At 65.8% G+C, this 56,536-nt stretch carries 52 protein-coding genes and 1 pseudogene; 30 read left to right on the top strand and 23 right to left on the bottom strand.

The features are described 5' to 3' along the window. Positions 1–78 precede the first annotated feature (78 nt). Both DNK34_RS12760 and DNK34_RS12755 read left to right on the top strand, forming a co-directional pair. On the top strand, positions 79–807 hold the full coding sequence (locus DNK34_RS12760; protein WP_131174814.1) for a substrate-binding periplasmic protein: 729 nt from the start codon (positions 79–81) through the stop codon (positions 805–807). 103 nt (positions 808–910) lie between these two features. Continuing rightward, entirely contained in the window at positions 911–2,113 is a 1,203-nt protein-coding gene (locus DNK34_RS12755; protein WP_131174813.1) for an MFS transporter, read from the top strand. Between the two features lie 691 nt (positions 2,114–2,804). On the opposite strand, the gene DNK34_RS12750 is transcribed toward DNK34_RS12755, so the two are convergent. The 3 genes from DNK34_RS12750 to DNK34_RS12740 form a co-directional block, all read right to left on the bottom strand. Next, positions 2,805–4,097: an FAD-dependent oxidoreductase gene (locus tag DNK34_RS12750; RefSeq protein WP_131174812.1), complete on the bottom strand. Its 1,293-nt coding sequence runs from the start codon at positions 4,095–4,097 to the stop codon at positions 2,805–2,807. A 75-nt stretch (positions 4,098–4,172) separates the two neighbouring features. Then, positions 4,173–4,607: a 3-isopropylmalate dehydratase gene (locus DNK34_RS12745; protein ID WP_131174811.1), complete on the bottom strand. Its 435-nt coding sequence runs from the start codon at positions 4,605–4,607 to the stop codon at positions 4,173–4,175. A gap of 142 nt (positions 4,608–4,749) precedes the next feature. After that, the gene (locus DNK34_RS12740) at positions 4,750–5,550 is read right to left on the bottom strand and encodes an AraC family transcriptional regulator (RefSeq protein WP_131174810.1); all 801 of its coding nucleotides are present in this window, start codon (positions 5,548–5,550) and stop codon (positions 4,750–4,752) included. A gap of 159 nt (positions 5,551–5,709) precedes the next feature. Between DNK34_RS12740 and DNK34_RS12735 the strand changes: the two genes are divergently transcribed. Next, on the top strand, positions 5,710–6,636 hold the full coding sequence (locus tag DNK34_RS12735; RefSeq protein WP_131174809.1) for a DMT family transporter: 927 nt from the start codon (positions 5,710–5,712) through the stop codon (positions 6,634–6,636). A gap of 91 nt (positions 6,637–6,727) precedes the next feature. Here DNK34_RS12735 and DNK34_RS12730 read toward each other — a convergent pair whose 3' ends face one another. Then, positions 6,728–7,168 carry an HIT family protein gene (locus tag DNK34_RS12730; protein WP_131174808.1) on the bottom strand — a complete coding sequence of 147 codons (441 nt, stop codon included), beginning with the start codon at positions 7,166–7,168 and terminating at the stop codon, positions 6,728–6,730. A gap of 75 nt (positions 7,169–7,243) precedes the next feature. Continuing rightward, on the bottom strand, positions 7,244–8,527 hold the full coding sequence (locus DNK34_RS12725) for an MFS transporter (protein ID WP_131174807.1): 1,284 nt from the start codon (positions 8,525–8,527) through the stop codon (positions 7,244–7,246). Positions 8,528–8,797: 270 nt separating this feature from the next. Here DNK34_RS12725 and DNK34_RS12720 point away from each other — a divergent pair, with 270 nt between their 5' ends. From DNK34_RS12720 to DNK34_RS12680, 9 genes are all read left to right on the top strand, one after another. Next, positions 8,798–9,595: an undecaprenyl-diphosphate phosphatase gene (locus tag DNK34_RS12720; RefSeq protein WP_131174806.1), complete on the top strand. Its 798-nt coding sequence runs from the start codon at positions 8,798–8,800 to the stop codon at positions 9,593–9,595. A gap of 529 nt (positions 9,596–10,124) precedes the next feature. After that, on the top strand, positions 10,125–11,132 hold the full coding sequence (locus tag DNK34_RS12715; protein ID WP_131174805.1) for an AraC family transcriptional regulator: 1,008 nt from the start codon (positions 10,125–10,127) through the stop codon (positions 11,130–11,132). A gap of 138 nt (positions 11,133–11,270) precedes the next feature. Further along, positions 11,271–12,299: a histone deacetylase family protein gene (locus tag DNK34_RS12710; protein ID WP_131174804.1), complete on the top strand. Its 1,029-nt coding sequence runs from the start codon at positions 11,271–11,273 to the stop codon at positions 12,297–12,299. Between the two features lie 47 nt (positions 12,300–12,346). Then, on the top strand, positions 12,347–13,447 hold the full coding sequence (locus DNK34_RS12705; protein ID WP_131174803.1) for a polyamine ABC transporter substrate-binding protein: 1,101 nt from the start codon (positions 12,347–12,349) through the stop codon (positions 13,445–13,447). Positions 13,448–13,795: 348 nt separating this feature from the next. Further along, complete coding sequence (locus tag DNK34_RS12700) at positions 13,796–14,695, top strand: metal ABC transporter substrate-binding protein (RefSeq protein WP_131174802.1); 900 nt, start codon at positions 13,796–13,798, stop codon at positions 14,693–14,695. After that, complete coding sequence (locus DNK34_RS12695) at positions 14,692–15,588, top strand: manganese/iron ABC transporter ATP-binding protein (protein WP_131174801.1); 897 nt, start codon at positions 14,692–14,694, stop codon at positions 15,586–15,588. The genes DNK34_RS12700 and DNK34_RS12695 overlap by 4 nt, the downstream gene beginning before the upstream one ends. Continuing rightward, positions 15,588–16,442 (top strand): metal ABC transporter permease, encoded by an 855-nt coding sequence (locus tag DNK34_RS12690; RefSeq protein ID WP_165497302.1) that lies wholly within the window; start codon positions 15,588–15,590, stop codon positions 16,440–16,442. Before DNK34_RS12695 ends, DNK34_RS12690 begins: the two co-directional genes overlap by 1 nt. Positions 16,443–16,444: 2 nt before the next feature. Continuing rightward, entirely contained in the window at positions 16,445–17,296 is an 852-nt protein-coding gene (locus DNK34_RS12685; RefSeq protein WP_278248870.1) for a metal ABC transporter permease, read from the top strand. A 380-nt stretch (positions 17,297–17,676) separates the two neighbouring features. Beyond that, positions 17,677–19,620: a methyl-accepting chemotaxis protein gene (locus DNK34_RS12680; RefSeq protein ID WP_131174798.1), complete on the top strand. Its 1,944-nt coding sequence runs from the start codon at positions 17,677–17,679 to the stop codon at positions 19,618–19,620. 319 nt (positions 19,621–19,939) lie between these two features. Here the strand turns inward: DNK34_RS12680 and DNK34_RS12675 are convergent, their stop codons facing one another. The 5 genes and pseudogenes from DNK34_RS12675 to DNK34_RS12660 all read right to left on the bottom strand — a co-directional run. After that, the gene (locus DNK34_RS12675) at positions 19,940–20,317 is read right to left on the bottom strand and encodes a DUF1090 domain-containing protein (RefSeq protein WP_242675316.1); all 378 of its coding nucleotides are present in this window, start codon (positions 20,315–20,317) and stop codon (positions 19,940–19,942) included. A 117-nt stretch (positions 20,318–20,434) separates the two neighbouring features. Beyond that, a complete protein-coding gene (locus DNK34_RS25435) occupies positions 20,435–20,797 on the bottom strand; it encodes a GGDEF domain-containing protein (protein ID WP_165497301.1) in 363 nt (120 codons plus the stop codon). Beyond that, complete coding sequence (locus DNK34_RS25430; protein ID WP_165497300.1) at positions 20,776–21,336, bottom strand: MASE2 domain-containing protein; 561 nt, start codon at positions 21,334–21,336, stop codon at positions 20,776–20,778. The genes DNK34_RS25435 and DNK34_RS25430 overlap by 22 nt, the downstream gene beginning before the upstream one ends. A gap of 323 nt (positions 21,337–21,659) precedes the next feature. After that, a complete protein-coding gene (locus DNK34_RS12665) occupies positions 21,660–23,126 on the bottom strand; it encodes a sensor domain-containing diguanylate cyclase (RefSeq protein WP_131174796.1) in 1,467 nt (488 codons plus the stop codon). 228 nt (positions 23,127–23,354) lie between these two features. Beyond that, positions 23,355–23,606 (bottom strand): annotated as a pseudogene (locus tag DNK34_RS12660) (hypothetical protein); the annotation flags it as partial. A 108-nt stretch (positions 23,607–23,714) separates the two neighbouring features. Here DNK34_RS12660 and DNK34_RS12655 point away from each other — a divergent pair. Continuing rightward, on the top strand, positions 23,715–24,821 hold the full coding sequence (locus DNK34_RS12655; RefSeq protein WP_131174795.1) for a Gfo/Idh/MocA family protein: 1,107 nt from the start codon (positions 23,715–23,717) through the stop codon (positions 24,819–24,821). Between the two features lie 105 nt (positions 24,822–24,926). Here the strand turns inward: DNK34_RS12655 and fabV are convergent, their stop codons facing one another. From fabV to DNK34_RS12640, 3 genes are all read right to left on the bottom strand, one after another. Next, a complete protein-coding gene (gene fabV / locus DNK34_RS12650; RefSeq protein ID WP_131174794.1) occupies positions 24,927–26,132 on the bottom strand; it encodes an enoyl-ACP reductase FabV in 1,206 nt (401 codons plus the stop codon). A gap of 119 nt (positions 26,133–26,251) precedes the next feature. Then, positions 26,252–26,995, bottom strand: coding sequence for a hypothetical protein (locus tag DNK34_RS12645; RefSeq protein WP_131174793.1), 744 nt, complete (start codon positions 26,993–26,995; stop codon positions 26,252–26,254). A gap of 178 nt (positions 26,996–27,173) precedes the next feature. Further along, positions 27,174–27,878 carry a FadR/GntR family transcriptional regulator gene (locus DNK34_RS12640; protein WP_131174792.1) on the bottom strand — a complete coding sequence of 235 codons (705 nt, stop codon included), beginning with the start codon at positions 27,876–27,878 and terminating at the stop codon, positions 27,174–27,176. 272 nt (positions 27,879–28,150) lie between these two features. Here DNK34_RS12640 and DNK34_RS12635 point away from each other — a divergent pair, with 272 nt between their 5' ends. From DNK34_RS12635 to DNK34_RS12620, 4 genes are read left to right on the top strand one after another with little or no spacing between them, the layout of a single operon-like run. Continuing rightward, the gene (locus DNK34_RS12635) at positions 28,151–28,936 is read left to right on the top strand and encodes a transporter substrate-binding domain-containing protein (protein WP_131174791.1); all 786 of its coding nucleotides are present in this window, start codon (positions 28,151–28,153) and stop codon (positions 28,934–28,936) included. Between the two features lie 13 nt (positions 28,937–28,949). Beyond that, positions 28,950–29,615 (top strand): amino acid ABC transporter permease, encoded by a 666-nt coding sequence (locus tag DNK34_RS12630; RefSeq protein WP_131174790.1) that lies wholly within the window; start codon positions 28,950–28,952, stop codon positions 29,613–29,615. Then, complete coding sequence (locus DNK34_RS12625; RefSeq protein WP_131174910.1) at positions 29,612–30,262, top strand: amino acid ABC transporter permease; 651 nt, start codon at positions 29,612–29,614, stop codon at positions 30,260–30,262. The genes DNK34_RS12630 and DNK34_RS12625 overlap by 4 nt, the downstream gene beginning before the upstream one ends. Beyond that, on the top strand, positions 30,249–30,977 hold the full coding sequence (locus tag DNK34_RS12620; protein ID WP_131174789.1) for an amino acid ABC transporter ATP-binding protein: 729 nt from the start codon (positions 30,249–30,251) through the stop codon (positions 30,975–30,977). The genes DNK34_RS12625 and DNK34_RS12620 overlap by 14 nt, the downstream gene beginning before the upstream one ends. A 96-nt stretch (positions 30,978–31,073) precedes the next feature. On the opposite strand, the gene DNK34_RS12615 is transcribed toward DNK34_RS12620, so the two are convergent. After that, the gene (locus tag DNK34_RS12615) at positions 31,074–31,958 is read right to left on the bottom strand and encodes a glycoside hydrolase 64/thaumatin family protein (protein WP_131174788.1); all 885 of its coding nucleotides are present in this window, start codon (positions 31,956–31,958) and stop codon (positions 31,074–31,076) included. Between the two features lie 382 nt (positions 31,959–32,340). On the opposite strand from DNK34_RS12615, the gene DNK34_RS12610 reads away from it, so the two are divergent. Next, positions 32,341–35,544, top strand: coding sequence for a hypothetical protein (locus tag DNK34_RS12610; protein WP_131174787.1), 3,204 nt, complete (start codon positions 32,341–32,343; stop codon positions 35,542–35,544). Between the two features lie 55 nt (positions 35,545–35,599). Here the strand turns inward: DNK34_RS12610 and DNK34_RS12605 are convergent, their stop codons facing one another. Further along, positions 35,600–35,848 (bottom strand): DUF1652 domain-containing protein, encoded by a 249-nt coding sequence (locus tag DNK34_RS12605; protein ID WP_242675315.1) that lies wholly within the window; start codon positions 35,846–35,848, stop codon positions 35,600–35,602. 313 nt (positions 35,849–36,161) lie between these two features. Next, complete coding sequence (locus tag DNK34_RS12600; RefSeq protein ID WP_131174786.1) at positions 36,162–36,512, bottom strand: DUF3509 domain-containing protein; 351 nt, start codon at positions 36,510–36,512, stop codon at positions 36,162–36,164. 328 nt (positions 36,513–36,840) lie between these two features. Here DNK34_RS12600 and DNK34_RS12595 point away from each other — a divergent pair, with 328 nt between their 5' ends. After that, entirely contained in the window at positions 36,841–37,065 is a 225-nt protein-coding gene (locus tag DNK34_RS12595) for a PLD nuclease N-terminal domain-containing protein (protein WP_131174785.1), read from the top strand. 109 nt (positions 37,066–37,174) lie between these two features. Here DNK34_RS12595 and DNK34_RS12590 read toward each other — a convergent pair whose 3' ends face one another. After that, positions 37,175–37,639, bottom strand: a complete 465-nt coding sequence (locus DNK34_RS12590; protein WP_131174784.1) for a hypothetical protein — start codon at positions 37,637–37,639, stop codon at positions 37,175–37,177. A 173-nt stretch (positions 37,640–37,812) separates the two neighbouring features. On the opposite strand from DNK34_RS12590, the gene DNK34_RS12585 reads away from it, so the two are divergent. From DNK34_RS12585 to DNK34_RS12555, 7 genes are all read left to right on the top strand, one after another. Continuing rightward, positions 37,813–38,052, top strand: coding sequence for a hypothetical protein (locus DNK34_RS12585; RefSeq protein WP_131174783.1), 240 nt, complete (start codon positions 37,813–37,815; stop codon positions 38,050–38,052). Positions 38,053–38,275: 223 nt separating this feature from the next. Further along, positions 38,276–38,503: a hypothetical protein gene (locus DNK34_RS12580; protein ID WP_207390792.1), complete on the top strand. Its 228-nt coding sequence runs from the start codon at positions 38,276–38,278 to the stop codon at positions 38,501–38,503. A gap of 401 nt (positions 38,504–38,904) precedes the next feature. Continuing rightward, positions 38,905–39,231, top strand: a complete 327-nt coding sequence (locus DNK34_RS12575) for a hypothetical protein (RefSeq protein ID WP_131174782.1) — start codon at positions 38,905–38,907, stop codon at positions 39,229–39,231. Further along, on the top strand, positions 39,228–40,727 hold the full coding sequence (locus DNK34_RS12570; RefSeq protein ID WP_131174781.1) for an ATPase domain-containing protein: 1,500 nt from the start codon (positions 39,228–39,230) through the stop codon (positions 40,725–40,727). Before DNK34_RS12575 ends, DNK34_RS12570 begins: the two co-directional genes overlap by 4 nt. Continuing rightward, the gene (locus DNK34_RS12565; RefSeq protein ID WP_131174780.1) at positions 40,724–42,346 is read left to right on the top strand and encodes a diguanylate cyclase domain-containing protein; all 1,623 of its coding nucleotides are present in this window, start codon (positions 40,724–40,726) and stop codon (positions 42,344–42,346) included. Before DNK34_RS12570 ends, DNK34_RS12565 begins: the two co-directional genes overlap by 4 nt. 373 nt (positions 42,347–42,719) lie before the next feature. Next, positions 42,720–44,318, top strand: a complete 1,599-nt coding sequence (locus DNK34_RS12560; RefSeq protein WP_131174779.1) for an argininosuccinate lyase — start codon at positions 42,720–42,722, stop codon at positions 44,316–44,318. 193 nt (positions 44,319–44,511) lie between these two features. Next, positions 44,512–45,453 carry a LysR family transcriptional regulator gene (locus DNK34_RS12555; protein WP_131174778.1) on the top strand — a complete coding sequence of 314 codons (942 nt, stop codon included), beginning with the start codon at positions 44,512–44,514 and terminating at the stop codon, positions 45,451–45,453. A 70-nt stretch (positions 45,454–45,523) separates the two neighbouring features. On the opposite strand, the gene DNK34_RS12550 is transcribed toward DNK34_RS12555, so the two are convergent. Further along, on the bottom strand, positions 45,524–46,420 hold the full coding sequence (locus DNK34_RS12550; protein WP_131174777.1) for a LysR family transcriptional regulator: 897 nt from the start codon (positions 46,418–46,420) through the stop codon (positions 45,524–45,526). A 109-nt stretch (positions 46,421–46,529) separates the two neighbouring features. On the opposite strand from DNK34_RS12550, the gene DNK34_RS12545 reads away from it, so the two are divergent. Next, entirely contained in the window at positions 46,530–47,360 is an 831-nt protein-coding gene (locus DNK34_RS12545) for an SDR family oxidoreductase (protein ID WP_131174776.1), read from the top strand. Between the two features lie 192 nt (positions 47,361–47,552). Here DNK34_RS12545 and DNK34_RS12540 read toward each other — a convergent pair whose 3' ends face one another. Continuing rightward, on the bottom strand, positions 47,553–48,464 hold the full coding sequence (locus tag DNK34_RS12540; protein WP_131174775.1) for a LysR family transcriptional regulator: 912 nt from the start codon (positions 48,462–48,464) through the stop codon (positions 47,553–47,555). Positions 48,465–48,595: 131 nt separating this feature from the next. On the opposite strand from DNK34_RS12540, the gene DNK34_RS12535 reads away from it, so the two are divergent. Together DNK34_RS12535 and DNK34_RS12530 are read left to right on the top strand one after the other, a co-directional pair. Beyond that, a complete protein-coding gene (locus tag DNK34_RS12535; RefSeq protein WP_131174774.1) occupies positions 48,596–49,645 on the top strand; it encodes an aromatic ring-hydroxylating oxygenase subunit alpha in 1,050 nt (349 codons plus the stop codon). 14 nt (positions 49,646–49,659) lie between these two features. Next, on the top strand, positions 49,660–50,610 hold the full coding sequence (locus tag DNK34_RS12530) for a PDR/VanB family oxidoreductase (protein ID WP_131174773.1): 951 nt from the start codon (positions 49,660–49,662) through the stop codon (positions 50,608–50,610). Between the two features lie 181 nt (positions 50,611–50,791). On the opposite strand, the gene katG is transcribed toward DNK34_RS12530, so the two are convergent. Beyond that, entirely contained in the window at positions 50,792–53,056 is a 2,265-nt protein-coding gene (gene katG, locus DNK34_RS12525; protein WP_131174772.1) for a catalase/peroxidase HPI, read from the bottom strand. Between the two features lie 22 nt (positions 53,057–53,078). Further along, on the bottom strand, positions 53,079–53,246 hold the full coding sequence (locus DNK34_RS25425; protein WP_165497299.1) for a hypothetical protein: 168 nt from the start codon (positions 53,244–53,246) through the stop codon (positions 53,079–53,081). Between the two features lie 363 nt (positions 53,247–53,609). Here DNK34_RS25425 and DNK34_RS12520 point away from each other — a divergent pair, with 363 nt between their 5' ends. Continuing rightward, on the top strand, positions 53,610–54,011 hold the full coding sequence (locus tag DNK34_RS12520; RefSeq protein ID WP_131174771.1) for a RidA family protein: 402 nt from the start codon (positions 53,610–53,612) through the stop codon (positions 54,009–54,011). A 49-nt stretch (positions 54,012–54,060) separates the two neighbouring features. On the opposite strand, the gene DNK34_RS12515 is transcribed toward DNK34_RS12520, so the two are convergent. Both DNK34_RS12515 and DNK34_RS12510 read right to left on the bottom strand, forming a co-directional pair. After that, positions 54,061–54,948 (bottom strand): LysR family transcriptional regulator, encoded by an 888-nt coding sequence (locus DNK34_RS12515; protein WP_131174770.1) that lies wholly within the window; start codon positions 54,946–54,948, stop codon positions 54,061–54,063. 143 nt (positions 54,949–55,091) lie between these two features. Next, complete coding sequence (locus DNK34_RS12510) at positions 55,092–55,997, bottom strand: SDR family oxidoreductase (RefSeq protein ID WP_131174769.1); 906 nt, start codon at positions 55,995–55,997, stop codon at positions 55,092–55,094. Between the last annotated feature and the right edge of the window lie 539 nt (positions 55,998–56,536).

Here is a 56,536-nt window from a genome sequence, read left to right as displayed (position 1 = left end):
TTTAACGCCGCGATGGCAACGCAGATAGTTTTTCAACAGCCTGCTATCGCACCCGACATCCCTGCCCGGACCCACCTCATGCGCCTGCTGACTTGCGCCCTCTTCGTTTCGCTCCTGAGCAGCTGTGCTGGCGCGGCAGAGCGCCCGCTGCGCTTCTCGGTGACCGAGAGCGGGGTGATGCCCATGGTCGACATCAGCCAGGGCGAGGCGGTCGGCGGTATCCTCTACGACCTGCAGCTGCGCCTGGCGCAAAAGATCGGGCGCAGCGCCGAGCTGCTGGTGCTGCCGCGCCTGCGCGTACAGCAGATGCTGGTGCAGGGCGAGATCGATGTGCGCTGTTACGTCAATCCCGGCTGGCTGAGCGAATCGCACCATCAGTACGTCTGGAGCGTGCCCTTCATGACCCAGCACGATGTACTGGTCAGCCGCACGCCGCAGCCGGTCGATCCACGGCAGTTGCATGACCAGGCGATCGGCACCGTGCTCGGCTTCAGCTACCCGCCGCTGCAGGCGCTGTTCGACAGTGGCCAGTTGCGCCGCGACGACGCCCGTACCCAGGGCCTGGTCCTGAGCAAGCTGGCCGCGGGTCGTTACGATTATGCGGTGAGCAACGACCTGTCCCTGCACTGGTTCAATCGCCAGCACGAACGGGGCGAAAAACTGCATGCGGTGCAGGAACTGGCCAGCGACCTGGTGTCCTGCATCGTCCGCGACGAACCCGACGTGCCGAGCATGCAACTGCTGCGGGCATTGGTGCGGATGAAAGAGGACGGCGAGTTCGACGCCATCGTCCAGCGTTACCGCTGAATCCCGTCGAAAGCCGCGAAATAAAGCCGATTGCGATTCTCTCGGGCAAGCAATCGGTGAATAATGCGCCGCCCGATTCAGGCATGCGTGCAGAGGCTGATCCATGAGCGGCAATACCCACGACCCACTGCCCCGGCTCAGCGCGGGCGCCATCCTGCTGATCGAGCTGGCGCTGGCGCTCGGCGGCTTCGCCATCGGCACCGGCGAGTTCGCCATCATGGGCCTGATGCCCAATGTGGCAGTCGACCTGGGTATCAGCGAACCGCAGGTGGGCAACGTGATCAGCACCTACGCCCTCGGCGTGGTGGTCGGCGCGCCGATCCTGGCGCTGCTCGGCGCGCGCCTGCTGCGTCGCCACCTGCTGCTGTTGCTGATGGGCGTGTTCGCCGTCGGCAATTTCGCCAGTGCCCTGGCGCCCGATTACCACGCGCTGATGGTCTTCCGTTTCTTCGCCGGCCTGCCCCATGGCGCCTACTTCGGCATCGCCATGCTGGTGGCCGCCTCCATGGCGCCCCCGCACAAACGGGCCAAGGCCGTCAGCCGCGTGCTGATGGGGCTCAGCGTCGCCATCCTGATCGGCAATCCGCTGGCCACCTGGCTCGGCCAGAGCGTCAGCTGGCGCTATGCCTTCGCCCTGGTCGGGGTGATCGCCTTGCTGACCATCGTCATGGTCGCCATCTTCCTGCCGCTGGACCGCAACGAAGTACGCAGCAGCCCGGTCAACGAACTGCGCGCCTTCAACCGCGCGCCGGTATGGCTGGCCCTGGGCATCGGCTCGGTGGGGTTCGCCGGCATGTTCTGCGTGTTCAGCTACATGGCGCCGACCCTGCTCGAAGTGACCCGGGTCAGCCCGGGCGTGATCCCCTTCGCCATGGCGGCCTTCGGCGTCGGCTGCATACTCGGCAACATGGCTGGCGGCTGGCTGTTCGACCGCCTGCAGTTCAAATCGGTGGCCTGGATCCTGCTGTGGAGCGCACTGGTGCTGCTGTTGCTGCCGGCCGCCGCCCATTCGCTGTGGACGATCTTCCCGGCGATTCTGGCCCTGGGCACCATCGCCGCCCTATCCCCCGCCCTGCAGACGCACCTGATGGATGTCGCCACCGGCGCGCAGACCCTGGCCGCCGCCTCCAACCATGCCGCCTTCAACATCGCCAACGCCCTCGGCCCATGGCTCGGCGGCCTGGCCATCAGCGCCGGTTTCGGCTGGACCTCGACCGGCTATATCGGCGCGGCCACCGCCGTGGCCGGCCTGCTGATCTTCGCCTGGGCCTGGAAGATCCAGCCCGCCGCGAACAGCGCTCAATAGCAGGTCGCCTGGGCTGGGCCCGGCAAGGCCAGAGGCCTGTCCCGGGCGCCTACAGAAGAGCGGCCCCCGTGTAGGCGCGTCGCCCCCGGCGCGATGCGATTGCAGCCAGTCCGCGGAGTCCGTGGCGTGGCCACCATTCGCCGCGGGGTCGCGGCGCCTACGAGATCGCGGCAAGCCACCGATCGTATAGGCGCGTCGACCTCGGCGCGATGCGATTGCAGCCATTCCGCGGAGTCCGTGGCGTGGCTAGCATTCGCCGCGGGGTCGCGGCTCCTACGAGATCGAGGCAAACCACCGCCCGTGTAGGAGCGCCGACCTCGGCGCGATACGATCGTGGCCATCCTGCAAAAATCGCGGTATGGTCACCATTCGCCGCGGGGTCGCGGCTCCTACGAGATCGCGGCAAACCACCGCCCGTGTAGGCGCGTCGACCTCGGCGCGATGCGATGGTGGCCATCGCGCAGAGTCTGTGGCGTGGTCACCATTCGCTGCGGGGTCGCGGCTCCTACGAGATCGCGGCAAACCACCGATCGTGTAAGAGCGTCGACCTCGGCGCGATGCGATTGCGGCTATCGCGCAAAGTCCGTGGCGTGGCCACCAATCGCCGCGAGCTCACAGCTCGGCGAACCGCCATTTTGCGGGGCAAATGCTTGACTGACGGGCAGGCCGGGATTGCCCCGGACGACGGCCGTCAGGACAGCGGCGCGGGCACCTGCTCATCGCCCCGCCAGGCATGCAGCGAGGACTCGGCGCTGCGGCCGAACAGCCAGCCGGTGCGGGCGCCGACCAGGGTGGTGACCGCGTGCTGGCGGCCCATGGGCAGGTGCCGGGCCAGGAACAGGGCGCTGTCGCGCAGCACCGCCAGGGTGGCGCTATCGGACTGGAACAAGGGGGTCAGCAGGCGGCTGGCCTGGCGGTAGTAGCGCAGGTGCCGGCGACGGGCATCGGCGTACTCGGTGAACACCGCGGCCCAGTCCGGCGACGCGGCGCTTGCCGCGGCCGGACGCAGAGCCGCGGCCAGGGCCACCGCATCCACCAGCGCCATGTTCGCGCCCTGCCCCAGCTGCGGGCTCATGGCATGGGCGCAATCGCCGATGGCCAGCACCCGACCGTCATGCCAGTGCTGCATGCGTACATCGGCATAGGTGGCCAGGGCCAGTTGCTCGGGGGCTTCGATAGGGGCCAGGAAGGCTTCGGCCTGGCGCCCGGCAAGCCGCTCGACGCTGGCCTTCCAGGCCGGCAGCCCGGCCTCGCGCCAGGCCGGGTAGGCGGCCGTTGGCAGGCTCCAGAACAGGCTGCTCAACAGCGTTTGCCGCGCCTGCTGGGTGCGCCCGGTGGGCATGATGCCGAACATCTGCGAACAGCCCCGGTACCACTGGCGCAGGTCGCTGGAATCGCCGCCCTCGGGCGTGGGCACGATGCTCCACAGCGCGCCCCAGGGATAGGGCTTGACCCACTGCCGCACCTGCATCTGCGCACGCAGTCGCGAACGCGTGCCATCGGCCAGGATCAGCGCCGCATAATCGCCACAGGGCGCCTCGCCGCCCTGGCCATCGTCGGCGAACAGGCTGACGCCCTGCGGCGATTGCTCGAAGCGGCGAACGGCAACCCCCGTGCGCAGCAGCACGCCGGCGCCCGTGGCCGCGGCGAGCAAGGCGCTCATCAGCACGCCACGGTGGATGCCCAGCCCATGGCAGCCGGGCTGCCAGTGCTGATAACGGGTATCGAGGATCACCCGTTCCCCACAGGCCGACGTACCGAACAGGCGGCTGACCGGCGCGCCCAGGCCGGTACATTCCTCGAGCAGTTCGAGATCGCGCAGCACCGCCAGCCCCGAGGGCTGCAGCAGAATGCCGGCGCCTACCGGCTGCAACTGCGGCACACGCTCCAGCAGTTCGACCCGCCAGCCCTGGCGGGCCAGCAAGGTGGCAGCCGCCAGCCCGGCGGTACCCGCGCCCACGATCGCGATGGGAGAATTCTTCACAGGTGGTCCTTGTACCTGACAAAGCTGGCGGGATTCTACCTCGTCAGGTCCGCGGCGCTGAAGGCCAATCCGGCTTTATTTGGCTTTGGGCTTGAATGGCTTGATGTCGAAACCGCCACGGTTCTGGCTGACGATACGCAGGTCCTCACGGCCTCCGGCCTCGACCTTGACCGCCACCTCGCGGCGCAGGCGCCCCTTGCCACACAGGGTATCGTCCTCGGTGTCGGTGGCGATGCCGACGATGCGGTTGCCCGCCGGTACCTGGAACCGCGCCTCTTCGCCCATGCCGATACGTGCCGCCAGTTTGCGGTCGATCAGTACGGCGACATAGCAACCGCCCCCCATCAGGCCCAGATCACGGTTGACCACCACCTCGCCACCGCCGCTGAGTGGTGTCTGGTAGGCGCGCAGGCGCTCGGCCGGGACCGCGCTGACATGCTCGGGATCGGCCTGGAACGACGAACAACCGGCCATGACCAGCAATGGCAATACCGCATAAATCGAACGCATGGGTTCCCTCCATGAGAAATAGGCAGGTGGGCATGGACGTTCCGCTGCACGTCGCGCGGCGGCGAATGTCCCTGTCCCCGGGGGTTCTGACAGCCTCCGGGCGACGACAGTGCCACAAATACGACGCATCCGGGAGTGCCCCTCATGGGCGACGTGGCAGGTTGCCCTTGCGAAACTCGTCGGGCGAAACGCCCATCAGCCGACGGAACATGCCGATGAAAGCCGAGGCGCTGCTGTAGCCAAGATCCAGGGCGATCACCTCGACGGTCAGGCCCTGTTCCAGCAACGCCAGGGCGGCGACCACCTTCAGGCGCTGGCGCCACTGCGCGAACGACATGCCCAGGTCACGCTGGCAACGGCGCATCAGCGTTCGCTCGGTGGTATTGGCCTGTCGCGCCAGCTGCGCCAGCGAACGGGGATCGGCAGGGTTGGCGGTCAGCGCCCGCAACACCGGTTCGAGCAGCGCATCGCTGGAACCGGGCAGGTAGCTGCCGGCCTTCGGTGCCCGCGCCAGCTTGTCCAGCAGCACCTGCAACTGGCGTTCATGCGCATCCTCCTGCCCCGTGGCCAGGGGGGATTCACGCAGGTCATCGAGCAGTGCCCGGACCAGCGGGCTGACCGTCAGGGCGCAGGCTTCGCCGGGCAAGGCCTGGCAACGCTCGGCGGCGACGTACAGCGAGCAGTGACAGGCCTCATGACGGTTGAAGCCGACATGCTCGAGATTCGGCGGCAGCCAGATACCGTACTGCGGCGGCGCCAGGTAGTGGCGGCCGGCGACCTCGATTTCCATGACCCCGCTGAAGGCATAGACGAATTCGCCCCAGCAATGCCGGTGTCGCGGATAGCTGGCCTGGGCCGGCACGCTGGCCGTGCGGAAGTACACCGGCGCCGGGAGCCTGTCGTTGAACGGCGGTATCGCCAGGTGCACGGCGTTTCTGCCCATGGAGACCCTTGGCTGAAGTGGCGGATAACCGCTATGGGTTGTCGTGTTTGGACTATATCAACAGAAATTGCCAGCCGCATAATGCCGCCCTCGAGGGTCTGTTGAGGTTTCAGCACGACCGCGTCGCGACCTCAACAACCCCTGGCCAGCAGGCACCTCATGGACACGCGCAAGAAGATCGACGCACTGGCGGGCGGGCTGATGATCGGGCTCTGTGCCATCTGGGGCCTGCAGCAGGTGGCGCTGAAGGCGGCCGCCGCCGATGTCGCGCCGATCCTGCAGATCGCCCTGCGCTCGGGGATCGCCGCCGTGCTGGTGGCGCTGCTGATGCTCTGGCGCGGCGAGGGCATGTCCCTGCGCGAAGGCCATTGGCGGCCCGGCCTGCTGGTCGCCCTGCTGTTCTCCCTGGAATTCCTGCTGGTCGGTGAAGGCCTGCACCACACCACGGCTTCGCACATGGTGATCTTTCTCTACACCGCGCCGATCTTCGCCGCGCTGGGCCTGCACTGGCGCCTGCCCGCCGAGCACCTGAAACCCTTGCAGTGGCTGGGGATCGCCGTGGCGTTCGGCGGTATCGTGGTTTCATTCGCCGGCCGGGCACCGGACGCCGGGGACAGCGACATCGGCCGGCAGATGCTGGGCGATGCTCTCGGTCTGCTGGCCGCCATGGCCTGGGGCGCGACCACGGTGGTGGTGCGCTGCTCGCGCCTGTCCAGCGCCCCGGCCACGCAGACGCTGCTGTACCAACTGGTGGGGGCGTTCGTGCTGCTGATGCTGGCCACCGTGGCCACCGGTCAGTTGCGCTTCGAGCCGACCACGGTGGCGCTCGGCAGCCTGGCCTTTCAGGTACTGCTGGTCTCGTTCGTCAGCTTCCTGACCTGGTTCTGGCTGCTGCGCCACTACCTCGCCTCGCGGCTCGGCGTGCTGTCGTTCATGACCCCGCTGTTCGGCATCGTATTCGGCGTCTGGCTGCTGGATGAACCGCTGGAGCTCAACTTCGTCGCCGGTGCGCTGCTGGTGCTGCTCGGCATCCTCATGGTCAGCGGCTACGAATGGCTCGGCCAGTGGCTGAAACGCCGGTTATAAGCTGCAAGCTTCAAGCGGCAAGTTAAAAGCGGTTCGGCGTAACCCCCATGCTTTGCTTCTGGCTTGAAGCTTGAAGCTTATGGCTGCTTTTTCAAAGATCCTGGAAGCGCGGCACCAGGCGCGCCTGCAGCTTCTCCAGTTCGGCGGGGTCGGCCTTGCCGCTGGCGTGGATCTGCAGGTTTTCACCGCTGAAGCGCGGAATCACGTGCACGTGGATGTGGTACACCGTCTGCCCCGCCGGGGCGCCATTGAACTGCGCCACCTGCACGCCGTCGGGCTGCAACTCGTCGGCCAGCACGCGGGCGACCTTCTGCACCGCCAGCGCCAGCCTGGCCAGGTTGTCCGCATCGATCTCCAGGATATTGCGCGCCGCCGCACGCTTGGGGATCACCAGGGTATGGCCGTAGGCCTGCGGGAACAGGTCGAGGAAGACCAGTACGTCATCGTCTTCGTACAGCTTGTAGCAGGGCATGTCGCCGCGAATGATCTGGGCGAAGATGTTCTGCGGATCGTAGTCACCGTAAAGGCTCATGGGCTTCTCCATAGCGTTTCGTTCGTGAGCGCACCATACCGGCTGAGCCGGCTGGAACGAAAGAGCGGATCGCGCTCACCTGCCGCCGCGCAACAGCCCCACCCCCACCGCGAAGCCCAGGGCGCACAGGGCGATCAGGTAATAGGCCGGGCCCAGCGGGCTCCACTTGACCAGCAGGGAAACGATCATCGGCGTCAGTCCGCCGAAGATGGCATAGGACAGGTTGTAGGAGAACGACAGGCCGGTGAAGCGCACCAATGGCGGGAAGGCATTGACCATGACGAAGGGCACCGCGCCGATGGTGCCGACGAACAGGCCGACCAGGGCGTACAGCGGGAACAGCCAGTGGGGATTGGCCGGCAGGCCCGAATAGAAGATCCAGGTGCTGGCCGCCAGCAGCAGGCAGCCGACGACCAGCACCCGCCCGGCACCGACCCGGTCGCAAAGCGCGCCGCTGGCGATGCAGCCGATGCTGAGCATGACGATGGCCAGGCTGTTGGCCCTCAGGGCCGTGGCGGCGTCGAAGCCGTAGAGGGTCTGCAGGAAGGTCGGAGTCATCAGGATCGCTACCACGATGCCCGCCGAGAGCAACCAGGTGAGCAGCATCGACACCACCACGCCACGGCGGTGATCGCGCACCACGGTCTTCAGCGGCAGCTCGTCGGAGAGGGCCTTGCGCTGCTGCATTTCGGCGAATACCGGCGTTTCGTGCAGCCAGCGGCGCAGGTACATGGCGAACAGGCCGAACACCCCGCCGAGCAGGAACGGCAGGCGCCAGGCCCAGTCGAGCACTTGCTGCTCGGTGTAGAGGGTGTTGATCAGCGTCGCCATCAGCGAACCGAGCAGGATGCCCACGGTCAGGCCGCAGGTCAGCGTGCCGCAGGCATAGCCGACGTGGCGCGCCGGCACGTGCTCGGCGACGAAGACCCAGGCCCCGGGCACTTCGCCGCCGATGGCGGCGCCCTGGATCATGCGCATCAGCAGCAGCGCCAGGGGCGCGAGAATGCCGATCTGCGCATAGGTCGGCAGCAGCCCCATGATCAGCGTCGGCACCGCCATCATGAAGATGCTCAGGGTGAACATGCGCTTGCGTCCGAGCAGATCGCCGAAGTGCGCCATGACGATGCCGCCCAGCGGCCGGGCCAGGTAGCCGGCGGCGAAAATGCCGAAGGTCTGCAGCATGCGCAGCCATTCCGGCATGTCGGGCGGGAAGAACAGCTTGCCGACCACCGTGGCGAAGAACACGTAGATGATGAAGTCGTAAAACTCCAGGGCGCCGCCCAACGCGGACAGGGACAGGGTCTTGTAATCGCTGCGGGTCAGGGGGCGGGCAGGCGCCGCCGGTGCTACGGAGTGCATGTTGGCTTTCTCGGGCAGGTACTGCAGGCCAGGCGAGCTGGCGCTTCGCGGGGCGCACAACATAGCAAATCCACGCCCTTGCCCGCCAATCTCGCGACACGAGGCAGCTGGCCGGGGTTCAATGCGCGCAGCCCCGGCGCATTCGCCGCGGTGGCGGTCTGGCATGCGCGTCTTCGCCGTTCTGCCCGCCGCTACCGGCGGCGCGGATAAAAACCCCGATCCACGGGTCATACCCGCAGTCCGCGCTTCTCTCTCCGCATAAGGATCCCCATGGACTGGTTCCACCTGCTCATCCTGTCCCTCATCCAGGGTATTACCGAATTCCTCCCGGTCTCCTCCTCCGCCCACCTGATCCTCCCCGCCCAGCTGCTCGGCTGGGAAGACCAGGGCCAGGCCTTCGACGTCGCCGTGCACGTCGGCACCCTGCTGGCGGTGATCCTGGCGTTCCGCCGCGAGCTCATGGCCATCGTCCAGGGCTGGCTGCGGCACCTGCTGCGTCGTCAGGCCAGCGCGGAAAGCCGCATGGGCTGGCTGATCATCCTGGCGACCCTGCCGGCGGCGCTGGTCGGCCTGCTGCTCGAACCGCTGATCGAGCAGTACACCCGCTCGATGCTGGTCATCGCCACCACCACCATTCTGTTCGGCCTGCTGCTGTGGTGGGCCGACGTCAAGGGCAGCCGCGAGGCCGACATGACCCACATGACCTGGCGCCAGGCACTGCTGATCGGCCTGGCGCAGATGCTGGCGCTGATCCCCGGCACCTCGCGCTCGGGCATCACCATGACCGCGGCGCTGTTGCTCGGTTTCGACCGGCAGAGCGCCGCGCGCTTTTCCTTCCTGCTGTCGATCCCGCTGATCCTCGCCGCCGGCGGCCTCAAGGCCCTGCATATGGTTCGCGAAGGCCATGATGCGCACTGGGCCGATATGGCCTGGGGCGCCGGCCTGTCCTTCGTCTCGGCGTTCCTGTGCATCAAGCTGTTCCTGGCGGCGATGGATCGCATCGGCATGCTGCCGTTCGTGATCTACCGCCTGCTGCTGGGCGCGTTCCTGCTTTACGTGGCGCTTTGAAGACCGAATAGCCAGCTACCCCGGGCCATCCGAAAACCTTCCTCGGTAGCCCGGGTCGAGCGCAGCGACACCCGGGAGATGGCAACCTGGGTATCGCTGCGCTCGACCCAGGCTACGGGCTGCCGCCGGGCGCGTTCCTGCTTTACGTGGCGCTTTGAAGACCGAATAGCCAGCTACCCCGGGCCACCCGAAAACCTTCCTCGGTAGCCCGGGTCGAGCACGGCGACACCCAGGAGATGGCAACCTGGGTATCGCTGCGCTCGACCCAGGCTACGGGCTGCCGCCGGGGGCGTTCCTGCTTTACGTGGCGCGTTGAAGGCTGAATAGCCAGCTACCCCGGGCCACCCGAAAACCTTCCTCGACCCAGGCTACGGACTGCTCGTCGAGCGTTACCAAGCACCCCATCCGGGCGGCTCCGCTGGCGCGGCGTCGCGGCCGCGGCGAAGGGCGTTGCCGAGCGAGGGGGGCCATCGCTACACAGGCATGCTTATTGCTGGATCATCGCGTATCCCAACGGATGGCGTGACCCATGCCGCATTCGCACCTGACCACCCTGCACGCGGTTGTCCTGGCACTCGACACCCTCTGTCGCGACGGCCACATCAGCCGTGAAGAACTGCTGGCCGGCAGCGGCATCAGCCAGGACGACCTGCAACGCCCGCAGATGCACATCAGCATCGGTCAGGAGCGCCGGGTGTTCCTCAACGCCATCGCCCGGCGCCGTGATCTGGGCCTGGAGCTGGGCCAGCGCATGCATGTGTCCTCCTACGGGCTGCTCGGTTTCAGCCTGCTGTCCGCCGCCACCCTGGGCGAAGCGCTGGACGTGGCGCTGGCCTTCCCCGCCCTGCTCGGCACCCTGTTCGAGCTGCGCCTGCGGCGTGACGGCGAACACGCCTGGCTCGAAGCCCGCGACTACCGCGAAGCGCCGGAGCTGGCCACCTTCAATACCGAGTTCTGCCTGGCGTCGCTGAAGCTGATCTGCGACGACCTGCTGGGCCAGGCGCTGCCCCTGCGCGAAGCGCGGTTCATGCATGCCGCGCCGGCCTACCGCGCGCAGTACGCGGACAACTTCCCCTGTGCGGTGCACTTTCAGGCGGCCGACAACGCCCTGGTCTTCGCCAGCCACTGGCTGGACAGGCGCCTGCCCCTGGCCGATCCGGTCACCCACCGCGACACCCTGGAACGCTGCCGGCAGTTGAACCGCGAGTTCGTCTCCCACCTGGCGCTGATCTCCCGCGTGCGCCAGTTGCTGGCCAGCCAGCTGCCCGCGGCTCCCGGGCTCGACGGGCTGGCCAGGCAGTTGCGCTGCTCTTCGCGCACCCTGCGCCGGCAGCTGCAGGAGGTCGGCACCAGCTACCAGGCCCTGCTCGACGAACTGCGCTTCGAACAGGCGCGCCAGTTGCTGGAACAGGAGCGCCTGCCCATCGCCCGTATCGCCGAAGAGCTCGGCTACAGCGAAACCGCCAGTTTCCGCCACGCCTTCCAGCGCTGGAGCGGTACTTCGCCGAGCCGCTACCGCCGCCCGACGCTGTCGTGACCCCGGCGCCGCGCACCGTAGCGGATCACGGCTGCGCCATTTCGTGGCCATATCGATCCCCTTTTGGCCGTTCCTGTCGTTCCAGCCAGGCCTGGGCCTGGCCAAGAATGCAGGCGTATCCCGGCCAAGGAGCCTGCCATGCTGACGATCTACAGCGACGACCATCACCTGCATCACGGTCGCTGCGAAATCATCGACGGGGAGCTCAAGCCCTGCTTCGAGATGCCCTCGCGCGCCGACCACGTGCTGGCCCGGGTGCGCCAGCAGAAACTCGGTGACGTCATCGAGCCGAGCGACTTCGGCCGCGCACCGGTCGAACGCATTCACGACCGCGACTACCTGGCTTTCTTCGAAGGCGCCTGGGCGCGCTGGGCAGCCATGGGCCGCGACGGCGACCTGATGCCCTTCACCTGGCCGGCGCGCACCCTGCGCAGCGTGGTGCCGGACAACCTGCACGGGCAACTGGGCTACTACAGCTTCGACGGCGGCGCGCCGATCACCGCCGGCACCTGGCAGGCCGCCTGGACGGCCACCCAGGTCGCCCTGAGCGGGCAGCAGTTGATCGGCGACGGCGCCCACAGCGCCTTCGCCCTGTGCCGCCCGCCGGGCCACCACGCCGCCGCCGACCTGATGGGTGGCTACTGCTACCTGAACAACGCCGCCATCGCCGCCCAGGCCTTTCTCGATCAGGGCTGCAAACGGGTCGCCATCCTCGACGTCGACTACCACCATGGCAACGGCACCCAGTCGATCTTCTACGCTCGCGACGACGTGCTGTTCGCCTCGATCCACGGCCACCCCGCCTTCGAATTCCCCTTCTTCCTCGGCTATGCCGACGAGCAGGGCGAAGGCGCCGGCGAGGGTTTCAACCTCAACCTGCCGCTGGCCGCCGGCAGCGCCTGGGAGCCCTGGAGCGCGGCCCTGGAGAGCGCCTGCAAACGCATCGCCGCCTATGCCCCGGAGGTGATCGTGGTGTCCCTGGGCGTGGACACCTTCAAGGAAGACCCGATCTCCCAGTTCAGGCTCGACAGCCCCGACTACCTGCGCATGGGCGAGCGCATCGCCCGGCTCGGCAAACCCACGCTGTTCGTCATGGAAGGCGGCTACGCCGTCGAAGAGATCGGCATCAACGCGGTGAACGTACTGGAAGGTTTCGAGGGCGCCTGAGCCCACACGACACGGCCGATAAAACGCCTACAACGGAGCACATGCAGATGAAAAACCTCCACAGCCTGTTCGGCGCCACGCTCTGCGCCACCGCCCTGCTGGCCGGCGCCGCCATGGCCGAGGCGCGGGAACTACGGGTCTACAACTGGGCCGACTACATCCTGCCGCAGACCCTCAAGGACTTTCAGCAGAACAGCGGCATCAAGCTGACCTGGGACACCTTCGAGACCAACGAGGCCCTGGAAGCCAAGCTGCTCACCGGCAACTCGGGCTACGACCTGGTGGTGCCGTCGAACATGTTCCTCGACACCCAGATCAAGGCCGGCGTGTTCCAGAAGCTCGACAAGCGCAAGCTGCCCAACTGGCAGCACCTCGACCCGGCCCTGCTCAAGCTGCTGGAGAGCAACGACCCCGGCAACCAGTACGGCGTGCCCTACATGTACGGCACCGTGCTGATCGGCTTCAACCCGGACAAGGTCAAGGCCGCCCTCGGCGCCGACGCGCCCGTGGACAGCTGGGACCTGGTGTTCAAGCCCGAGAACATGGCCAAGCTCAAGCAGTGCGGCGTGGCCATGCTCGATGCGCCCAACGAGATCCTGCCCATCGCCCTGCACTACCTGGGCCTGCCGCCCAACAGCACCAACCCGGCGGACTACGACAAGGCCACCGAGCTGATGCTGAGCATCCGCCCGTACGTCACCTACTTCCACTCGGCCAAGTACATGACCGACATCGCCAACGGCGATATCTGCGTGGCCATCGGCTATTCGGGCAGCTTCTACCAGTTCGCCAACCGCGCCAAGGAAGCCGGCAACGGCGTGGTGGTCGACTGGCGCCTGCCCAGGGAGGGTGCGCCGATCTGGTTCGACACCTTCGCCATTCCCGCCAGCGCCGGGAACGTCGAGGAAGCTCATGAGTTCCTCAACAACCTGCTCGACCCGCAGGTGATCGCGCCGATCAGCGATTTCCTCGGTTACCCCAATCCGAACAAGGACTCCATGCCGCTGGTCAGCAAGGCGATCAGCGAGAACGTGGACCTGACCCCGACCGCCGAAGCGCAGAAAACCCTCTACAGCGTCGAGCCCCTGCCGCAGAAGATCGAACGCGTGCGCACCCGCGCCTGGACCAAGATCAAGACCGGCAGCTGAGCGCCTGCAATCGCCTCGTTCCGGGGCCAGGGCAGGGCGCCCGCCGGATCGGTGATTCGCGCCGCTCTGGCAGGCGCCGCGCCCCCGCGGCGATGGTCAGCCGCGACACGGTTGCGCGGGCACAGGTCCGGTCCGAGGCTCGGGTCGGGCGCAGCGCTGCCCGCAGCGGCGCCAGCCACCAGGCTCGACCGCAACCCCTAGCCCCATCCCGGCTCCTTTATTCATCGAAAATAAATCTCTAATGCCAATAGTTTTCATTGACGTAAAATTATCAGTAGAGTGACACCCTGTCCGGGGTCGCTGAGTTCATCCCGGTGATTTACCCGATCACGCCATACGAGGATGAAGATGTTCAATCGGTCGCGCACCTTCGCTCCCCTGCTCGCCGCCCTCTGCCTGCTCCTGACGCCGCCACTGGCCGGCGCCGAAGGCAAGTTCAAGGTCATCACCACCTTCACCGTGCTCGCCGACATGGCCCGCCAGGTCGCCGGCGACGCCGCCGTGGTCGAGTCGATCACCAAGCCCGGCGCGGAGATCCACAACTACCAGCCGACGCCCGGCGATATCCTCAAGGCCCGCGATGCCCAGCTGATCCTGCGCAACGGCATGAGCCTGGAGCTGTGGTTCGAGCGCTTCCTGCAGCGCCTGCAGGGCGTACCGGCGGTGACCCTGAGCGACGGCATCATTCCCATCGGCATCGCCGACGGCCCCTATGGCGGCAAGCCCAATCCCCATGCCTGGATGTCGCCGGACGCCGCCATGATCTACATCGTCAACATCCGCGATGCCCTGGTCCGGTACGACGCCGCCAACGCCGCCACCTACCAGGCCAACGCCGAGGCCTACAAGGCGCGCATCCAGGCCGCCGTGGCGCCGATCCGCGAACGCCTGCAGTCGATCCCCGAGGCGCGCCGCTGGCTGGTCTCCAGCGAAGGCGCGTTCAGCTACCTGGCGCGGGACTTCGGCCTCAAGGAGCTGTACCTGTGGCCGATCAACGCCGATCAGCAGGGCACGCCGCAGCAGGTGCGCAAGGTGATCGACGCGGTCAGGGCCAACGCCATTCCCGCCGTGTTCAGCGAAAGCACCATTTCCGCCTCGCCGGCCCAGCAGGTGGCTCGTGAAACCGGCGCCAAATACGGCGGCGTGCTGTATGTCGACTCCCTCAGCGAGCCGGACGGCCCGGTGCCGACCTACCTCGACCTGCTGCGCGTCACCGCGCAGACCATCGTCGACGGGCTGGCCGAATGATGCAGCACAGCGCCCAGGCCGGCGCCGGACAGGACGAAGGCAGCGGCATCAACGTCGAGCGGATCAGCGTCACCTACCGCAATGGCCACACCGCCCTGCGCGACGCCAGCTTCGCCAGCCCCTGCGGCAGCGTTACCGCCCTGGTCGGCATCAACGGCAGCGGCAAGTCGACGCTGTTCAAGGCGATCATGGGTTTCGTGCGCCTGGCCCAGGGCGACATCACGGTGCTCGGCATGCCCGTGGCGGCGGCGCTCAAGCGCAACCTGATCGCCTACGTGCCGCAGAGCGAGGACGTCGACTGGAACTTCCCGGTGCTGGTCGAAGACGTGGTCATGATGGGCCGCTACGGCCACATGAACCTGCTGCGCCGGCCCCGCGCCGCCGACCATGAGGCGGTGGCCGCCGCCCTGGCCCGGGTCGGCATGGGCGAGCTGCGCAAACGGCAGATCGGCGAACTGTCCGGCGGCCAGAAGAAGCGCGTGTTCCTCGCCCGCGCCCTGGCCCAGGATGCGCGGGTGATCCTGCTCGACGAGCCGTTCACCGGTGTCGACGTCAAGACCGAAGACGCCATCGTGCGGCTGCTCGGCGAACTGCGTGACGAAGGCCGGGTGATGCTGGTCTCCACCCACAACCTGGGCAGCGTGCCGGAGTTCTGCGACCGCACGGTGCTGCTGGCAAGCACCGTGCTGGCCTACGGCCCGACCCAATCGGTGTTCACCCGGGAAAACCTCGAGCGCACCTTCGGCGGCGTGCTGCGCCACTTCGAGCTGCCTGGCGAAGGCCAAGGCCGCAGCGCCCCGCTGATCGGCATCATCACCGACGACGAACGCCCGCTGGTGCTCTACGACGGCAAGTCGACCATCCGCGGTCGCGTCGACGAAAAGGATCAATAGTGCACATCCTGCTCGAACCCTTTTCCTACGGCTACATGGTCAATGCCATGTGGGTCTCGACCCTGGTCGGTATGGTCTGCGCGCTGTTGTCGGTGTACCTGATGCTCAAGGGCTGGTCGCTGATCGGCGACGCCCTGGCCCACTCCATCGTGCCCGGCGTCGCCGGCGCCTACATGCTCGGCCTGCCCTTCGCCCTCGGCGCCTTCGGCGCCGGCACCCTGGCCGCCGGCGCCATGCTGTTCCTCAACCAGCGCAGCAAGCTCAAGGAAGACGTGATCATCGGCCTGATCTTCTCCTCCTTCTTCGGCCTCGGCCTGTTCATGGTCTCGCTGTCGCCGACCTCGGTGAACATCCAGACCATCGTGCTCGGCAACATCCTCGCCATCACCCCCGGCGATACCCTGCAGTTGCTGTTGATCGCCGGCATCACCCTGGCGGTGCTGGCGCTGCGCTGGAAGGATCTGATGGTGGTGTTCTTCGACGAGCACCATGCCCGCTCCATCGGCCTCAACCCGGCACTGCTCAAGGCGGTGTTCTTCATCCTGCTGTCGGCCTGCAGCGTGGCGGCGATGCAGACGGTCGGCGCCTTCCTGGTGATCGCCATGGTGGTCACCCCGGGCGCCACCGCCTACCTGCTCAGCGACCGTTTCGAGCGGCTGCTGCTGATCGCCGTCGGCATCGGCGGCCTGAGCAGCTTCTTCGGCGCCTACGCCAGCTACTTTCTCGATGGCGCCACCGGGGCGATCATCATCGTGCTGCAGACCGGCATATTCCTGCTGGCCTTCTGCTTCGCGCCCAAGCATGGCCTGCTCGCGGCCCGCCGCCGCGCCGCCCAGGCACGGCTGGAGACATGAGCATGGAGATGCTGCTGCAACCGCTGCAAATCGACTTCATGCAATACGCCCTGCTGATCGCCGTGCTGGTGGCCATTCCCGCCGCCCTGCTGTCGTGCTTCCTGGTGCTCAAGGGCTGGGCGCTGATGGGCGACGCCACCGCCCACGCCGTGTTTCCCGGCGTGGTCGTCGCCTATATGGTCGGTATGCCCTATTCGCTCGGCGCCTTCATCGCCGGCATGCTCTGCGCCGTGGCCTCCGGCTACCTCAAGGACAACAGCCGGATCAAGCAGGACACCCTGATGGGCGTGGTGTTCTCCGGCATGTTCGGCTTCGGCCTGCTGCTGTACACGCAGATTCACAGCGACGTGCACCTGGATCACATCCTGTTCGGCGACATGCTCGGCATCGACTGGCCGGATATCCTGGAAAGCGGCCTGATCGGCCTGGCCGTGGTGGCGTTCATCGCCCTGAAGTGGCGCGATCTGCTGCTGCACGCCTTCGATCCGGTGCAGGCGCGCACCGTCGGCCTGCCGGTGCGCCTGCTGCACTACGGCCTGCTGGCGGTGATGTCGCTGACCATCGTCGGCGCGCTGAAGGCCATCGGCATCGTCCTCACCGTGGCGCTGATGATCGCCCCCGGCGCCATTGCCTTCCTGCTCACCCGCACCATGGGCGCCATGCTCTTCACTGCGGTGGGCATCGCCGTCGGCGCAGCCCTGAGCGGCGTATACCTGAGCTTTTTCATCGACAGCGCCCCCGGGCCGACCATCGTGGTATTGCTCAGCCTGCTGTTCGTGGTGGTGTTCGTGCATGCCGGGCGCCGCGAGCGCAGGATTTCGGCAGGGCAATCCGACGCAGCGCAGCGCTCTTAGGGTCTGTTGACGTTTCACGCACGGCCGCGCTGAAACGTCAACAGGCCCTAGCCTGGGGTCGCGACACCGATCAAATGTCGATCGCACGGTATCGACACGGGATTCAGCAATAAGCGCGCAGCATTGCCACATGTGCAGGAGGCGCGCCCTCGCGGCGAATCGTGGCCATATCGCGTTTTTGCAGCATGGCCGCCATCGCATCGCGCCGGGGTCGACGCGCCTGCAGGCGAACCCTGAGCCGGCATACCAAATACCGTTCAAGTTTCCCCAGCCCCAGCCGATCCAGTGTTCACAACGACCCCGAAAGCATTGCGTTTCCTTTTCCCGTTCGAGCTGCCAAGCCCAATAACAACGCCTTCCGACCCAGCAGGAACCCCCTCGTGAACATCAAACAGAAACTGACCTGGGCCTTCGCGGCCATTGCCTGTGTGCCCGTGGTACTGGTCGCGGTGGTGGTGATCGTCAACCTGCGCAGCCAGGCACAGGAGGATTTTCTCGACAGCAGCAGCCGGGAGATCCGCCAGATCGAGAACGCCATGAACCAGTTCTTCGACGCCATCGCGCAGAACGTCGAGTACCTGGCCAAGAGCCCTCTGGTGGTCGAGGCCGACGCCCTGAAGAACTACAGCGGCGCCGATGCCGCGCAGACCCCGCTGCCGCCGGCCAACCAGGCGCTGCTGCAGATGTTCACCCAGTTCGCCGCCAGCCATCCGACCACGGCCTACCTCTCGGTCGGCCAGCCGGACGGCGGTTACGCGATCTGGCCGGACGATCCGGGCCTGAGCAACTACGACCCGCGCGTACGCCCCTGGTACCAGGCGGCCATGGCCGCGCCGGGCAGGACGGTGCGCACCTCGGCCTACTACTGGGCCCCGGACGACGTGGTGCTGATGGGCACCGTGCGCACCATCGCCAATGCCCAGGGCCAGCCGGCCGGCGTACTCGGCCTGGACGTGTCGCTCAAGCAGCTCACCGACCTGGTCAAGCAGATCGAGCTGGGCCACAGCGGCTACCTGATGCTGCTGGAAAACACCGGTAACGTGCTGGTGGACCCGCGCGATGCCTCGCACAACTTCAAGCTGCTCAGCGAACTGGGCGGCGGCTACGCCGAGCTGGCCAAGGTCGAGCAAGGCCTGGTCGAAGTGGAACTGGAGGGCGTGCCGTACATGGCCAACGTCTGGTCGTCGCCATCCCTGGGCTGGCGTTTCGTCGGCCTGATCGAGCGCGATGAGGTGATGGCCAAGGCCACCAGCCTGACCTGGCAGATCGGCGTCATCGCCGCCGTGCTGGCGGCGCTGTTCGCCATCGTCGGCGCCAGCTTCGCCGGGCTCATCGTACGGCCGATCCGCAGCGTCGCCGGGGGCCTGGAAGGCATCGCCCAGGGCGAAGGCGACCTGACCCGCAGCCTGGACGTCCGTGGCAATGACGAAACCGCCCTGCTGGCGCGCTGGTTCAACCAGTTCCTCGGCGCCATCCGCACCCTGGTGCAACGCATCGGCAGCGCCTCCGCCGACCTGCAGAGCGCCTCCGACGCCACCACCCGTGTGGCCCGCGACATGAACGATGCCGCCGGGCGCCAGCGCGAAGCCGTGGAGCTGGTGTCCACCGCCTTCAACGAGATGGTCGCCACCGCCAACGAAGTGGCGCGCTCCAGCAGCCAGGCCGCCGCCTCGGCCGATGCCGGGCAACGCCAGGTTCACGATGGCCAGTTGCAGATCGACGAGGCCACCGGCAGCGTCTCCAAGCTCAGCGAAAACCTGCAGCAGTCGACCGAGGCCATGCAGGTGCTGGAGCAGGACAGCAAGAACATCAACGCCATCCTCGACACCATCCGCTCCATCGCCGAGCAGACCAACCTGCTGGCGCTCAACGCCGCCATCGAAGCCGCCCGGGCCGGTGAACAGGGCCGCGGCTTCGCCGTGGTCGCCGACGAAGTCCGCGCCCTGGCCAAGCGCACCGCCGACTCCACCGGCGAGATCGACAACCTGCTCGGCGGCCTGGCCCGGCGCACCCAGGATGTCACCCGGCAGATGCAGAACAGCCTGAGCATGTCGCAGAACAGCGTCGAGCGTATCCAGCAGGCCCGCGACAGCTTCGAACAGATCCGCCATTCGGTGGACGAGATCCGCGACCAGAACACCCAGATCGCCACCGCCGCCGAAGAACAGCACCAGGTCGCCGAAGACATCAACCGGCACATCGCGCAGATCCAGACCGACGCGCAACTGGTCGAGGAACTGGCGCTCTCGGCGCGTAGCGATTCGCAACGCCTGGAAGTGTTGTCAGGGGAGCTCAATGGCCTGGTGGGGCGTTTCAGAACCTGATCGGAGCGCGCGGCAAGATCCGCTCTGCGTGGGAGGCGCTTCAGCGGCGATCGGCCATCGCCGCCAAAGCCCCTCCCACGCCAGGCTGCGGCGCTGCTCGGGTACGCAGCAGGCAGGGTGGGCGGCAACCCTTCAATCGCCGCTGAGTTGTCACCTACGCGGCCCAGCGTGATTCAGCAACAAGCGCGCAGAATGGCCACATGTGGGAGGAGCCGCGCCCCCGCGGCGAATCGTGGCCATACCGCGATTTTTGCATCGCGCCGGGACCGACGCTCCTACTGGTCAACCCTGACTCCGGCGATGCAGAGTGGCGCGCTGCTCAGGGATGCAGGGCGGCCTCGGCCTCTTGCAGTTCGCCACGGGCTTCTTCCAGCTTGGCCTGGCGCTTGGCGATCTTGTCGGCGTCGCCGTCCAGTTCGGCTTCACGCAGATCCGCCTCGCGCTCGCGCACCTCGGCACGGGCTTCGTTCACCTTGTCTTGCAGTTCGCGCTGCAGCCCGGCATCGGTGCAGTGGCTGCGCACCTGCTGCAGCGCGGTATTCAAGCCCCTGACCCGGCCACTCTGACCAGCCTCCTCGGCGATACGGATCTGCTGCTCGATATCCGCCTCCTTCGCCGCGCAGCGCGGATTGGACGTGTCGTCGGCGAATGCCGGCACGACGGCGGCAAGCAGCAGGCTGGAAAACAGGGCTTTCATCGGGAACGCTCCATGGGCCAATGGCGATTGATCGAGGGCGCCGCGCATGGCGGCGCGGATACAGACCACGGATCAGCGCGATGATTTCCACCAATGCCCGACAAAGGTTCCGGGGCCTCAGACCAGGGTCGACACGGAGAAACGCTCGCCATCGAACGGCGACGCATTGCTGCTGATCACTCGGTTGTGGCCCTGGTGCTTGGCCAGGTACAGCGCCTTGTCCGCCGCGCGGATGCAGTCTTCCACCGACTGCATCTGCGGATGATAGGCGACGATGCCGATGCTCAGTTCGATATCGCCCCACTCGGACTCCGATGCCTGCTGCCGCAGACGCTCCAGCACCGCATGGGCATCCTCCAGGCCGGTCATGGGCAGCAGCACGCAGAACGCGTCGCCGCCGTAGCGACCGGCGGCATCGATCTGCCGTAGGCAGCCATGGATCATCTGGCCCAGACGGGTCAGTAGCGCATCGCCAGCCACATGGCCCTGCGGCTCTGGCCCAGGCTCAGCGCCAGACGATACAGGGTCACCACCATCATCGGATGCAACAGCAGCATGGGCATGCAGGCATACAGGTGCAGCGGCGTGACGGGGGCGTGAAAGGTGGCGCCGAACAACAGCATCCCGACCAGTACGCCGGCCAGTTGTGCGAGCAGCGCCCGGGCCACGAAACGAATACCGCCGGCGGCCACGTTGTTGGCCGTGAGCATGGCGACGAACACCGCGGCGGCAAGCGGGCTGAAACCGGCGGCGACCAGGGCGAACATGGCGGCGAAGGAGTCGAAGAGGATATGCCAGCGCTCCATGCGCGCCGGCTCGCGGTAGATACGGCTGAGGCCGAAGGCCAGCCAGGGCCAGACAAAAGCGAACAGCAGCAGGGCCAGCCACACCCACACGGGGCGCTGCAACTCCCATAGCGGCACGCTGACGCAGATGGCGCCAACGGGCAGCCCGAGTACCCTGGGCAGCAGCGCGCGGCGAGCGAAATTGCTACGCGATTGGCCGTTATCGGTACGCATGGGCCGCCCTCGTGTGATCCCTGCCATATCCTCGCATCCTGGCGTGCCGTCGCGTTCGTCCCAACTTCAACCACGGCCTTAGATATACAGCATATCCCTGTAGCGGAGCCATCCATCATGGCATCGCGTCTGTGGCGACTCGCGAGGCCTGATCCGGCGTGATGGACGCAATGGAGAAGAGTCGACGGTCACTAATGCACTGTGGGCGCAAGCCTAATAGCAGCTTGCAGTTCGTCCATCTGGCCATTTTTGGCGCTGTTCAAGGGAGGGTGAACAGACTCCAGGTCGCCGAAAGAAGTCAGTTAATCGTTTTGGCTCCGGTTTCACGAGCAGACGGTATCGCGCCCGTTTTCCTTGGCCCGATAAAGTGCTGTGTCGGCCTGCTCAATCAATGCCCTCGGCGTGATTTCATTGGCGATGACTGTGCTTGCGACGCCAATGCTGACTGTCACTATACCGTGGGGGCTCGAATCGTGCTGGATGGCAAGATTCCTTATCTTCGAATTGACCTCTTCCGCCATTGTATGAGCCTGGTGAAGATCACAGTCAGGCAGGAGAATGGCAAACTCCTCACCGCCATAACGGGCCACAAGATCATTCGTTCGTCGCTGAACCGACTGTAGCGCATGGGCAATCTGACGAAGGCAGTCATCTCCACCCGCATGGCCGTATCGGTCATTGAACTGCTTGAAATGATCGACGTCGATCAGCAACAGACTCAACGATATGGGAAATGAAGAGCTCTCCGTTAGCCTGGCAGCGAGATGACTGTCGAATATCCGTCGGTTCGCAATACCCGTGAGGCCGTCAACTTCCGATTCTCTACGGAAGTGAATCTCCCTGCGCTGGGTTGCTACAAGTTGGCGATCCAGCCAAATGGCGGCAGCGATAAGCAAGGATATGCAGACCACTGTCCCAACGACGCCAGACAGGGTTGCCAACCACCAACCGGAAAGTACCTCACGCCGATCCACTCCAGCGAAGACGAAAAGGGGAAACTCAGGGACAGATGAGAATGCGGCAATTCTGACAGTTTGCTCACTATCGTCACGATGGATGAAATTACCTTTTCCAAGGTGCTTGATTGCGTCGAAAGCTTCCCGGTTGGGAACCGCCATTTCATCTGAACCATCATGGCCGTGAACGCCGGCGAGGATGATGCCGTCTTCTCGGATAAGATCAATCTTCCCGTTGTCCTCAACATCCAATGTTCTGTAGAAACTCCTGAAGTAGTCGGACTTGATGCTGGCAAGTACGACGCCGCCGAACTTTCCATCCGGTTGGTTATAACGATGGCTGATCGTTATGATGTCGCTATCGTCTGAGCGGGAGCGCACCGGTCTTCCGATGAACGGCAGAGCCGTAGTGTTTTCTTTATGATGCATGAAATACTCACGATCAGCATTATTATGCGAGCCAGTCTGCTGCGCCAATGACGAATTAACCCAGTTCCCCTCCGCGTCATATACAAAAACTCCATGAACTCGATCGGAGCGGGCAACCTGACTGACGAGTATTTCATGCAGGCTTTGCTGATTGGGCTGAACAGGTCTGGCCATCGCTTCCGCGAGTGGTCCAAGCGTCGCGTCGGCGATCTTCAGGCTGTCGGAAGCATGTTGTGCTAGAGACACGGACAAGTTCAGCACGTTCACTTCCGCTTGATGCAGGCGTGCCTGACGCTGCGCGCAGATAGAGAGAACTTCAACCCCGATCAGAATAAGGCAGGCAGAGATAATTACAGTATGCAAGATCGCCCTGTGAATGCGATGAGTAAAGACTATGTTGCTCATTGCTCCTGTTCAGCCCCCTCATCAAATGGCTTGGCCTGTTTAGTTCCGCCCGCCTTGTGCGCACCTTCCTTACTGATAAGGATCGTTTCCGAGAACTAACCATTGCACAAAACCGCGAATTTTCGCAGAGCAATGTCTGGAATACAACGACAGCTCTGATGACCAGCCCGTCATGCTGACCTGGCGGTGTTCATGCACGCGGGGTCGCCAGCACAGATATCCGATGGATCAGGCCGCGACAAGCTGCCGGGCCAAAGCGACTTCGATGGAGTCGCCATCCTGGTTGAGCACATTGAGCCCCGATTCCGGGACATCACCCGATGTGCTCTGAGACACGCGGATCTTTTTCGCCATCAGGGCCAAGCACGTCATCTGCCGGCTGATGATGTCCCGCGTGCCGCTGTAGACGGAATAGACCAAGACCTTGCGGCCCGCGGCCTTTTCCTCGCGGCAGATGTTGATCAGCTCCCGCTCCCTGGGCATTGCCCGGCGCGTGCCGACCGGCGTTTTTACTGAACTTCAACGGCCGACGCCTGCCGACTCCATAGGAGCCGAGCACAGGGCTCGGTAATGCACAGGAGATCTGAAATGCCCGATGCACAAGGCAAGATTCGTTATGCAGTGGTAGCCGGCGGCTGGATTTCCCAGGGCGCGTTCATGCCCGGGGTCGGCCAGACCGACAATTCGGTGATGACCGCACTGGTCACCGGCGACCCAGTCAAGGCCGATCGGCTGGCCGCGCTGTACGACATCAAGAGCTACAGCTACGAAGAGTTTCCCACCCTGCTGGCGTCCGGCGAGATCGATGCCATCTATCTGGCGACGCCGAACTTCCGCCACCGCGAATTCGCCGAGCCGGCGCTGCAAGCCGGTATCCATGTCCTGCTGGAAAAGCCCATGGCCACCAGCGAGGAAGACTGCCAGGCGATCACCGCCGCCGCCGAGCGCTCCGGCGCCAAGCTGATGATCGCCTACCGACTGCACTTCGAGCCGGGCACCGTGGAGATGGTCAGCCGTATCCGCGCCGGCGAGATCGGCGATCCGCGCCTGTTCACCGCCACCTTCACCCAGGTCGCCGATCCGGCCAACCACCGCATGCAGAATGGCTACTGGGCAGGTCCTGTCACCGATATGGGTCCCTACCCGATCAATGCGGTGCGCAACCTGTTCGACGACGAACCCCTGGAGGTCCGGGCCGTGGCCATCCAGACGCCCGGCCGCGAGATCAATACCCCCGACACCGTGAGCGTCACCCTGCGCTTCGCCGAAGAGCGCCTGGCCACCTTCACCGTCAGCTACAGCCTGCCGAGCAGCCAGCGCCTGCAGATACTGGGCACCCAGGGTGAGTTCGAGGCCTCGCCCTGCTTCGGCTTCGGCAAGGGCGTGGCCATCGCCTACCGCTCGATCATCGATGGCAAGACCCAGGAACGCCTGCACCCGGTGGTCGACCAGTTCGCCGGCCAGACCCAGTACTTTTCCGATTGCATCCTGCAGAACCGCGAGCCCGAGCCGGACGGCGACGAGGGCTGGCGCGACGTCAGGATCCTCGCCGCCATCGAGCGCGCCCTGGAAAGCGGCCAGCCGCAGCGCCTGGAACCCCTACCCAAGCGCCCGGGCATCAGCGTGGAACAGGCCCGTCGCCTGCCCCTGGCCAAGGTGCCGGACTATATCAATACCGATGAACCGGTAGGCTAGGAGCAGCGGCAAGCCTCAAGCTGCAAGCTTCGAGTTGCAAAGCGCGAGAGCCTGCGCCCCGCGCTGTGGCGCGTGACCCGTCGCGTGTGGCTTGCCGCTTGAGGCTTACAGCTGGACGACGTCGAAGGTCACGTCGGTGGCCACGTCGGCATCGTAGTCCACATCGCTGCGCTCGAAACCGAACAGGCTGAGGAACTCGTGCTTGTAACCGGCGTAGTCGGTGAGCTGGAACAGGTTCTCGCTGGTCACCTGCGGCCACAGGGCCTTGCAGGCATCCTGTACCTCATCGCGCAGCTCCCAGTCGTCCAGGCGCAGGCGGCCTTCGCCGTCGACCGCGCCCGGTTGCCCGTCGGCACGGTACAGGCGATCACGGAACAGGCGGTTGAGCTGCTCGCCGGTGCCTTCGTGCAGGCCCTTTTCCTTCATGATCCTGAAGACCATCGACAAGTACAGCGGCATCACCGGAATGGCCGCGCTGGCCTGGGTGACCACCGATTTCAGCACCGCCACGTTGGCGCCGCCGCCGTTGGCCCGCAGGCGCTTGTCGAGGCGAACGGCTGTCTCGTCCAGATCCTGCTTGGCCTTGCCCAGGGCGCCGTGCCAGTAGATCGGCCAGGTGATCTCGGTGCCGATGTAGCTGAAGGCCACGGTGCGCGCGCTGGGCGCCAGCACGTCGGCCTGGGCCAGGGCGTCGATCCACAGTTCCCAGTCCTGGCCACCCATGACGGTCACGGTGTCGGCGATTTCCTGCTCGCTGGCCGGCTCGATGGCGGCCTCGATGATGGTGTCCTTGTTGGTGTCGATGGCGGTCGACCGGTACGCCTGGCCGATCGGCTTGAGCGCCGAACGCACCACTTCACCGGTCTGTGGCAGCTTGCGTACCGGCGAGGCCAGGGAGTAGATCACCAGGTCGACCTTGCCGCCCATTTCGTTCCTGATCAGCTCGATGACCTTGGCCCGCGCTTCGTCGGAGAAGGCGTCACCGTTGATCGACTTGCTGTACAGGCCTTCGGCCTTGGCGAACTTGTCGAAGGCGGCGGAGTTGTACCAGCCAGCGGTGCCGGCCTTGGTCTCGCTGCCGGGCTTCTCGAAGAACACGCCCAGGGTATCGGCGCCGAAGCCGAACGCGGCGGTGATGCGCGCGGCCAGGCCATAACCGCTGGACGCGCCGATCACCAGCACCTTCTTCGGACCGTCGTCTCGCACGCCCAGCTTGCGCGTGGCCTCGATCTGCCCGGCCACGTTGCGCTCGCAACCCAGCGGGTGGGTGGTGGTACAAATGAAGCCACGGACTTTAGGGTGAATGATCAACGCGTTTACCTCGTCATCGAATGTGCGGGCGACAGTGTAATGTCGATTACCCGCCTGAGAAAAAGGGAAATAGACTTATTGGTCGTCGCAAATCCCATCCAGGCCACAATTTTCCGCTTTTATCGCATCAACCGGATGCGCCTGCTCTGATCGACACGGCTGCGGATCTGCGAGCCGACCGCCGGCATGCCGATCAGCCGGCACCTGTCGGCAGGCAGCGCGTCCGGCTCGGCGTACTCGAGCAGGGAGCCTGCGCGATCACGCCAGTAGAAGCCCAGCACATGCCGGGTGCGCTCGAGCTCGCATTCGTAGACCTGGCCCGATCCGTCGTCGAAGCGAGGGATACTGCGGCGGTTCAGGCCGTACAGTAGCCCGGTTCCCCACAGCAGGTTGCCATCGTAGGCACGGCGGTTGTACAGGTCGGTGGTTTCATAGCGGTCGTAGGGCGGCCTGGCCTCGAATCGCGCCCGCCACAGCGGCACGTAACCGAAGAAGGCATCCCAGGACTTGACGCGCTCGCCACTGCGCTCGTCGGTCATCGGCCGGCCATCGGCATAGCTCGCCTCCGACCACAGGCGCCCCTCGATGCCCAGCGGGAATACCACCAGCAGCAGCAACCAGGCCAGGGGCACGGCCCATATCAGGCGGCGCCTCCTGGCCCGGGCATCGATGACCAGCGCGATGAACAACGTTTCCAGCAGCAGCACCAGCAGGATCAGCAGCTTGCCGATCTCCAGCGGCTGGATGCCGACACCCGAAGAGAAATAGATCAGCGAACCATGGCCGGCTTGCAGAAACAGGCAGGCGGCGGCACCGAACAACAACAGGGCACAGACGCCCTGGAGGATAGTGGCGACTTTCATCGAGGCATCCATCATCAAACAAAGCGCGCAATTTAACGCAAAGCCTCGTCCACGCCCAAGCCTCGATCCCGGCCGCTGTCACCGGCCGCCCAGGGATTGGCAACCTTCCAGGGCCGTACAGGCCGCCATACGCCGCGGATCGCGGCGCCTGCAAGCGCGGCACGGGCGCAGTCGAGGCCTATGTCGGAAAGACGATCCCGGTGCGCGAGGCGGCGTTGCGGATATGTTCCTGCATCGCCTTGCGCGCCGGGTCGTTGGCGTGGCGGGCCAGGTGACGAAGGATCTTGCGGTGTTCCTGCCAGGTCTCCATGGCCCGCTCGGGGCGGATGAAGGGCAGCTTCTGGCTTTCCAGGAACACCGCCTCGCTGGCGGTGATGATGTGCTGGATGGCCAGGTTGCCGCTGGCCTGGAGGATACGCCGGTGGAACTCGAAATCCAGCCGCGCGGCGGCCTCGAAGTGCTGCGCGCGCAATTCCAGGCGCATGGCCTCGACGTTGTCGCCCAATTCGTCGATGTCCAGCGCGGTCAGCACGCTGGCCGCCATGCCGGCGGCGAAGCCTTCGAGCACATAGCGCAACTGGAAGGTATCGGACGCCGACACCTGCTCGGCGAACGGCCAGGAAAACCCCGCCGCCTTGCCGCCGCCGTTACCCGGGGCGGACTGCACGTACACGCCCTTGCCCGGCTGCACGCTGACCATCCCCAGCGCGCTGAGCGACGACAGCGCCTCGCGCAACGAGGCGCGGCTGACCCCCAGGCGCTCGGCCAGGTCGCGCTGCGAAGGCAGCACGTCGCCGGGGCGATAGCCGCCATCACGGATCAGTTTCTGAATGGCATGCAGGGCCTGTTCCGGGACGGCGCCTCGCCCTTGGGTATCGAGCATCTGTTCAGACCAGTGGGTTCGAAAACATCCCTTTTACGGCCTTTTCACGCTTCCAGGCAAGTGCCGCACCACACTGGATCGCGCCCTGCAGGGCTTGCGCCACAAGGGAGCAAGCGAGCAGACCCGATTCGCACAGGGATCATCAACTGTTCAGACCAGTAAGACCTTGAAGTGCAACGGAGAAAGCCGTTCTCACGGCATTTTCGTCCGCCCTGGCATGCCCTGTGCACTGTGCTCGGTACTTTCACTTGCCGTGACACGAGGTCTCCCCCATGCGTACATTCCGTCATCTTCTACTGGCCGCGGCTCTCTGCGGCAGCGCCCTGGCACAATCGGCCGCCCACGCCGACGCCCTGAGCGACATCGCCCAGCGCGGCACACTGAAGGTCGCCGTGCCCCAGGACTTCCCGCCGTTCGGCTCGGTCGGCCCGGACATGCAGCCACGCGGCCTGGACATCGACACCGCGCAACTGCTGGCCGACAAACTCGGCGTGAAGCTGGAACTGACCCCGGTCAACAGCACCAACCGCATCCCCTTCCTGACCACCGGCAAGGTCGACCTGGTGATCTCCAGCCTGGGCAAGAACCCCGAGCGCGAGCAGGTCATCGACTTCTCGGCGGCCTACGCGCCCTTCTACCTGGCCGTGTTCGGCCCCGAAGACAGCACGGTGGCCAGCACCGACGACCTGGCCGGCAAGACCATCAGCGTGACCCGTGGCGCCATCGAAGACATGGAGCTCAGCGCCGTGGCCCCGCAGGGCGCCACCATCAAGCGTTTCGAGGACAATAACTCGACCATCGCCGCCTACCTCTCGGGCCAGGTCGACCTGATCGCCAGCGGCAGCGTGGTGATGGCCGCCATCGCCGAGAAGAACCCGAAGAAGGTGCCGGTGCTGAAGATCAAGCTCAAGGACTCGCCGGTGTACGTCGGCATGGCCAAGAACCAGCCGGCGCTGCTGGAGAAGGTCAACGCCCTGATCGCCGAAGCCAGGCAGGACGGCAGCCTCAACGCCAATGCCGAGAAGTGGCTGAAGCAACCGCTGCCCGCCGATCTCTGAGCGGCCCAGCCCGATGGCCTATCAATTCGATTTCGCTGCGGTTCTGCAGCAGGGCGACCTGCTGCTCAAGGGCGCCCTGTTCACCCTCGAGCTGACCGCCATCGGCACCCTGGCCGGCGTCGCCATCGGGGTGGTCGGCGCCGTGGTGCGCGCCTGGCGGCTACGGCCGTTCGACTGGCTGTTCGGCGCTTACGTGGAGCTGATCCGCAATACCCCGTTCATCGTCCAACTGTTCTTCATCTTCTTCGGCCTGCCTTCGCTCGGCATACGCCTGAGCGAATGGGAAGCCGCGGTGCTGGCCATGGTGATCAACCTCGGCGCCTACTCCACGGAAATCATCCGCGCGGGCATCCAGGCGATCCCCCATGGCCAGCTGGAGGCGGCCTCGGCCCTGGCCATGAGTCGTTTCGAGGCGCTGCGCCACGTGGTCATCCGCCCGGCCCTGGCCAAGGTATGGCCGGCGCTGTCGAGCCAGATCATCATCGTCATGCTCGGCTCGGCGGTCTGTTCGCAGATCGCCACCGAAGAACTGTCGTTCGCCGCCAACTTCATCCAGTCGCGCAACTTCAGGTCCTTCGAGACCTACCTGCTGACCACCCTGCTCTACCTGGCCATGGCGATCCTGCTGCGGCAGGTGCTGAACCTGGTCGGCCGCTACCTGATCGTCGGGAGGCGCTGATGGATTTCACCCTGTGGGACATCATCCGCAACCTGCTCACCGGGCTGCAGTGGACCCTGCTGCTGTCGCTGGTGGCCTTCGCCTGCGGGGGCCTGGTCGGCCTGCTGGTGATGCTCGGGCGCATCTCGCAACTGCGCGTCCTGCGCATCCTGGCCCGGGGCTATATCGAACTGTTCCAGGGCACGCCGCTGCTGATGCAGCTGTTCATGGTGTTCTTCGGCATCGCCCTGCTCGGCGTCGACGTGTCGGCGTGGATGGCCGCGGCCATCGCCCTGACCCTGTTCACCAGCGCCTTTCTCGCCGAGATCTGGCGCGGTTGCGTGCAGTCGGTCGCCCACGGCCAGTGGGAAGCCTCGGCGAGCCTGGCGCTGAACCGCCTGGAACAGTTGCGCTACGTGATCCTGCCGCAGGCGCTGCGCATCGCCGTGGCGCCGACGGTGGGCTTCTCGGTGCAGGTGGTCAAGGGCACCGCGGTCACCTCGATCATCGGTTTCACCGAACTGACCAAGACCGGCGGCATGATCGCCAACGCCACCTTCGAACCCTTCCTGATCTACGGCCTGGTCGCCCTGGGCTATTTCCTTCTCTGCTTCCCGCTCTCGCTGGGCGCCCGTTACCTGGAAAGGAGGCTGCATGTCGCTGCTTAGCGTTACCGCACTGCACAAATACTACGGCACCAATCACGTGCTCAAAGGCGTGGACCTGAACATCGAGGAAGGCGAGGTGGTCGCCATCATCGGCCGCAGCGGCTCCGGCAAGAGCACCCTGCTGCGCACGCTCAACGGCCTGGAGTCGATCAACGACGGCGTCATCGAAGTCGACGGCCAGTACCTCGACGCCCAGCGTTCCGACCTGCGCGCGCTGCGGCAGAAAGTCGGCATGGTGTTCCAGCAGTTCAACCTGTTCCCGCACCTGAGCGTCGGTGAAAACGTCATGCTCGCGCCCCAGGTGGTGAAGAAGACCGAACGCCAGGAAGCCCGGCGCATCGCCGAGAAGATGCTCGAACGGGTCGGCCTGGCGGAGAAATTCAACGCCTATCCCGAGCAGCTCTCCGGCGGCCAGCAGCAGCGCGTGGCCATCGCCCGCGCTCTGGCCATGTCGCCGCGGGTGCTGCTGTGCGACGAAATCACCTCGGCCCTCGATCCCGAGCTGGTCAACGAAGTGCTCAGCGTGGTGCGTGAGCTGGCCAAGGAAGGCATGACCCTGGTCATGGTCACCCACGAGATGCGCTTCGCCCGCGAAGTGGGCGACAAGCTGGTGTTCATGCACCACGGCCGCGTGCACGAGATCGGCCCGCCGAAAGAACTGTTCAGCGCCCCGCAGACCCCGGAGCTGGCCAACTTCATCGGCAGCATCAACTGAGCGGCGATCGCCCGCACAGCGTAAATGGTGGGTTACAGCGCCGCCGGTATCGCGGGACATCCGCATCGTCCAGGCGGCGCTTGAGTTCCGGCTGGATCAGGCGATCCGTACCGTCAGGCTGTTGGAGGCGGTGCCGAGGGTGCTGATGTCGTCCTTGGGCACCACGTAGCCCTCGCCTTCCCCCACGGCCGAGCGGTAGTAATCGACCACCGATTCGTCGAACACTTCCGAGGTGGTGGATTTCTTCAGGCCGTAGACGTTGCCGTCGGCATCGCGGGCCTTGATGCCGTCAGGAGCGTCGCTGACGATATCCTCCAGGGTGCCGGACACCGGCCCGCCCTCGCTGGGCGCGATGGTCATGCGCGCATTGTTGCCCTCGATGTAGCTGACGTCGTAGAAGGTCTGGTCGCCGTTCACGCCACCGTTGAAGGCCACCTCGCCCAGGGTCACATGGGCGCCATCGCCGGCCGAGCTGCGGAAGTTGCCGGACCAGCCTTCGGGGAACGACTGCACCAGGCTTTCGCCCGGTTGCAGGGTGATCGACTCGATCCCGGCCTCGCCCGCGTTGGCGGTGAATTCGATGGTCAGCGGCGTATCGCCATCGTTGACGAAGGTCAGGCTGTTGCCTTCTGGCGGCGTGCCACCGAGTTCCAGCGCGCCCGGCGCTACCGCGGGCAACTCGTCCTGGGTCACCGGCGGGATCTGCTCGGTCACCGCCCGTTGCTGCAGCGGGATCTCCGACGTCGGCCCCGCCAGCGGCGGCAAGGGCTCGGCGCTGGGCATCATCAGGCGCAAGACGTCGAGCTCGTTCTGGTAGTGCTGGGCCAGGGCCTCATCGCCTGCCGCCCTGGCCTCGTCGCGCGCCTGCTCGCGGCGCGTCCATTCGCCCTGCCAGGCGCCCCGCAGCACCGCATCGAATTCGAGCCCCGGCTCATTCGGCCCGGGTAGCCCATCGAATTGACCAATGTTATCGACCGTCATGGCTCACCCCTTCAATCCCGCCGCTGATGCCCAACCCGCCCGCAGCCTGAGCCGGCAACGGCAAGCCCCCACGAAATCCCGGCCCGGCTCACGCCCGCCAGCGTTCCTGATTGCACGACACTAACGGCAGTCCGCCCGTGAGTAGTGTGAAAAACTGTTAAACAGACCAGGCCCGCTCTTCTGCAAACAGCCCTGCCATGCCCTCGAGAAGGCCGGACGGCGGGGCTTGCGGGCCTTTTGTGTGCGCAAAGTCGACGACCGGGCTGCAACATCGCTGTCATCCAGTGGCGGCACAGTCCGGGTTCAAGCTTGTTTCGGCTTCATGATGGGAGTCGTTGTCGTCAGGCCTCTATCACGCATCTGGTCGAATGGAGCCCACCCCATGAGCAGCATCCAGCGTCTGTCCAAGAGCCCCACGCCCACGCCCGGCAAAACCTTCGACAACTCCCTGGCCCTCGCCCGACTCAAGCCGCGCAGCGAATCCGAGCCCGGCTACAGCGCCGCCCCGCGGGATGGCAAGGCGCCAGACTTCGCCGACTACCAGTACATCGGCCCGCCCGATGAAGTCGCCAACGACACCATTCGCTACGAGACCCAGGATGGCGACAGGGTCATCGTCCTGCGTTCCACCTCACCGGCGCTCTACGAGCAGGTGAAGAAAGACTTCGAAACGCTCAAGGCCCTGAACGAGGCGACGGCAGGTGGCGACCGCCGCGCCGGCAAGGACGACAAGGCCGCGCAAAGCCTGCGCGACTACCCGGCCATCGAAAGCGTCACCCCCGGGGTCCTGCGCTTTCGCAACCGGGACGGCGACTGGACGGTACTGGCCAGGGCCGACAACCCGGAGATGTTCGACAAGGTCTCGGCCTTCAAGGATTCGCTGGACGGCATCGAGGCCAGCGCAGAGGACGGTTACCGCCGCGCCAGCGACAACGAAACCTGGCCAGGCTACAGCGGCCTGGGCGTCGGCGCCGTGGACGAAATGGGCCCTGGGCTGATTCGCTACCACAACGGCGACGAGAAGGTGGTGGTGCACAGGGACGACAACCCCGGCCTGTTCGACTACCTGGCGAAGATGCAGAAACTGATCGGCGACGACGCCTCCCGTGGCGCCATGGATCGCGCCCAGGGCGCCGGTCACCGGCTGCTCGAGCGCGATGGCGAGCCACCGGCCTATGCCGACTACGCGCGTATCACCTGGGAGGGCAGCCTTGGCGACAACGGCATCATCACCTACCAGACCTGGAGCGGCGAGAAGGTCGCCGTCTCCGAAGCGGTCAGCCCGGAGATGTTCGCCGCGCTCAAGCAGCATGCCGAGATCATGCTCACCGCCAACGCCCAGGAGAAGGAAGGCTACGCCATGCTACACCCGGACGATTACCTGACCAGCGAGGAAATCGCCGGCGCGCTCATCGGCCCGGAAGGCGAGATCGGCGACGGCTTCGTGCGGGCGGAAATCGTCGACGGCGACAAGCGGCGCAAGATCGTGGTCTCCCGCGAGCTCAGCCCCGACCTCTATGACCGCCTGGTGGCCGAGGACTCGGGGCGGCGCAACGACAGCGGCAAGATCGACGACGCCCGCCGCGACAGCGACCTGCCCCTCACCGGCGAACTCGATATCGGCTCGATGGAAACCAGCGAAACGGACCCCGACGACAGCTCGCGCGCCCTCAGCGTCAACGAGCTGACCTGGCAGAAGGTGATCGAAGGCTGGAAAAAAGGCATCGAGGACGGCTCGATCAAGGAGGACGACGACCGCGCCAGGATGTACCGCGCCCTGCGTGCCCAGGGCACCCTCGAGGGCGGCCTGGACATGGTGACCCTGGACATCGGCAAGGGCCAGAGCACCGCGGGCGCCAGCGGCGACGATTTCGAGTCGATCATCGATGGCCGCAAGGTGGACGAACAGCTCACCACCCTGTTCGCCAGCGACAGCGTGCAGAAGGATTTCATCGCGGCGCAGAAGGATGCCGTCGACGCCCTGCCGAACAAGGACGAGGTGGTGAAGAAGCTCCAGGACATGGCCTTCAGCGAAGACTACGTCAGGCACATCCAAGGGCTGGAGGCCGAGCACAAGCAGGATCTGGCCGAGGCCGACATCCGCGAAACCTATGCGCAACTCGCCGTGCTCGACCCGGAAAAAGCCGCCGAGTTCGCCCAGAAGCTGCAGCTCGACGCAGCCATCGTCGACCTCGACAAACTCATGGAAAACCCCGCGCTGATCAACGACGACAACCTGGCCCTGGCCACCCAGGACGTGGTCAAGACGTTGCTCACCGCGTTGAAGAAAGCCGGGGTGGACCTGCCCCGGCGCACCGTCGAAAGCATCGACAAGTTCATCAACGAGTTCCTCGGCGACAAGCAGACCGCCAAGGATTTCGGCAAGGCGCTGCAGGAGCTGGGCGACCGCTTCATCAAGAACGGCGAAGTGACCCAGGGCGACATCGACCAGTTGATGAAGAAGGACGTCTACCAGGCGCTCAACGAAAAGACCGGCGGCGGCATGCTCTCGACCATCAGCGTGCTCAACAGCAACGGTGCGCTGGGCTCGACCGGTGGGCTGATCTCGCTGGCATCGGGCATCTACCAGATGGCCGGCGGCAAGCTGGGCGGCACCCCCGAGGAGCGTCTGGCGATCGCCAAGGACATGGTCGCGTTCTTCGGCGCCAGCCAGCACTTCGTCAACCTCGGCAGCCGCGTCATCGACACGATCAACGGCAGCCATCTCAACGCCATGCTCGGCCTGGACAAGTCACTGCCGGAAATCTTCGGCAAGGACACCCCGCAGAACCGCCCCTTCACCTCCGAGATCGGCGCGCGTTTCCTGGACAACATCGACGAGTTGCTGTCCAGCGCGCCCCTCGCCGACGACGCCAAGATGGCGGAGAAACTCAACCTGTCCCAGGCGGACTACAAGGAAGTCATCAAGGGCATGCGCCAGGGCTTCTCCGGTACGCCGTTGCTGCCCGACTCTACCGCCTTCAGCCGTGGGGCCGGCGCCTTCCTGCGCATCCTCGATGCCGGTGCCAACACCTTCGTCGGCGTGGCCGACACCGTGCTCGGCGGGCTGATGATCAAGAAAGGCGCCGACAGCGGCGACGCCGCCATGATCGCCCAGGGCGCCATCACCGTGGCCGCCGGGGCCTTCGGCGTGGGCGGCGGCGCGGCCTCGTTCGGCGCCCTGGCCAAGCTCAGCTTCGCACGGGCGGCGGTCGGCCCGCTGTTCTGGGTGTCCGCCCTACTGACCATCGCCACCCTGCCCTTCAGCATCATCGAAGACATCAAGTACAACAACAAACTCGACGCCTACCGCGACGACCTCAAGGACCTGTTCAACGATCTGGAGCAGGACGGCCTGCTCAGCGATGACGGCCTGCTGCGCTACGAATTCCTCGACGCCTACATGCACAGCTATGGCCAGCGCGACGCCCCCGACGACCAGAGCATCTTCGACTACCGCAGCGACGAATACGACTATTTCGTCGACCGGGGCCACACCTATTGGGACGGCCAGCACGACGACTACGAGGGCGATGGCAAGAACCTCGACAGCCAGATGGACCGAGGTTCGACCGTGGGTTCGTAAGGGTCGCCGCCGCACGGTCAGGGAGGCCTGTGCGGCGATGCCGGGGGCGGTTCGATCAGGCCAGCCTGGAACTGTCCTTCGCGGCGCGCAGATCGTGGCGCAGTTGCAGCACGAAGCGGGAGATGTCCCGCGACGAGGCGAGCCGCGAGCGGGCAATCCCGGTGACCTTGATAAGCACCTCGTGGGTCAGCGGGTCGCTTATTTCGATCACCATCGAATCGTCATGGCACACGCTGCAACGGCAGTTCAGGGGCAGAAAGGCGGTCTCGATAATCCGTCTTTGCTCAAGCACCGACATCATCATGCGAACCTCCGAACCCCACGCGGCCGCCCAACGGCGGCCATCTGCAAAAAAGCCCCGGCAAGCCGGAATGCCGATCAGATAAGGTTTTTGTAGGAGCAGGGGCGCCTACAGAAGAGCGGCAACCCGCCGCCCGTGTAGGAGCGTCGACCTCGGCGCGATGCGGTGGCGGCCATCCCACAAAACCAGTGGTGCGACCCGCAATCGCCGCGGGGGCGCGGCTCCCACAGGGCCGGGGTAAACCGCCGTTTTGCGAGCCCAATGCTTAACTGACTGGCATTACGGCAAGCCGGGGTTCATGGCAACGCTGAAACGCTCAGACGGCGTGTCTGAGGCCCGTTTCCAGGTTGCGGCGTGCCCACATCATCTTGGCGGCGGTCGGGTTGACTGGCGCGCCGGTGAAGGTCGGCAACTTGCGGTTCACCCATTGGGCACCCTGGCCCTTCCAACTGATCTCGCCGCTCACCAGTTTGCGGTCACGCATGATTTCGTGCAGCAAAGCATCCACTCGCTCCTTGCAGATGACGGTCTGGCGTTCGATCGCCTTGACGAATACCGGCTCCCCATCCTTGCTGAGCGTCAACAGCAGCATGCCATCCGGACGAGGCGTAATGGCGACGTGATGATCAGGCAGTGCGGCGAAGAGTTCTCTGATGGCAACATTCATTGGAAGCATTCCTTATGCATTTATCGGCTGACCATTAAGAGAGTGCATCACTTATGCCAAACCGAAGCCGCATACAAAATGCTTAAAAACCAAAACGTTATGGATATCTCCCGTTATCCAGGGAGTGCAGAATGCAAGGTCGCCGATTTTCGGGCGTGCATGTTGCACGGCATCAAACGGCCAGTAGACGCACCATTGATCGGACCGCCCGTGCGAAGGATCGAACCAAGCCAGGCGCCCCTCCTTCCTAACACTGACGCCCGATAAAACGGCGCAGGCGCACTGCTCGTGCCGCACGTGGCGGGCGACATTTCAGAGGAACACGACGATGTCTGATCCAACCTGGTACTTCTGGCTGGCGGTGGTGGTAATCCTGGCGTTCATCGACCTGGTGGTGATCCTCAATCTATCGCGCAGCTCGGCCGGTCATTCGGCCAAACTCGCCTGGTCGCTGGCCATCGTCCTGTTACCGGTGATCGGCCTGATCGCCTGGGGCTTCGCCGGGCCGCGCGGTATGCCGAACCCGCCGTCCTCGCCCGAGCAAAGCAAGTAGTGCGAAGGATGGATCCACGGATGCGCTGCGCGGTCTCCGTCCCAGCAAGACGTCGCTGACGGCAACGTTCGGGGTGGTCGCACGAGGGGCCTGCTCGAACGCCAGCGGATCAGCCGGAACGCCCGACCGTGACGTCGCCCTGCGCGGTATCGAAGCTGCGCCGTGCATGCACGGCATCCAGCAGCACCACCAGCTCGGCGGCGGATGGCACGACCCGACGGCCCGCCAGTTCGTCCTTCAGGCCGTCCACCTTCTCGGTGTTCAGGCCGAAGGCGGTCAGCGCGTCAGCCAGACCGGCATCGTCCCAGCCAGCCTGGCGCAGAACACGCATCAGGCTGTCCCAGACATCGCGCAGATCGGCCTGATGGTCGCGACCGTCCGGCCAGCCATGCCCGACGCCGGCCTCGGGATGCATCTCCGCGATGACCAGTTCCCCTTCCTCCATGCGTACCAGGCCGCCGGCCTGTGCGACCTCGGGATCGCGCGATGATCGATGCCAGGCCGCCTGCGCCAGAACCGGGGACCTGGTCCGGCACTGCAGCCGATCGGCCAGATAAATCTTGAATTCTCCCATCACCCTCTCCTGTCAACGGCGGATCACCTCCTCATGGGATCGATAACCGGCCGTGGAATTCGATGTTTTTGCAGCCGACCCCGCAAACATCTCGCAACCCCTGCCCTGGCCAAACAGGTCGAACTCGGGCCTCCGCACCCTCTCCAATGAGGTTCACAAGCAGGAGACGAACCATGAGCGACAAGACCAGGCCATCGGCCTCGGAAATCGACCCGACACCACCGAACCAGCCCGCCAAGGATCTCGAAGGCGATGACGTGAACGTGGTGCACAAAGAAACGCAACGGCATGGCGACAAGACCGAAACCGTCGATCGCGTGGTCACCCCGACCTCCATCAAGACCAAGGAGCAGGAAGCGGAAAAGCTCGAGCGCGCCAATCGGGAGGTCTCGCGCAAGCTCGACAAACCCTGAGCCGAACGCGCCCTGCTCGAGCCAAAATCGTCCACAGGCGTAGGGATAAGCAAGCAAAGCCAGCCCGGCCCCTCTCTCGAAGGGAGAGGGATGAACGGCGCTGGCGGTTCGTTCCGCGAGCCAGGCAGGTCGCACCATCGCCTGGACGGTCACCGGCAACAGCTGATCGGCACATGAACCCGACGCCCCTTTCCCTCCGCGAGAGGGTCTGGGGGAGTGGGCCATGGCCGATGTGTTCGTGCCCCTGCTGGCGCTCGCCGTGCTGCCGCTGACGGGCAGCGTGGCGCGCCTGCTCAAGCATTACCTGGATCAGCGCCGCCAAGGTCTGGAGCCGGTGTTCCACCGTGACGTCATGCCGGATCTGCGCAACATCGAATGCTGGGATGGCAGCGATAACACCACGCGCAACGGGACCTACGCGGCGCCCGGCGCGGCGGCGCTGGCGAAGTAGAGCGCCACCCCCTGAACACGACGACGCCGACGAGGGCCGGGCCCGTCCTCGGTGTCGTCGCAACGGCGGCAAGGCCTGAATCGACAGACGGAGCCGATCGATCCCGAGCGCCCATGGCTCCTGCGGTCACCACAAACGAAGTAGCCGCTGAATAGCGTGCTACAGTCCACTCTAAGTGGTCTAGCACACAGACGCCCTCCGGGCGCACGTGGCACCGTTAGGAGGAACGGCCGTAGCCACCCGACTCGCTCGAGAGGTTTGGGCGAACGGTACTCGGCTTCAAATGCATTCACTAAGTGACCCAGTCCATGGAACGCGACCACGGCAGCACCGTTGTATATTGGGCTGGGTCGCGTGGCGACCCGGGGTCGAGCGTTGTAGAGGCGACCCTGGCGACCCTGATGGATATCGCCAGCGCGCTGACCCCCATCATCGGGCATCAGGGCGTGGCCGCGCTGTACAAGCGCAGCCTGGCCCTGTGTGCGGTACGCCACGCCTGCCTGGCGGATGTGCAAAGCCACGCCACCAATGGCCTGGATCTCGCCCCCTTGCGCGAGGTACTGCTGGCGCAGGACAGCACGGCAGTGAGCCAATGTGGCAACGACCTGTTGAAAACCCTCAACGATCTTCTGATTTCCCTGATTGGAGCTTCGCTTGCCGAACGCCTGCTTCGCTGCGCGTGGGAAAACTCCTTGTGCGGCCCACCCCCGCAGGACACCTTGCTATGAGCAACCCCCAGCAGACCGATAAAGTGCTGATCAACCGCCTGCGCACTGGCGTGCCAGGGTTGGACGAGGTGCTCGGCGGCGGGCTGCCGGAGTTCTCCTTCAATCTGATAGCCGGCCCGCCAGGCTGCGGCAAGACCACCCTGGCGCACCAGATGATGTTCGCCCTCGCCACCACCGAGCGCCCGGCGCTGTACTTCACCGTCCTGGGCGAGCCGCCCCTGAAGATGCTGCGCTACCAGCAGCAGTTCGATTTCTTCGACAGCGAGGCGGTGAACCACTCCATCCGCTACATCAACCTGGCCGACGACACCCTGGCCGGCGACCTCGACGAGGTGCTGCGGCGCATCGTCGCCGAGGTGGAAAGCTACGGACCGTCGCTGGTCTTCGTCGACTCGTTCCGCTCCGTGGTGCTCGCCAGCCAGACGCAGAACAACCCCAACAACAACCTGCCGCAGTTCGTGCAGCAGCTGGGCATGTTGATGACCACCTGGCAGGCCACCACCTTCCTGATCGGCGAGTACTTCACCGAAACCGATACCAACCCGATCTTCACCGTGGCCGATGGCCTGATCTGGCTGCGCCAGAGCGTTCAGCGCAATTCCATGGTGCGCAAGATGGAAATCATGAAGATGCGCGGCCAACCGACACTGCCGGGGTTGCACTCCTTTCGCATCGGCCGCGCCGGTATCCAGGTGTTCGCCCCCGTCGTGGCGCCCGCTGCGCACAAAGCGCAGCGACCGGCCCACCAGGCACGCCTGCTGACCGGCGTGCCTGCGCTGGACGAGATGCTCGGCGGTGGCATACCGGCAGGCTATTCGATACTGGTGGCCGGCCCCTCCGGCTCAGGCAAGAGCCTCCTCGCGGCAGCCTTCCTGACGGAAGGGGCGCGCGTGGGGGATCACGGCATCATCGCCGTATTCGAACAACGCCCCGAGCGCTTGCAGAACCCCGCTCTGACGGCGTTGATCGAGAGCGGCGCGGTGAGTCTGGTGGACAGCCGCGCCCCGGATCTGTCGATCGAGGAACTCGTTCATCTGCTGCTGGCGGAAATCCAGCGGACAGGCGCCAGCCGCGTGGTGATCGACTCCCTGTCGGGGTTCGAGCTGTCCCTGGCGCCGACCTTTCGCGAGGATTTCCGCTCGTCCCTGGCCAGCCTGGTCAGCGCCCTGGCCGCCAGCGGTGTCACGGTGATGATGACCTGCGAGCTGGAGGACCGCTACACCGACCTGCGTTTCAGCCCCTATGGCACCGCGTTTCTGACCGATGCGATCATCGTGCAGCGCTATATCGAAATCGAAAGCCAGCTGCTGCGCGTCATGGCGGTGGTCAAGATGCGGGCCAGCAGGCACTCCGACCAGTTGCGCCTGTACCGCATCGACGACCAGGGCATCCATATCGACGGGCGGCTCAGCGACACCGAAGGCTTGCTGAGCGCCAGGCCCAGCCGGAAAACCGCCGTCGACGCATACGCCGCCACCCTCGAGCGGGCACCATGAGCACAGGGTGCACGGGGAATGAGCAGGCCACCCGTGAACTGGCCCGGCTCACCCAGCAAACCCATGAGGCGGAGGCGGCCCTGAGCCTGCTGCAAGAGGAACTGCTGGCCACGCAGAACCGCCTGCAGCACAGCCACAGGGTCGAACAGTTGCTGGAAGCCAACGAGCGTCTGGTGCTCGCCGCGCTGCGCGCGCAGACCGATGCCGAACAGGCCGACCGTGAACGGCACGAAGTGGCGCTGCGGGCCAAGCTCGACGAGCTGACCGGGCTGCCCAACCGCAAACTGTTGATCGAACGCATGGTGCAGGCCATTGCCGGGGCGAAACGGCGCAATGAGGGCCTGGCGCTGCTGTTTCTCGACCTCAATGAGTTCAAGCGGATCAACGACACCCTCGGGCATAAGGTCGGCGATGAGGCGCTGAAGGAAACCGCCCACTGCCTCAACAGTGCGGTGCGTGAGGTCGACACGGTCGCCCGCTACGGCGGTGACGAGTTCCTGGTGCTGCTCAATGAGGTTTCCCAGCGCTCGGATGCCTTGCTGGTCGCCGAGAAAATCATTGCCGCGCTGGCGACCCCGCGGATGCTTGGCGAGCACATGCTGCGGCTGACCGCGAGTATCGGCATCAGCCTGTATCCCGAAGACGGTGACGACCCGCAGTCGCTGATCGACTGCGCCGACAGCGCCATGTACCGTGGCAAAGGCCGGGGTACCGGCGTAATGCCGCACGCGGCCCCGGGGCCGGCGGGCCAGGCCGAGGACTGCTCGCCGAGCGGGGCGGACGACGCGCAACTGCGCCATTACGACAACGCCCTGGCCGAGTACGAGCGGCAGAACCTGCAACAGCGCGAGGCCAACGAGCAACTGGTGCTGGCGGTATTCGGTGCCCGCCAGTTGCAGAGCGCTGCCGAACACACCTACCGACAACAGAAGAACCGCCTGGCGATGGTCGCCCACGAACTGCGCAACCCGCTGATACCGCTGGCCATGACCGCAGGCCTGCTGGTTCGCGTCAAGGTCACGGAACTGCCGCGCATGCAGCAGATCATCGAGCGCCAGATCCAGCATATTTCGCGGCTCATCAACGACCTGCTGGACGTGTCGCGGGCCAACACCGGCAAGCTCCGGCTCGAGCGACGCGTGATGGATATGGCCATGACCCTCGACGAGGCGGCCGAGGCAATCCGCCCCATCATCGAACGGCGCAAGCAGCGCTTCGAGTACCGGATAGCGCAGCGCCCGCTGTGGGTGAATGGCGATGCGTTGCGCCTCACCCAGGTGCTGAGCAACCTGCTCGGCAATGCCTGCAAATACACCCCCGCTGGCGGCACCATAGCCCTGTCCGCCGCGGTCACCGACGAGCGGCTGGTGCTGACCCTCAGCGATGACGGCATCGGCATCACGGCGGAGGCACTGCCGTATATCTTCGACCCGTTCATCCAGGACGCGCACGCCATCGGCTTCAATGGCGCCGGCCTGGGCATCGGCCTGACTGTGGTTCGCGAGCTGCTCGAGGCCCACCAGGGCTCGGTGCAGGCCACCAGCCCCGGCCCCGGGCTGGGCAGCACATTCACCATTACCCTGCCGTTGCTTCGCGGCGACGAAGACAGGGCGGACTAAGGGGTTCGCCCCCGCGCCCCCATTCGCTCAGGCTCCCGGCGTCGAGCAGGCGGTCACCTCGGTGGTCGGGCTCGCCCGCTCGGGGACTGCCCTTTTCCACGCTTATGGCAGAAATCCCGTGGTCGTGGAGATCGCCTGGAGGGTGAGCACCCGCCGCCCTCCCCGGACGGTCGCCTGGCAGGACGCGCCGGTTCATCCACGTAAGACCTTAAAGATATCCAATCAATATTTTTAATATATTTCATATCCACAAAGGCCAGCGCTAGCATCCATCGCTCCAGGCCGGCGATGCGGCGCATGCACGGGTGACGACGCCGTCGTCCTCGGCCAACAGCGTGCCGGGGCGATCCCGGTCGAAATGAAAGGAAAGCCAATGAAAACAAGAAAAGCCCCGATTCACCTGGCTGTCGCCTACAGCCTGTTCCTGGCCCATGGCGCCCTGGCAGCCGACACTGCCGAGTTGCCCTGCCGCAGCACCGCCGACTGTGCGGCCCAGGCCGCCAAGGTTGGCGCCAGCGTCGACAAGCACGCGCTCAAGGGCGCTGCCGATGACGATCAGTTCGACTGGCTGAACCGCATCAACAAGGCCTCGATCGTCATGCTGACCGAGCAAGGCATCGTCGATGCGCAACTCGGCGGCCGCATCGCCGGCGGCGTGCAGCATGTGATCGAGCAGGGCCGGCAGGCGGACGGCAAGCGTCCCGGCGACGTGCTGCAAGTCGAACGGATCATGATCGACAGGATCGGCCCCGAGGCCTCGCTGATTCACTCCGGGCGCAGCCGCCAGGATATGTATGCGACCTACCGCCTGGCCGTGCTGCGCGCCCAGGTGCTGGACTACGGCGACGCCCTCAGTGCCACCCGCGAACGCCTGCTGAAGATCGCCGCCAAGCATGTGGACACCCTGGTCCCCGCCTACACCAACGGCGTGCAGGCCATGCCGATCAGCTATGCGCACTACCTGCTGGCCTTCGACGCCGCCTTCGAGCGCGACGCCCAGCGCATCCACGACCTGTATGCCCGTCTCAACCTCAGCCCCATGGGCACCGCGGTGCTGGCCAATTCCGGCTGGCCGCTGGATCGCGAACGCCTGGGCGAACTGCTGGGCTTCGACGGCGTACGCGAGAATTCCCTGGACGCCAGCCAGGTGTCGACCTTCGACATCCCCCTGGAAGCGGTCGGCATCGCCTCCTCCTCGGCGATCCGCGTCGGCGCGCTGGTCGGCGATATCCACACCCAGTACCACCAGACCCGCCCCTGGCTGCTGCTGGAAGAAGGGTCGACCTACAGCAGCAGCGCCATGCCGCAGAAGCGCAATCCCGGCCTGCTGATGCGCACCCGCGAGGCGGCCTCGGATGTAGTCGGCCTGGCCGGCGCGACCACCCTGCGCGCACACAACGTCACCACCGGCATGACCGACTACAAGGCCGCCTTCGAATCCCTGGGCGCGCTGACCTCGGCCACGGCAATGTTCAAGCGCCTGGACGCGGTCCTGGCCGCCCTGGTGATCGACCCCGAGCGCGCCATGGAAGAACTCGACGCCGACTGGACCACCTCCATGGAGCTGGCCGACACCCTCGAGCGCGAACACAAGGTGCCGTTCCGCATCGGCCACAGCTTCGCCTCGCTGATCGTCGGCGAGGCGCGCGAGAAGGGGCTGCTGCCGAAGAACTTCCCCTATGCCGACGCGCAGAGGCTGTACGCCAAGGCCGCGCAGAAATACCAATGGAAAACCGATCGCCTGCCGCTGGATGAAGCGGCATTCCGCGCGACGCTGTCGCCACGCACCATGGTGGCGACGCGCAAGGGCACTGGCGGGCCTCAGCCGGCCGAGGTCAGGCGCATGCTGGCCAAGGCGCAGGAGTCGCTGAGCGCCGACCGCGACTGGATGAACCAGCGACGCCAGCATTTGCTGGATGCCGAGGCGGCGCTGGACAAGGCCTTCGACAAACTGGCGCGCGACGGTAGCTGATACACGGCGGCCAGTCGCCCGGCAGCAGCGCCAGGAACAGCCGGGCGATAGCGGACCAGCCACGCCGATAGCTGATCATGCTGGCGTGTGTCACCGCCCGGTCGCCGAACGGGGGGCGCAGCGCCGCACGGATACGCTATCGTGTGGCGCTCGCGCCGCACGGCCACCCACTCGAGCCCCCGGTGAACCCCGCATGGAACTCCGTCACCTTCGTTACTTCGCCATGGTCGCGGAGGAAAAGCACTTCACCCGCGCCGCCGCCAGGCTGAACATGCAGCAGCCGCCGCTGAGCCAGCAGATCCGCGCGCTGGAGCAGGAGCTCGGCTTCGCGCTGTTCGTACGCCACCCCAAGGGCGTCGATCTCACGGCAGGCGGCAAGGTGTTCCTGGACGAGGCGAAAGAGATACTGCGCACTGTCGAGCTGGCGGCACGCAAGGCCGCCCGCGCCGCCCAGGGCATCGAAGGTACGCTGAACGTCGGCTTTACCAGCTCCGCCGCCTCGCATCCCCTGATCCCGCGGATCATGCGCAGCTACCGCGAACGATACCGCGGCGTGGACCTCTTCCTGCACGAGGGCAACGCCGGCGAGCTGACCGACAGGGTCATGGCCGGACAGGTCGATATCGGTATCCTCCGCGCACCGGTCGCGCGCCCCCAGGGCGCCCGCTTCCATCGGCTGTGCAACGAGGAACTGCTGCTCATCCTGCCGCTGGACCACCCCCTGCTCGCGGGCGAGGCGACGTCGGGCGAGGCGGCCGTATCCTTGAAGGACCTGGCCGACGAGCGTTTCATCCTGGTGCGGCGGCCCGGGGCGCCGGGCATGTACGCCAACCTGGTGCAGGCCTGCCGCAATGCCGGCTTCGAACCGACCATCGCCTGCGAAATCGAGCGCATGCTGACCAACGTCAGCCTGGTGGCCGCGGGTGCCGGCATCTCGGTGGTGCCGGCGTCCATGAAAGGTTTCCATGCGGGCAGCGTCGCCTACCGGCGCATAGGCGACGCCAGACCCCGGCTCGTCGCGCCGATCACCCTGGTGAGCCGTGGCTTCAATCAATCGCCGCCCATGCTCAACTTCATCGCGCTGGCGCGGCAGCTCAGCAGCCAGTACCGCAAGGCGCGAACCCCGACGGGATGAACGGCAGGTTCCCGCCGCACGGCCACCGTGCGCGGCAAGCCGCTTCGCCGGCGTCCCGCCCTGGCGCGACTTACCCGGCCGTCTCGCGCAGCAGGTCGACGAAGGCGCGCAACCCCGCCGGTACCTGGCGGTTGCCGGGGAAGTAGAGGAACAGCCCCGGGATCGGCGGGCACCAGTCCTCGAGCACCGCGACCAGCCGCCCCTCGTCCAGCAGGGCTCGCGCGTAGGGTTCCGGCACGTAGGCAATGCCCAGGCCGTCCGCCGCCGCTTCCACCATCAGTTGGCTGTTGTCCAGGGTCAGCGATCCGCGGACGTCGACCGCCACCTCCTGCCCCTGCTTGTGGAACTCCCAGCGATAGAGCTTGCCGCTGGGCAAGCGCTGCCTGATGCACTGGTGCAGGGCCAGTTCGTCGGGCACCTGCGGCGCCGGACAGCCGCTCAGGTAGCCGGGCGCAGCCACTGCCAGGAAACGCAGGCTGGCGGGGCCGACGCGGACCGCGACCATATCCAGGGGCACCGCCTCCCCCAGTCTCACGCCCGCGTCGAAACCCTGCTCGACGATATCGACAAGGCGCCCCTCGGCCACGAGGTCGAGTTCGACCCCGGGATAGCGGGCCAGGAAGGCCGGCACCACGCTCTGCAGCAGCAGCCGGATGGCCCCTTCGCTGCCATTGATGCGCAACGTGCCCGTGGTTCGCCCCTGGGCGTCGGCGACATCCTCCAGCAGCGTGTCGAGTTCGTTGAGCAGGGGCTGCAGGCGCCGCAGCAGGCGCTCGCCGCTCTCGGTCAGCGCGACGCTGCGCGTGGTGCGGTGCAGCAGGCGGGTGTCCAGCCGCTGCTCCAGGCCGCGCACGGTATGGCTGAGCGAGGAACGGCTGAGCCCCAGCAGGTCGGCGGCGCGGCGAAAGCTGCGGTGCTCGGCCACCGCCATGAAGGCCCTGAGTTCGGCGAAGGTCGGCTTGCTCATTGGTGAATTTATTTCACCTCCCCATACTGTTTATTGGCCATTCTCATAACAATTATAGTGCCATAGCCTGAGCCAGTCGTAGCCCATTCACGTTCTCTGGAGTCAGATCATGGCCAAGACATGGTTCATTACCGGCACATCCAGCGGCCTCGGCCGCCTGCTCTGCGAACGCCTGCTCGCACGCGGCGACCGTGTGCTCGCCACGTTGCGGCGGCCGGGGGCGCTGGATGACCTGCAGGCCCGCTACCCCGAGCGCTTGCAACTGGTCACCCTGGATGTGACCGACACCCAGGCGATAAGACGCGTGCTCGCGGATGCCTTCGCCCGGCTCGGGCGGATCGACGTGCTGGTCAGCAACGCCGGCTACGGCCTCTTCGGGGCTGCCGAAGAGGCCAGCGACGAGCAGCTCGAGCGGCAGATCGCGACCAATCTCGTGGGTTCCATCCAGCTCATCCGCGCCGCCCTGCCGCACCTGCGCCAGCAGGGCGGCGGGCGGATCGTCCAGGTGTCCTCGGAGGGCGGGCAGATCGCCTACCCGAGTTTCAGCCTCTACCACGCCACGAAATGGGGGATCGAGGGGTTCGTCGAATCCGTGGCCAGGGAAGTCGCCCCCTTCGGCATCGATTTCGTGCTCGTCGAACCCGGCCCGACCGCCACCCAGTTCGCCGCGGGCCTGGACCGCACGGACAGCATGGCCTGCTATGAAGACACCCCGGCCGGCGAGGTTCGCCGTGCGCTGGCATCCGGCGCCTTCGCCATCCGGGGCGATGCCGGCAGAACCGTGGCGGCCATGATCGTCGCGGCAGACGCCAGCCATCCGCCGTTGCGCCTGGCGCTGGGCAGCAGCGCCTATGGCTCGATCAGCCAGGCCCTGGGCGAGCGGCTACGGATACTGGAGGCACAGAAAGACGTGGCGCTGTCGGCGGACAGCGATGCCTAGGGTCTGTTGACGTTTCAGCGCAAGCCGCGTTGCCGCGAGAAATCTCGCCAGGCCGGGCGGCGATCCGCTAGGAGGAGGACGCAGGGAATGGACTAGCCGTCCGCGTTTTCCCTTGCCAAGCCCTCCAACAACGCAGGTCGGGATTTTCCGCGCGCCCCCCAGGCCAGCGGAAACAGCCTCGTCGGCATGGCTTCAGAGCCGCGCCGGAATCCGCTCGATGCGCGCCTGCATGGCCTCCAGGGCGAGTTGGGCGGCTCTCGATAGCTGCCTGTGGGAGGCGACGCACAGGCTCAAGCGCAGTGGCTCGGCATGCCCCGGCTTGAGTGGCACGAAGGCCAGCGTTCCCGCCCCCAGTTCGCTCGCCACATCCAGCCAGGAGAGCAAGCCGACGCCAACTCCCTGGCGAATGAGCGAGCGCATGGTGCGCACATCGTTGCACGAGGTCAGGCGCTGGATATCCACGTGCTGGCGCTGATACAGGACCTTCGCATGCTGGTGGACGATCAGGGGCTCCGCCGGGAGCAGCAGGCGGTGGCTCAAGGCGTCGCCCAATTGCACGGCAGACCTGCCGGAGAGTGGATGCCCCACGGGCATGGCGATACCCAGTGGGATGTCGGTAACGCTCCTGACTTGCAAATCCCCACTCGGTGGTGGGTCCAGCAGCAGCCCGAAATCGACTTCAGCCGCGAGCACCTGGCTCAGCACGTCCTGATTGTTGGCGGTGCGCAGACCGAAGGTCAGGCGTGGGTATTGGCCGACCAGTTCGGCGACCGCCTCGGCCACGAACCCTTCGCTCAGGGCATCGATCATGGCGATGTCCACATGCCCCCGGCGCAACCCCTGCAACTCGTCGAGTTGTTCGAGCGTGCGCTGGAAGGCCTTTTCCGACTGCCTGGCGGTCACCAGCATGAGCTCTCCAGCCGCGGTCAGCCTGAGCCCGCCGGGCAGGCGCTCGAACAGCTTCACCCCCAGGTCGTCTTCCGCCTTGAGTATCTGCCGATCGATCGCCGACGCGGAAACGTGCAGGGTCTCTGCGGCCTTGCGGATACTGCCCCGCTGGGCAACCTCGATGAAGTAACGGGTGAAGCGAGAGAGAGTCGGCATGGGGCGTTCTGTTTTTTGCAACGGCATGGTGAGAAATCGCTGTTTGAGTGCATCACATTCCACTGGCTAAAGTCCAGCCAAGAGGAATGCCAGAGAGCACCCCGCCCCTAGAGCCCTGACGAGACCGAACCATGGACACGACACTCGCCCTCCCCCTGAACTGCACCTTCGAGGAACATGACTGGAGGCTGCTGGCCCGACACTGGTATCCCGTAGCCGCCTGCGCCGAGGTCGGCGCAGCTCCGGTGAAGGCGACCTTGCTGGATGAGCCCCTGGTGCTGTATCGAGTGGCGGGTGAGCTGGTCGTTGCCCGCGATGTCTGCCCGCACCGGGGCGTGCCTTTGAGCATGGGCCACAATGACGGTGAGGGAGTGGTGTGCCCCTACCACGGCCTGCGCTTCGGCCAGGCTGGACGCTGTAATCGGATTCCGGCAAGCCCCGATCAGAACGTCCCGGCCAAGATGAACCTGCGCGCCTATGCGGCAGAGGAGCGCTACGGGCTGATCTGGGTATGCCTGGCGCACTCGGCGGCCGATCTGCGAGAGGGCCTGGCGGCGGACATTCCGCTGATGCCCCATTGGGATGACGCCGGTTTTCAGCAGATCCTCTGCCCCGCTTTCGAGGTGTCGGCATTCGCGGGGCGGCAGCTGGAGGGGTTCATCGATGTGGCCCACTTCGCCTGGGTTCACACCGCGACCTTCGCCGACCCGGACAACGCGCAGGTGCCGCCCTACAGCACCCGCCCCACCGAGAAAGGCTTCGAGGCCGACTACTACAGCACGGTCGGCAACTACCCCATCGGGGTGGATGGCAAGGCTCCGGACGGCTTCGTCTGGCGTCGCCACTTCCAGGTGCACCTGCCGTTCACGGCGACCCTGACGGTCCACTTTCCCGAGGATGGGCGGCTGGTGATCATGAACGCCGCCTCCCCGGTATCGGCACGCCGGACCAGGATGTTCGCCCCCATAGCACGAAATTTCGATCAGGACCTGCCGGTCGAGAGCGTGCACGCCTTCAACCTGCGGGTGTTCGAGGAGGATCGCTGGGTGGTGGAGTCGCAGAAACCGGAATGCCTGCCGCTGGACCCGCTGCTGGAGGCCCATATCCCGGCGGACGTGAGTTCCATCGCCTACCGCCGGGGCTTGCGCGCCCAGGGCCTGAGCAGTTTCTTCCTGCGCTGAACCCAGGAGGTTCCATGTCGACCATCGCCGTGACGGTCAGCGCCATCGAGCCCCAGGGCCGCGCGAACCGCAGCCTGCGCCTGGAGGCCGTGGCGGGCAGGTTGCCGGCCTTCGAAGCCGGGGCCCACATCGACCTGCATCTGCCCAATGGCCTGGTGCGCCAGTATTCCCTGGCCAACGCCCCCCATCAGCGGGACCACTACCTGTTGTGCGTCAAGCGGGAGCCCGGCTCCCGTGGCGGCTCCGAGTTCATCCACAGTCAGCTCGCCGTGGGCTGCCAGCTACAGGTATCGCCACCGCGAAACGCCTTTCCCTTGCGGCTCGCCGAGCACTGCCTGCTGGTCGCGGCGGGCATAGGCATCACGCCGCTGCTGTCCATGGCGGAAACCCTGCAGGCCGAAGGCCGTTCCTTCTCGCTGCACTACTACACGCGCACACCGCAGGACGTGGCCTTCGCCGACCGCCTGCGAGAACGCTTCGCCCCTGCGAGCATTCACCTGCATCACAGCTCGCAAGGCCGCAGCCCTCGCCAGCATCTGCCGGCCGAACTGCTGGACAGGCGGCCGGGCAGCCGGCTGTACCTGTGCGGGCCACAGGCGTTCATGGCCGCGTTGCGTGAGCGCGCGCACCACCTCGGCTGGCCGGATGAACATGTCCACAGTGAAGCCTTCGCGGCCTGCGCCGAGGAGCGGACCGGGGCCAGCTTCGAAGTGCGGCTGGCACGCAGCGGCAGAACGCTGACCGTGAACGCGGACCAGAGCATCGCCGCGGCGCTGATGGCCTCGGGCGTCGATGTGCCGTTGTCGTGCGAAATGGGAATATGCGGAGCCTGCCTGACGGGACTGCTCGAGGGGCAAGGCGATCATCGGGACCATGTGCTCAGCGAAGCGGAGAAGGCAGCGGATCGGCAGATCGCCCTGTGTTGTTCGCGCAGCCGCTCGGCCCGGCTGGTGCTGGATATCTAGGGCCTTGGCGCCGTGAGGCGGCATGGCGGCAGGCTCAGGCCGGAACGCCACGCATCACGCGGGATGCCTCGATCACTGCGCTGGCGCCGGGAGCCCTCCAAGGCACCCTGGAGCCTAGCGGATGGACAGCCGCCCCGACCGGGTTCAGCGGATCGGGGCGGCTCGATGCGGCAGGGGCCTGTCAGGCGAGGTCGAAGCGGTCGAGGTCCATCACCTTGCTCCAGGCGGCGACGAAGTCCTTGACGAATTTCCCCTCGGCATCGCTGCTGGCATAGACCTCCGCCAGGGCCCGCAACTGGGCGTTCGAGCCGAACACGAGGTCGACCCGGGTGCCCGTCCATCTGACGGCGCCGGTCTGGCGGTCGCGGCCTTCGAAGACCTCCCTGTCCGGCGACAGCGGCTTCCACTCCACGCCCATGTCGAGCAGGTTGGTGAAGAAGTCGTTGCTCAAGGCTTGCGGCCGCTCGGTGAAGACGCCATGGCGGCTATGCCCGACATTGGTGTCGAGGACCCGCAGGCCGCCAACCAGCACGGTCATTTCCGGCGCCGTCAGGGTGAGCAGTTGAGCCTTGTCCACCAACAGCGCCTCGGCCGATACCCGGTAACGGCCCTTGAGGTAGTTGCGAAAGCCATCGGCGATGGGCTCGAGGAAAGCGAAGGACTCGACATCGGTCTGTTCCTGCGAGGCGTCCATGCGCCCTGGCGAGAAGGGTACCGTCAGCGTATGTCCGGCATTCTTCGCGGCCTGCTCGACCCCGGCGCAACCCGCCAGCACGATGAGGTCGGCCAGCGAGATCTGCTTGCCGCCCGCTTGCGCGGCGTTGAACTCATGCCGGATGCCTTCGAGGGTGCTCAGCACGGCGTCCAGCTGCTCGGGCTGGTTGGCCTCCCAGAACTTCTGCGGGGCGAGGCGCAGGCGTCCGCCATTGGCGCCGCCGCGCTTGTCGGAACCACGGAAGGTGGAAGCCGCCGCCCAGGCGGTCGAGACCAGTTGCGAGACCGTCAGCCCCGCGGCGAGCACCCTGCGCTTGAGCGCGGCGATATCGGCCTCGTCGACCAGCACATGATCGAGCGCCGGAATGGGGTCTTGCCAGAGTAGTTCTTCGGCCGGCATTTCCGGCCCCAGGTAGCGCGCCAGCGGTCCCATGTCGCGGTGGGTCAGCTTGAACCAGGCGCGGGCGAAGGCGTCCTCCAGCTGTTGCGGGTTGTCCAGGAAACGCCGGGCGATCCTTTCGTAGGCCGGGTCGAAGCGCAGGGCCAGGTCGGACGTCATCATGCTCGGCGCATGACGCCTGGACGGGTCATGGGCATCTGGCACGCTGCCCGCGCCAGCGCCGTCCTTCGGCCGCCACTGATGGGCGCCGGCGGGGCTCTTGGTCAGCTCCCATTCGAAGCCGAACAGATTCTCCAGGTACTGGTTGCTCCAGCGGGTGGGCGTCGAGGTCCAGGTCACCTCCAGGCCGCTGGTGATGGTATCCCCGCCCTTGCCGCTGGCAAAGCTGCTCCTCCAGCCCAGCCCCTGTTCCTCGAGCTCGGCGGCTTCGGGCTCGGCGCCGACATGGGAAGCCGGGCCGGCGCCATGGGTCTTGCCGAAGGCGTGGCCACCGGCGATCAGCGCCACGGTCTCCTCGTCGTTCATCGCCATGCGGCCGAAGGTCTCGCGGATGTCCTTGGCCGACGCCACGGGATCCGGGTTGCCCTCGGGGCCTTCCGGGTTGACGTAGATCAGGCCCATCTGCACCGCCGCGAGCGGATTCTCCAGGTTGCGCCCCTGGCTGTCGGTGCGCCCTTCCTCGCTGCCGTGCTTCTGCGCGTCGGCCACCAGCACGCCTTCGCCGGGTTCCTGCTCGTCCTTGCCGTAACGGGTGTCGCCGCCGAGCCAGGTTTTTTCCGAGCCCCAGTAGACATCCTCGTCCGGCTCCCAGACGTCCGCACGGCCACCGGAGTAGCCGAAGGTCTTGACCCCCATGGACTCCAGGGCGACGTTGCCGGTGAGGATGATCAGGTCGGCCCAGGAAATGCTGCGCCCGTACTTCTGCTTGATCGGCCAGATCAGCCGGCGCGCCTTGTCCAGGCTGACGTTGTCCGGCCAGCTGTTGAGCGGCGCGAAACGCTGCTGGCCGCTGCCGGCGCCGCCCCGGCCGTCACCGGTGCGGTAGGTGCCGGCGCTGTGCCAGGCCATGCGGATGAACAGCGGCCCGTAGTGGCCGAAGTCCGCCGGCCACCAGTCCTGCGAATCGGTCATCAGCGCGTGCAGATCCCGTTTCACCGCCGCCAGGTCGAGGCGCTTGAACGCCTCGGCGTAATCGAAGCCCTCGTCCATGGGGTCGGACAAGGACGAATGCTGGTGCAGGATCTTCAGGTTCAGCTGGTTCGGCCACCAGTCACGGTTGGTGGTACCGCCGCCAGCGGCGTGGTTGAACGGGCATTTCGCTTGGTTGGACATCGGTGCTCTCCTTCAGTCGTGCTCAGCCGCTGCCCGGGCCGGTTGCAAGGCCGGACGCGCGATCGGTGCAAGCAGCCATGCAGGGCCAACGCTCGCGCAGGTGATGCCATCGCCGCGCAGCAATGCCCATGGCAAGGGCTCGGGCCGCCAGCGCCATGGCCCACGGTGGCCGCACCAGGCTGCTGATCATTGTTATCTCCTCGACAGTCACTGGCTGCTTAAAACCAGTGACCCCTAAGGCTAGACCCCCTTTCGGCAGAGGACTAATAACCGCAGTCTTGCTCCGGGATAGTCGGACTCTATTGCCGACAACGGCGACTCCGGCCCGGCAGGCCGTTGAGGCGGTTTTTCCACAGCCTGGCGGAACGGCTGGTGAGCCGCTATCGGCGGCGATGAAACGCACCGAGCCTATTATCCATGGGGATGGATGGTCATGACATGAATCAGGGTTTTTGTTCGCCACCGACCCCATTAGCATCCCTCCCGGCGCGGCCCCGCCAGTGACAGACCTGGCAGAACCACCCTCGACCATCCCGACCCGCAGAGGAACGACATGAACACCCCCGAATTCTTTGTGACCCCCGGTTACGGGGAACAGCTGTTGAGCGCCTTGCATTACTCGCAAGCGCTCAGAATCGGCAACCGCGTGGAAACCTCGGGCCAGGGCGGCTGGGATGACGACCTGCAGATCCCCGAGTCGCTCGAGGACGAGATCGCCCAGGCCTTTCGCAACCTGGAACGAACCCTGGCGACCGCGGGCGCGGGCTGGGAACATGTGGTCCACGTCAACTCCTACCATGTGGGCGGATTCCCGGCGCAGGTCAACGAGCAGATGGCCCGGCTGTATCGCCACTACATGCCCGACCACGCCCCGATCTGGACACAGGTGGGCGTCGCGGCCCTGGGACTTCCCGCCATGCGGATCGAGATCCGCGTGACCGCCATCCTGCCCTGACGGCGCGGCGCGCTGCGGCGCAAGCAACGGCACGCCGCCGGATCATGCGCTAGGCGAACGTGCGTATCACCCAATCGACGAACACCTTCAGGCGGGCATTGCGATGTCGATTGGGTGGGTACACCAGGTGCAGGGGCATGGGCGCTCGAGACCAGTCCGGCAAGAGCGGCAGCAACTCGCCCGAGTCCAGGTAGGGCTGGACACAGCGCCTGAAATGCTGCCCGATCCCCAGGCCGGCGCGCAGCATCTCGAGCAGGCCGTTGCCTTCATTGGTCGAAAAGCTGCAGCTGGCCATTTCGTAGCGCTGCGTCCCGCGCTCGAAAACCAGGGGGGCCGCCTTGCCCGTGGCCGCGAAGAAGTAGCCGGCCTGAACATGGCCGGCCTGGAGATCGAGGGGCGAGGCAGGCGTCCCCATTCGCTCGAGATAGGCCGGGGCCGCACAGGTCACGTAGTCGAGCTCGACGAACGTGCGCCCGATCATGGCCATCTCATCGAGCCTGCCGGCGCGGATGACGCAGTCCACGCCTTCGCCGACGATATTGACGGTTCGATCGCTGATCCCCAGGGCGAGGGTGATACCGGGGTACTCGCGGTGAAAATCGGCCAGAGCCGGGATCAGCAGGCAGTTGGCGAATGAGGCTGGCGCATCGATCCTCAGGTGCCCGCTGGGCTTGAGCGTCTTGCCGCGCAGCGCGTTGTCCACCGTGTCCAGCTCGGCGATCAGGCGCATGGCGTGACTGAAGTATTCCAGCCCGTCCGAGGTGGCGGCGACCGCGCGGGTGGTGCGGTGCATCAGCTTGCTGCCCAGATGCCTTTCCAGGTCGGTGACCAGCTTGCTGACCGTCGAACGCGGCAGCGCGAGCTGGTCCGCGGCGCGGCTGAAGGAGCCGGTCTCGACGACGCGGACGAACGCCCGCATGGCTAACAGTTGGTTCATGCTCGACTACCGGCGTGAAGGTGTCGCTCGATTATCCATGAACCTGCACAGTACAGGGGAAACCCGGCCTTTTGTCGCTTCAAACAGGCCATGCCGACAGGCAGCCGAACGGCCGGGCCGCCAGCCGCTCTGCCGATACGCGCTCATGGCAGCGGGTTGCCGCCGGTGACGCCGAACACCTCACCGGTGATGTAGCTGGATTCCTGCGAAGCCAGCAGCACGTACAGCGGCGCACACTCCGCTGGCTGGCCCGGGCGCTTCAGGGGGGTCTGCGAACCGAAGGTCGGGATCTTTTCCTGGGGCTGGCCGCCGCTGGGTTGCAACACCGTCCAGATCGGCCCCGGGGCCACCGCGTTGACCCGTATGCCCTGTTCGATCACCTGGCCCGCCAGGGCCTTGGTGAAGGCGACGATGGCCGCTTTGGTCGAGGCGTAATCGAGCAGGGTCTTGGACGGATCGTAGGATTGGATCGAGGCGGTGTTGATGATGCTCGCGCCCGCCGGCATGTGCGGGACGGCGGCCTTGCACAGCCAGAACAGGGCATAGACGTTGGTCTTGAAGGTGTCGTCGAACTGCTCGGTGGTGAGCTCGGCGATGTGCTGCCGGGCAATCTGCTTGCCGGCGACGTTGACCAGAATGTCCAGGCCGCCAAGGGCCGCCACGCCCTGCTCGATCAGCGACACGCAGAAGGCTTCATCCTTGAGATCGCCCGGCAGGGCGATGGCGCGGCGTCCCTCGGCTTCGATCAACTCCACGACCTGCCGCGCGTCGGGCTCCTCCTCGGGCAGGTAGTTGAGCACGATGTCGGCGCCTTCGCGGGCGAAGGCGATGGCGGCGGCACGGCCGATACCGGAGTCGGCACCGGTGATCAGCGCCTTGCGCCCGGCCAGCCGGCCGAAACCGACATAGCTCTGCTCGCCATGATCCGGCTCGGGAACCATATCCTGGCCAAGGCCCGGCTCGGGTTGCTGCTGCTGGGGAAACTCGGGCTGGGGGTACTGGGTCCGGGGGTCTCGCATGGCGAACTGGTTCTGGGTATTACGGGTCATCTTACGCACTCCTGGTCTGATTCGGGATCGCGGCGGCCCGTTGGCCGCACGTCGGTATCGGGCTCGCGTCGCAGGCCCTGGAATTGCCGACACTCTGGTTAGGAAGCGGCGCGCGGAGATGAAGTTCAAGGCATTGGAGCAACGGCAACCGAGGCAGGATTCGGGAAGCAGGCAGGGAGCCTTTGGTGCCGGAACCGTAGATACCGTCTTGATCCTTGGCCTGCCAGAACCCGTTCACAGTCAGGGTTGACCAGTAGGAGCGTCGCCCCCGGCGCGATGCGATGGTGGGCATGCTGCGAAAATCGCGGTATGTCCACGATTCGCCGCGAGGTCGCGGCTCCCACAGGACAGGAATGTGGCCATTCTGCGCGCTTAGAGCTGAGCCCGCCGAACGTCTCGACAGGAACGCGATCCTTGCGTAGCCCGGGTCGAGCGCAGCGACACCCGGGAAAGCCCACCCTGGGTATCGCTGCGCTCAACGCCAGGCTACGGGGCAAGTCGTACCCTGCAGATACCGTCTTGAACCTCACTTCGCAAGG

It is taken from the genome of Phytopseudomonas dryadis, assembly GCF_004327355.1.
Classification (GTDB): domain Bacteria; phylum Pseudomonadota; class Gammaproteobacteria; order Pseudomonadales; family Pseudomonadaceae; genus Aquipseudomonas; species Aquipseudomonas dryadis.
The sequence above is the reverse complement of the archived record's forward strand: the minus strand, read 5'-3'. Positions and strand labels throughout refer to the sequence as shown.

Coding starts and splice junctions, on each gene's coding strand:
- DNK34_RS12760 (WP_131174814.1), top strand. CDS start 79: ATGCGCCTGCTGACTTGCGCCCTCTTCGTTTCGCTCCTGAGCAGCTGT.
- DNK34_RS12755 (WP_131174813.1), top strand. CDS start 911: ATGAGCGGCAATACCCACGACCCACTGCCCCGGCTCAGCGCGGGCGCC.
- DNK34_RS12745 (WP_131174811.1), bottom strand. CDS start 4,607: ATGCGTTCGATTTATGCGGTATTGCCATTGCTGGTCATGGCCGGTTGT.
- DNK34_RS12740 (WP_131174810.1), bottom strand. CDS start 5,550: ATGGGCAGAAACGCCGTGCACCTGGCGATACCGCCGTTCAACGACAGG.
- DNK34_RS12735 (WP_131174809.1), top strand. CDS start 5,710: ATGGACACGCGCAAGAAGATCGACGCACTGGCGGGCGGGCTGATGATC.
- DNK34_RS12730 (WP_131174808.1), bottom strand. CDS start 7,168: ATGAGCCTTTACGGTGACTACGATCCGCAGAACATCTTCGCCCAGATC.
- DNK34_RS12725 (WP_131174807.1), bottom strand. CDS start 8,527: ATGCACTCCGTAGCACCGGCGGCGCCTGCCCGCCCCCTGACCCGCAGC.
- DNK34_RS12720 (WP_131174806.1), top strand. CDS start 8,798: ATGGACTGGTTCCACCTGCTCATCCTGTCCCTCATCCAGGGTATTACC.
- DNK34_RS12715 (WP_131174805.1), top strand. CDS start 10,125: ATGCCGCATTCGCACCTGACCACCCTGCACGCGGTTGTCCTGGCACTC.
- DNK34_RS12710 (WP_131174804.1), top strand. CDS start 11,271: ATGCTGACGATCTACAGCGACGACCATCACCTGCATCACGGTCGCTGC.
- DNK34_RS12705 (WP_131174803.1), top strand. CDS start 12,347: ATGAAAAACCTCCACAGCCTGTTCGGCGCCACGCTCTGCGCCACCGCC.
- DNK34_RS12700 (WP_131174802.1), top strand. CDS start 13,796: ATGTTCAATCGGTCGCGCACCTTCGCTCCCCTGCTCGCCGCCCTCTGC.
- DNK34_RS12695 (WP_131174801.1), top strand. CDS start 14,692: ATGATGCAGCACAGCGCCCAGGCCGGCGCCGGACAGGACGAAGGCAGC.
- DNK34_RS12685 (WP_278248870.1), top strand. CDS start 16,445: ATGGAGATGCTGCTGCAACCGCTGCAAATCGACTTCATGCAATACGCC.
- DNK34_RS12675 (WP_242675316.1), bottom strand. CDS start 20,317: ATGAAAGCCCTGTTTTCCAGCCTGCTGCTTGCCGCCGTCGTGCCGGCA.
- DNK34_RS25430 (WP_165497300.1), bottom strand. CDS start 21,336: ATGCGTACCGATAACGGCCAATCGCGTAGCAATTTCGCTCGCCGCGCG.
- DNK34_RS12665 (WP_131174796.1), bottom strand. CDS start 23,126: ATGAGCAACATAGTCTTTACTCATCGCATTCACAGGGCGATCTTGCAT.
- DNK34_RS12655 (WP_131174795.1), top strand. CDS start 23,715: ATGCCCGATGCACAAGGCAAGATTCGTTATGCAGTGGTAGCCGGCGGC.
- DNK34_RS12645 (WP_131174793.1), bottom strand. CDS start 26,995: ATGAAAGTCGCCACTATCCTCCAGGGCGTCTGTGCCCTGTTGTTGTTC.
- DNK34_RS12640 (WP_131174792.1), bottom strand. CDS start 27,878: ATGCTCGATACCCAAGGGCGAGGCGCCGTCCCGGAACAGGCCCTGCAT.
- DNK34_RS12635 (WP_131174791.1), top strand. CDS start 28,151: ATGCGTACATTCCGTCATCTTCTACTGGCCGCGGCTCTCTGCGGCAGC.
- DNK34_RS12630 (WP_131174790.1), top strand. CDS start 28,950: ATGGCCTATCAATTCGATTTCGCTGCGGTTCTGCAGCAGGGCGACCTG.
- DNK34_RS12620 (WP_131174789.1), top strand. CDS start 30,249: ATGTCGCTGCTTAGCGTTACCGCACTGCACAAATACTACGGCACCAAT.
- DNK34_RS12615 (WP_131174788.1), bottom strand. CDS start 31,958: ATGACGGTCGATAACATTGGTCAATTCGATGGGCTACCCGGGCCGAAT.
- DNK34_RS12610 (WP_131174787.1), top strand. CDS start 32,341: ATGAGCAGCATCCAGCGTCTGTCCAAGAGCCCCACGCCCACGCCCGGC.
- DNK34_RS12605 (WP_242675315.1), bottom strand. CDS start 35,848: ATGATGATGTCGGTGCTTGAGCAAAGACGGATTATCGAGACCGCCTTT.
- DNK34_RS12600 (WP_131174786.1), bottom strand. CDS start 36,512: ATGAATGTTGCCATCAGAGAACTCTTCGCCGCACTGCCTGATCATCAC.
- DNK34_RS12595 (WP_131174785.1), top strand. CDS start 36,841: ATGTCTGATCCAACCTGGTACTTCTGGCTGGCGGTGGTGGTAATCCTG.
- DNK34_RS12590 (WP_131174784.1), bottom strand. CDS start 37,639: ATGGGAGAATTCAAGATTTATCTGGCCGATCGGCTGCAGTGCCGGACC.
- DNK34_RS12585 (WP_131174783.1), top strand. CDS start 37,813: ATGAGCGACAAGACCAGGCCATCGGCCTCGGAAATCGACCCGACACCA.
- DNK34_RS12580 (WP_207390792.1), top strand. CDS start 38,276: ATGGCCGATGTGTTCGTGCCCCTGCTGGCGCTCGCCGTGCTGCCGCTG.
- DNK34_RS12575 (WP_131174782.1), top strand. CDS start 38,905: ATGGATATCGCCAGCGCGCTGACCCCCATCATCGGGCATCAGGGCGTG.
- DNK34_RS12570 (WP_131174781.1), top strand. CDS start 39,228: ATGAGCAACCCCCAGCAGACCGATAAAGTGCTGATCAACCGCCTGCGC.
- DNK34_RS12565 (WP_131174780.1), top strand. CDS start 40,724: ATGAGCACAGGGTGCACGGGGAATGAGCAGGCCACCCGTGAACTGGCC.
- DNK34_RS12560 (WP_131174779.1), top strand. CDS start 42,720: ATGAAAACAAGAAAAGCCCCGATTCACCTGGCTGTCGCCTACAGCCTG.
- DNK34_RS12555 (WP_131174778.1), top strand. CDS start 44,512: ATGGAACTCCGTCACCTTCGTTACTTCGCCATGGTCGCGGAGGAAAAG.
- DNK34_RS12550 (WP_131174777.1), bottom strand. CDS start 46,420: ATGAGCAAGCCGACCTTCGCCGAACTCAGGGCCTTCATGGCGGTGGCC.
- DNK34_RS12545 (WP_131174776.1), top strand. CDS start 46,530: ATGGCCAAGACATGGTTCATTACCGGCACATCCAGCGGCCTCGGCCGC.
- DNK34_RS12540 (WP_131174775.1), bottom strand. CDS start 48,464: ATGCCGACTCTCTCTCGCTTCACCCGTTACTTCATCGAGGTTGCCCAG.
- DNK34_RS12535 (WP_131174774.1), top strand. CDS start 48,596: ATGGACACGACACTCGCCCTCCCCCTGAACTGCACCTTCGAGGAACAT.
- DNK34_RS12530 (WP_131174773.1), top strand. CDS start 49,660: ATGTCGACCATCGCCGTGACGGTCAGCGCCATCGAGCCCCAGGGCCGC.
- katG (WP_131174772.1), bottom strand. CDS start 53,056: ATGTCCAACCAAGCGAAATGCCCGTTCAACCACGCCGCTGGCGGCGGT.
- DNK34_RS25425 (WP_165497299.1), bottom strand. CDS start 53,246: ATGATCAGCAGCCTGGTGCGGCCACCGTGGGCCATGGCGCTGGCGGCC.
- DNK34_RS12520 (WP_131174771.1), top strand. CDS start 53,610: ATGAACACCCCCGAATTCTTTGTGACCCCCGGTTACGGGGAACAGCTG.
- DNK34_RS12515 (WP_131174770.1), bottom strand. CDS start 54,948: ATGAACCAACTGTTAGCCATGCGGGCGTTCGTCCGCGTCGTCGAGACC.
- DNK34_RS12510 (WP_131174769.1), bottom strand. CDS start 55,997: ATGACCCGTAATACCCAGAACCAGTTCGCCATGCGAGACCCCCGGACC.